At 60.4% G+C, this 52399-nt stretch carries 60 protein-coding genes, 1 pseudogene and 1 riboswitch (1 of these 62 running past the window's edge); of the genes and pseudogenes, 36 read left to right on the forward strand and 25 right to left on the reverse strand.

Annotation, left to right across the window (positions count from 1 at the left end):
* The 3 genes in view from gatB to gatC are tightly spaced (at most 16 nt apart) and all read right to left on the reverse strand, a layout consistent with a single transcriptional unit that may run on beyond the window.
* Nucleotides 1-1310, reverse strand: the 5' portion of a protein-coding gene (gene gatB / locus CEC48_RS04870; RefSeq protein ID WP_088422721.1) for an Asp-tRNA(Asn)/Glu-tRNA(Gln) amidotransferase subunit GatB. The gene continues 136 nt to the left of window position 1, outside the view; only the first 1310 of its 1446 coding nucleotides appear in the window; the start codon lies at nucleotides 1308-1310; the stop codon falls past the left edge of the window.
* A 10-nt stretch (nucleotides 1311-1320) separates the two neighbouring features.
* On the reverse strand, nucleotides 1321-2772 hold the full coding sequence (gene gatA, locus CEC48_RS04875) for an Asp-tRNA(Asn)/Glu-tRNA(Gln) amidotransferase subunit GatA (RefSeq protein ID WP_088422722.1): 1452 nt from the start codon (nucleotides 2770-2772) through the stop codon (nucleotides 1321-1323).
* Between the two features lie 16 nt (nucleotides 2773-2788).
* Nucleotides 2789-3076, reverse strand: coding sequence for an Asp-tRNA(Asn)/Glu-tRNA(Gln) amidotransferase subunit GatC (gatC, locus tag CEC48_RS04880; protein WP_032860102.1), 288 nt, complete (start codon nucleotides 3074-3076; stop codon nucleotides 2789-2791).
* 210 nt (nucleotides 3077-3286) lie between these two features.
* On the opposite strand from gatC, the gene mreB reads away from it, so the two are divergent.
* The 8 genes from mreB (at nucleotide 3287) to tldD (ending at nucleotide 14467) form a co-directional block, all read left to right on the forward strand.
* Nucleotides 3287-4324, forward strand: coding sequence for a rod shape-determining protein MreB (gene mreB / locus CEC48_RS04885; RefSeq protein WP_002555108.1), 1038 nt, complete (start codon nucleotides 3287-3289; stop codon nucleotides 4322-4324).
* A 140-nt stretch (nucleotides 4325-4464) separates the two neighbouring features.
* Entirely contained in the window at nucleotides 4465-5556 is a 1092-nt protein-coding gene (mreC, locus tag CEC48_RS04890) for a rod shape-determining protein MreC (RefSeq protein ID WP_088422723.1), read from the forward strand.
* Nucleotides 5556-6044: a rod shape-determining protein MreD gene (gene mreD, locus CEC48_RS04895; protein WP_010170623.1), complete on the forward strand. Its 489-nt coding sequence runs from the start codon at nucleotides 5556-5558 to the stop codon at nucleotides 6042-6044. The genes mreC and mreD overlap by 1 nt, the downstream gene beginning before the upstream one ends.
* Before the next feature lie 50 nt (nucleotides 6045-6094).
* The gene (locus CEC48_RS04900; protein ID WP_088422724.1) at nucleotides 6095-6691 is read left to right on the forward strand and encodes a nucleoside triphosphate pyrophosphatase; all 597 of its coding nucleotides are present in this window, start codon (nucleotides 6095-6097) and stop codon (nucleotides 6689-6691) included.
* Nucleotides 6692-6761: 70 nt separating this feature from the next.
* Nucleotides 6762-8219, forward strand: a complete 1458-nt coding sequence (gene rng / locus CEC48_RS04905; protein WP_088422725.1) for a ribonuclease G — start codon at nucleotides 6762-6764, stop codon at nucleotides 8217-8219.
* Nucleotides 8220-8295: 76 nt separating this feature from the next.
* Nucleotides 8296-12111, forward strand: coding sequence for a YhdP family protein (locus CEC48_RS04910; RefSeq protein ID WP_088422726.1), 3816 nt, complete (start codon nucleotides 8296-8298; stop codon nucleotides 12109-12111).
* Between the two features lie 48 nt (nucleotides 12112-12159).
* Nucleotides 12160-13008 (forward strand): carbon-nitrogen hydrolase family protein, encoded by an 849-nt coding sequence (locus CEC48_RS04915; protein ID WP_088422727.1) that lies wholly within the window; start codon nucleotides 12160-12162, stop codon nucleotides 13006-13008.
* A gap of 16 nt (nucleotides 13009-13024) precedes the next feature.
* Entirely contained in the window at nucleotides 13025-14467 is a 1443-nt protein-coding gene (gene tldD, locus CEC48_RS04920; protein WP_010170608.1) for a metalloprotease TldD, read from the forward strand.
* Nucleotides 14468-14512: 45 nt separating this feature from the next.
* On the opposite strand, the gene yjgA is transcribed toward tldD, so the two are convergent.
* Complete coding sequence (yjgA, locus tag CEC48_RS04925; RefSeq protein ID WP_003216092.1) at nucleotides 14513-15034, reverse strand: ribosome biogenesis factor YjgA; 522 nt, start codon at nucleotides 15032-15034, stop codon at nucleotides 14513-14515.
* A 108-nt stretch (nucleotides 15035-15142) separates the two neighbouring features.
* Here yjgA and pmbA point away from each other — a divergent pair, with 108 nt between their 5' ends.
* The 6 genes from pmbA to CEC48_RS04955 all read left to right on the forward strand — a co-directional run bounded on the left by pmbA (nucleotide 15143) and on the right by CEC48_RS04955 (nucleotide 20411).
* Nucleotides 15143-16489, forward strand: a complete 1347-nt coding sequence (pmbA, locus tag CEC48_RS04930; RefSeq protein ID WP_088422728.1) for a metalloprotease PmbA — start codon at nucleotides 15143-15145, stop codon at nucleotides 16487-16489.
* 148 nt (nucleotides 16490-16637) lie between these two features.
* Nucleotides 16638-17033, forward strand: coding sequence for a FagA protein (locus tag CEC48_RS04935; RefSeq protein WP_088422729.1), 396 nt, complete (start codon nucleotides 16638-16640; stop codon nucleotides 17031-17033).
* On the forward strand, nucleotides 17026-18402 hold the full coding sequence (locus tag CEC48_RS04940; protein WP_088422730.1) for a lyase family protein: 1377 nt from the start codon (nucleotides 17026-17028) through the stop codon (nucleotides 18400-18402). The genes CEC48_RS04935 and CEC48_RS04940 overlap by 8 nt, the downstream gene beginning before the upstream one ends.
* A gap of 27 nt (nucleotides 18403-18429) precedes the next feature.
* Nucleotides 18430-18873, forward strand: a complete 444-nt coding sequence (locus CEC48_RS04945) for a hypothetical protein (RefSeq protein WP_088422731.1) — start codon at nucleotides 18430-18432, stop codon at nucleotides 18871-18873.
* 1 nt (nucleotide 18874) lies between these two features.
* Complete coding sequence (locus CEC48_RS04950) at nucleotides 18875-19486, forward strand: superoxide dismutase (protein ID WP_076014428.1); 612 nt, start codon at nucleotides 18875-18877, stop codon at nucleotides 19484-19486.
* A gap of 31 nt (nucleotides 19487-19517) precedes the next feature.
* Nucleotides 19518-20411 (forward strand): ZIP family metal transporter, encoded by an 894-nt coding sequence (locus CEC48_RS04955; RefSeq protein ID WP_088422732.1) that lies wholly within the window; start codon nucleotides 19518-19520, stop codon nucleotides 20409-20411.
* 38 nt (nucleotides 20412-20449) lie between these two features.
* On the opposite strand, the gene CEC48_RS04960 is transcribed toward CEC48_RS04955, so the two are convergent.
* The 10 genes from CEC48_RS04960 to CEC48_RS05005 all read right to left on the reverse strand — a co-directional run bounded on the left by CEC48_RS04960 (nucleotide 20450) and on the right by CEC48_RS05005 (nucleotide 27499).
* Nucleotides 20450-20722, reverse strand: a complete 273-nt coding sequence (locus tag CEC48_RS04960; RefSeq protein WP_088422733.1) for an HPr family phosphocarrier protein — start codon at nucleotides 20720-20722, stop codon at nucleotides 20450-20452.
* Nucleotides 20723-20738: 16 nt separating this feature from the next.
* Nucleotides 20739-21596 carry an RNase adapter RapZ gene (gene rapZ, locus CEC48_RS04965; protein WP_088422734.1) on the reverse strand — a complete coding sequence of 286 codons (858 nt, stop codon included), beginning with the start codon at nucleotides 21594-21596 and terminating at the stop codon, nucleotides 20739-20741.
* Between the two features lie 2 nt (nucleotides 21597-21598).
* A complete protein-coding gene (gene ptsN, locus CEC48_RS04970; protein WP_088422735.1) occupies nucleotides 21599-22063 on the reverse strand; it encodes a PTS IIA-like nitrogen regulatory protein PtsN in 465 nt (154 codons plus the stop codon).
* A 12-nt stretch (nucleotides 22064-22075) separates the two neighbouring features.
* A complete protein-coding gene (gene hpf / locus CEC48_RS04975; RefSeq protein ID WP_010170586.1) occupies nucleotides 22076-22381 on the reverse strand; it encodes a ribosome hibernation-promoting factor, HPF/YfiA family in 306 nt (101 codons plus the stop codon).
* 75 nt (nucleotides 22382-22456) lie between these two features.
* The gene (locus CEC48_RS04980; RefSeq protein WP_026078000.1) at nucleotides 22457-23950 is read right to left on the reverse strand and encodes an RNA polymerase factor sigma-54; all 1494 of its coding nucleotides are present in this window, start codon (nucleotides 23948-23950) and stop codon (nucleotides 22457-22459) included.
* A 184-nt stretch (nucleotides 23951-24134) separates the two neighbouring features.
* Nucleotides 24135-24860, reverse strand: a complete 726-nt coding sequence (gene lptB / locus CEC48_RS04985) for an LPS export ABC transporter ATP-binding protein (RefSeq protein WP_088422736.1) — start codon at nucleotides 24858-24860, stop codon at nucleotides 24135-24137.
* The gene (lptA, locus tag CEC48_RS04990) at nucleotides 24860-25432 is read right to left on the reverse strand and encodes a lipopolysaccharide transport periplasmic protein LptA (protein ID WP_023659193.1); all 573 of its coding nucleotides are present in this window, start codon (nucleotides 25430-25432) and stop codon (nucleotides 24860-24862) included. Before lptA ends, lptB begins: the two co-directional genes overlap by 1 nt.
* Nucleotides 25419-25991 carry an LPS export ABC transporter periplasmic protein LptC gene (gene lptC / locus CEC48_RS04995; RefSeq protein ID WP_088422737.1) on the reverse strand — a complete coding sequence of 191 codons (573 nt, stop codon included), beginning with the start codon at nucleotides 25989-25991 and terminating at the stop codon, nucleotides 25419-25421. Before lptC ends, lptA begins: the two co-directional genes overlap by 14 nt.
* A gap of 8 nt (nucleotides 25992-25999) precedes the next feature.
* Nucleotides 26000-26524: an HAD family hydrolase gene (locus CEC48_RS05000; protein WP_010170579.1), complete on the reverse strand. Its 525-nt coding sequence runs from the start codon at nucleotides 26522-26524 to the stop codon at nucleotides 26000-26002.
* Nucleotides 26525-27499: a KpsF/GutQ family sugar-phosphate isomerase gene (locus CEC48_RS05005; protein ID WP_088422738.1), complete on the reverse strand. Its 975-nt coding sequence runs from the start codon at nucleotides 27497-27499 to the stop codon at nucleotides 26525-26527. It lies immediately after the preceding gene.
* Between the two features lie 292 nt (nucleotides 27500-27791).
* On the opposite strand from CEC48_RS05005, the gene CEC48_RS05010 reads away from it, so the two are divergent.
* From CEC48_RS05010 to hisC, 10 genes are all read left to right on the forward strand, one after another.
* Entirely contained in the window at nucleotides 27792-28601 is an 810-nt protein-coding gene (locus CEC48_RS05010) for an ATP-binding cassette domain-containing protein (RefSeq protein WP_003216128.1), read from the forward strand.
* Entirely contained in the window at nucleotides 28601-29398 is a 798-nt protein-coding gene (gene mlaE, locus CEC48_RS05015; RefSeq protein WP_088422739.1) for a lipid asymmetry maintenance ABC transporter permease subunit MlaE, read from the forward strand. Before CEC48_RS05010 ends, mlaE begins: the two co-directional genes overlap by 1 nt.
* Complete coding sequence (gene mlaD / locus CEC48_RS05020; RefSeq protein WP_088422740.1) at nucleotides 29398-29865, forward strand: outer membrane lipid asymmetry maintenance protein MlaD; 468 nt, start codon at nucleotides 29398-29400, stop codon at nucleotides 29863-29865. The genes mlaE and mlaD overlap by 1 nt, the downstream gene beginning before the upstream one ends.
* 11 nt (nucleotides 29866-29876) lie before the next feature.
* On the forward strand, nucleotides 29877-30530 hold the full coding sequence (locus CEC48_RS05025; protein ID WP_088422741.1) for a phospholipid-binding protein MlaC: 654 nt from the start codon (nucleotides 29877-29879) through the stop codon (nucleotides 30528-30530).
* Nucleotides 30527-30832 (forward strand): lipid asymmetry maintenance protein MlaB, encoded by a 306-nt coding sequence (locus tag CEC48_RS05030; RefSeq protein WP_088422742.1) that lies wholly within the window; start codon nucleotides 30527-30529, stop codon nucleotides 30830-30832. Before CEC48_RS05025 ends, CEC48_RS05030 begins: the two co-directional genes overlap by 4 nt.
* Nucleotides 30833-30946: 114 nt before the next feature.
* The gene (locus CEC48_RS05035; RefSeq protein WP_010170570.1) at nucleotides 30947-31186 is read left to right on the forward strand and encodes a BolA family protein; all 240 of its coding nucleotides are present in this window, start codon (nucleotides 30947-30949) and stop codon (nucleotides 31184-31186) included.
* A 23-nt stretch (nucleotides 31187-31209) separates the two neighbouring features.
* Entirely contained in the window at nucleotides 31210-32475 is a 1266-nt protein-coding gene (gene murA / locus CEC48_RS05040) for a UDP-N-acetylglucosamine 1-carboxyvinyltransferase (RefSeq protein ID WP_088422743.1), read from the forward strand.
* Nucleotides 32476-32722: 247 nt separating this feature from the next.
* Nucleotides 32723-33358 (forward strand): ATP phosphoribosyltransferase, encoded by a 636-nt coding sequence (gene hisG, locus CEC48_RS05045; protein WP_003188599.1) that lies wholly within the window; start codon nucleotides 32723-32725, stop codon nucleotides 33356-33358.
* 378 nt (nucleotides 33359-33736) lie between these two features.
* On the forward strand, nucleotides 33737-35062 hold the full coding sequence (gene hisD / locus CEC48_RS05050; protein WP_088422744.1) for a histidinol dehydrogenase: 1326 nt from the start codon (nucleotides 33737-33739) through the stop codon (nucleotides 35060-35062).
* Between the two features lie 3 nt (nucleotides 35063-35065).
* Nucleotides 35066-36118: a histidinol-phosphate transaminase gene (gene hisC, locus CEC48_RS05055; protein ID WP_088422745.1), complete on the forward strand. Its 1053-nt coding sequence runs from the start codon at nucleotides 35066-35068 to the stop codon at nucleotides 36116-36118.
* 128 nt (nucleotides 36119-36246) lie between these two features.
* On the opposite strand, the gene CEC48_RS05060 is transcribed toward hisC, so the two are convergent.
* The gene (locus CEC48_RS05060) at nucleotides 36247-37521 is read right to left on the reverse strand and encodes a uracil-xanthine permease family protein (protein WP_088422746.1); all 1275 of its coding nucleotides are present in this window, start codon (nucleotides 37519-37521) and stop codon (nucleotides 36247-36249) included.
* A gap of 2 nt (nucleotides 37522-37523) precedes the next feature.
* A complete protein-coding gene (gene upp / locus CEC48_RS05065) occupies nucleotides 37524-38162 on the reverse strand; it encodes a uracil phosphoribosyltransferase (protein WP_088422747.1) in 639 nt (212 codons plus the stop codon).
* Nucleotides 38163-38326: 164 nt separating this feature from the next.
* Between upp and CEC48_RS05070 the strand changes: the two genes are divergently transcribed.
* The 4 genes from CEC48_RS05070 to CEC48_RS05085 are packed head-to-tail and all read left to right on the forward strand — an operon-like array spanning nucleotide 38327 to nucleotide 40217.
* On the forward strand, nucleotides 38327-38884 hold the full coding sequence (locus CEC48_RS05070; protein ID WP_088422748.1) for a hypoxanthine-guanine phosphoribosyltransferase: 558 nt from the start codon (nucleotides 38327-38329) through the stop codon (nucleotides 38882-38884).
* Between the two features lie 3 nt (nucleotides 38885-38887).
* The gene (locus tag CEC48_RS05075) at nucleotides 38888-39355 is read left to right on the forward strand and encodes a WbuC family cupin fold metalloprotein (RefSeq protein WP_088422749.1); all 468 of its coding nucleotides are present in this window, start codon (nucleotides 38888-38890) and stop codon (nucleotides 39353-39355) included.
* Nucleotides 39356-39390: 35 nt separating this feature from the next.
* The gene (locus CEC48_RS05080) at nucleotides 39391-39879 is read left to right on the forward strand and encodes a hypothetical protein (RefSeq protein WP_088422750.1); all 489 of its coding nucleotides are present in this window, start codon (nucleotides 39391-39393) and stop codon (nucleotides 39877-39879) included.
* 50 nt (nucleotides 39880-39929) lie between these two features.
* A complete protein-coding gene (locus CEC48_RS05085) occupies nucleotides 39930-40217 on the forward strand; it encodes a PA4642 family protein (RefSeq protein ID WP_088422751.1) in 288 nt (95 codons plus the stop codon).
* 104 nt (nucleotides 40218-40321) lie between these two features.
* On the opposite strand, the gene mqo is transcribed toward CEC48_RS05085, so the two are convergent.
* Entirely contained in the window at nucleotides 40322-41857 is a 1536-nt protein-coding gene (gene mqo / locus CEC48_RS05090; protein WP_088422752.1) for a malate dehydrogenase (quinone), read from the reverse strand.
* Nucleotides 41858-42254: 397 nt separating this feature from the next.
* Here mqo and CEC48_RS30900 point away from each other — a divergent pair, with 397 nt between their 5' ends.
* Nucleotides 42255-42575 carry a hypothetical protein gene (locus CEC48_RS30900; protein ID WP_141099654.1) on the forward strand — a complete coding sequence of 107 codons (321 nt, stop codon included), beginning with the start codon at nucleotides 42255-42257 and terminating at the stop codon, nucleotides 42573-42575.
* A gap of 8 nt (nucleotides 42576-42583) precedes the next feature.
* Here CEC48_RS30900 and CEC48_RS05095 read toward each other — a convergent pair whose 3' ends face one another.
* Nucleotides 42584-42817, reverse strand: coding sequence for a hypothetical protein (locus CEC48_RS05095; RefSeq protein ID WP_088422753.1), 234 nt, complete (start codon nucleotides 42815-42817; stop codon nucleotides 42584-42586).
* 184 nt (nucleotides 42818-43001) lie between these two features.
* Between CEC48_RS05095 and CEC48_RS05100 the strand changes: the two genes are divergently transcribed.
* The gene (locus CEC48_RS05100) at nucleotides 43002-43586 is read left to right on the forward strand and encodes a YajG family lipoprotein (RefSeq protein ID WP_010170546.1); all 585 of its coding nucleotides are present in this window, start codon (nucleotides 43002-43004) and stop codon (nucleotides 43584-43586) included.
* 56 nt (nucleotides 43587-43642) lie between these two features.
* Here CEC48_RS05100 and CEC48_RS05105 read toward each other — a convergent pair whose 3' ends face one another.
* The gene (locus CEC48_RS05105; protein ID WP_008434269.1) at nucleotides 43643-43852 is read right to left on the reverse strand and encodes a hypothetical protein; all 210 of its coding nucleotides are present in this window, start codon (nucleotides 43850-43852) and stop codon (nucleotides 43643-43645) included.
* Between the two features lie 180 nt (nucleotides 43853-44032).
* On the opposite strand from CEC48_RS05105, the gene CEC48_RS05110 reads away from it, so the two are divergent.
* On the forward strand, nucleotides 44033-44290 hold the full coding sequence (locus CEC48_RS05110; RefSeq protein ID WP_088422754.1) for a hypothetical protein: 258 nt from the start codon (nucleotides 44033-44035) through the stop codon (nucleotides 44288-44290).
* 135 nt (nucleotides 44291-44425) lie between these two features.
* Here the strand turns inward: CEC48_RS05110 and CEC48_RS05115 are convergent, their stop codons facing one another.
* The gene (locus CEC48_RS05115) at nucleotides 44426-45589 is read right to left on the reverse strand and encodes a 1-acyl-sn-glycerol-3-phosphate acyltransferase (RefSeq protein ID WP_176438668.1); all 1164 of its coding nucleotides are present in this window, start codon (nucleotides 45587-45589) and stop codon (nucleotides 44426-44428) included.
* A 144-nt stretch (nucleotides 45590-45733) separates the two neighbouring features.
* Here CEC48_RS05115 and CEC48_RS05120 point away from each other — a divergent pair, with 144 nt between their 5' ends.
* The 4 genes from CEC48_RS05120 to CEC48_RS05135 all read left to right on the forward strand — a co-directional run bounded on the left by CEC48_RS05120 (nucleotide 45734) and on the right by CEC48_RS05135 (nucleotide 47826).
* Complete coding sequence (locus CEC48_RS05120) at nucleotides 45734-45913, forward strand: CPXCG motif-containing cysteine-rich protein (protein ID WP_088422756.1); 180 nt, start codon at nucleotides 45734-45736, stop codon at nucleotides 45911-45913.
* 10 nt (nucleotides 45914-45923) lie between these two features.
* The gene (locus CEC48_RS05125) at nucleotides 45924-46184 is read left to right on the forward strand and encodes a putative signal transducing protein (protein WP_088422757.1); all 261 of its coding nucleotides are present in this window, start codon (nucleotides 45924-45926) and stop codon (nucleotides 46182-46184) included.
* Nucleotides 46185-46220: 36 nt separating this feature from the next.
* The gene (locus CEC48_RS05130) at nucleotides 46221-46841 is read left to right on the forward strand and encodes an SOS response-associated peptidase (protein ID WP_088422758.1); all 621 of its coding nucleotides are present in this window, start codon (nucleotides 46221-46223) and stop codon (nucleotides 46839-46841) included.
* 166 nt (nucleotides 46842-47007) lie between these two features.
* The gene (locus CEC48_RS05135) at nucleotides 47008-47826 is read left to right on the forward strand and encodes a M48 family metallopeptidase (protein ID WP_088422759.1); all 819 of its coding nucleotides are present in this window, start codon (nucleotides 47008-47010) and stop codon (nucleotides 47824-47826) included.
* A 43-nt stretch (nucleotides 47827-47869) separates the two neighbouring features.
* On the opposite strand, the gene CEC48_RS05140 is transcribed toward CEC48_RS05135, so the two are convergent.
* The 3 genes from CEC48_RS05140 to CEC48_RS05150 form a co-directional block, all read right to left on the reverse strand.
* Nucleotides 47870-48454, reverse strand: coding sequence for a TMEM165/GDT1 family protein (locus CEC48_RS05140; protein ID WP_088422760.1), 585 nt, complete (start codon nucleotides 48452-48454; stop codon nucleotides 47870-47872).
* 88 nt (nucleotides 48455-48542) lie between these two features.
* A riboswitch (yybP-ykoY riboswitch) is annotated at nucleotides 48543-48662 on the reverse strand.
* A 51-nt stretch (nucleotides 48663-48713) separates the two neighbouring features.
* On the reverse strand, nucleotides 48714-49712 hold the full coding sequence (locus CEC48_RS05145) for a class I SAM-dependent methyltransferase (protein ID WP_088422761.1): 999 nt from the start codon (nucleotides 49710-49712) through the stop codon (nucleotides 48714-48716).
* Nucleotides 49713-49742: 30 nt separating this feature from the next.
* Nucleotides 49743-50708, reverse strand: a complete 966-nt coding sequence (locus tag CEC48_RS05150) for a 2-hydroxyacid dehydrogenase (RefSeq protein ID WP_088422762.1) — start codon at nucleotides 50706-50708, stop codon at nucleotides 49743-49745.
* 84 nt (nucleotides 50709-50792) lie between these two features.
* Here CEC48_RS05150 and CEC48_RS05155 point away from each other — a divergent pair, with 84 nt between their 5' ends.
* Entirely contained in the window at nucleotides 50793-51425 is a 633-nt protein-coding gene (locus CEC48_RS05155; protein WP_088422763.1) for a LysE family translocator, read from the forward strand.
* 15 nt (nucleotides 51426-51440) lie between these two features.
* Here CEC48_RS05155 and CEC48_RS05160 read toward each other — a convergent pair whose 3' ends face one another.
* Nucleotides 51441-52013 (reverse strand): DUF3304 domain-containing protein, encoded by a 573-nt coding sequence (locus CEC48_RS05160; RefSeq protein ID WP_088422764.1) that lies wholly within the window; start codon nucleotides 52011-52013, stop codon nucleotides 51441-51443.
* Nucleotides 52000-52399: pseudogene (locus CEC48_RS31490) on the reverse strand (DUF2235 domain-containing protein); the annotation flags it as partial. The pseudogene CEC48_RS31490 and the gene CEC48_RS05160, both read right to left, overlap by 14 nt.

Below are 52399 nucleotides of genomic sequence, written 5' to 3' on the forward strand. Positions count from 1 at the left end.
TCAACCTGCTCGGCATTGGCTGCCAGCATCTCGTCGAGCACCGCTGAAATCGCGCCGCTGTCGGTGACTTGTTTCAGGCCGCGCTTCTCGATGATCTCATCGCTATTGCCTTCGCCTGCGGCCATGGCTTCAAACACGGTCTTGGCGATTTTGCCGGAGATGGTGTTGTCCTTGATCCGCAGCAACATGCCGCCCAATTGCTCGGCGGTAACCGGTGCTTCGTCGATTTCCAGGCCCTGTTTGTTCAACAGGCTGCCCAGCTCAACCATCACCCAGTTGGCCGCCAGTTTGGCGTCGCCGGCAATGCTCACGACTTTTTCGAAGTAGTTCGCTTGCTCGCGGCTCGAAGCCAACACGCTGGCGTCATACACCGAAAGCCCGAACTGCTCCTGGAAACGCTCGCGTTTTTGCGGCGGCAATTCCGGCAGAGTGGCGCGCACGTCAGCCAGGAACGAGTCCTCGATGACCACCGGCAACAGGTCCGGGTCGGGGAAGTAACGGTAGTCGTTGGCCTCCTCCTTGCTGCGCATGGCGCGGGTTTCGTCTTTGTTCGGGTCGTACAGGCGGGTCTGCTGGATCACCTTGCCGCCGTCTTCGATCAGTTCGATCTGGCGACGCACTTCGGTGTTGATCGCCTTCTCGATGAAACGGAACGAGTTGACGTTCTTGATCTCGCAGCGGGTGCCGTACTCGACCTGGCCTTTTGGCCGCACCGACACGTTGCAGTCGCAACGCAGGGAGCCTTCGGCCATGTTGCCGTCGCAGATCCCGAGGTAACGCACCAGCGCGTGGATCGTCTTGACGTAGGCCACGGCTTCCTTGGCGCTGCGCATGTCTGGCTCTGACACGATCTCCAGCAACGGCGTGCCGGCGCGGTTCAGGTCGATGCCGGTGGCGCCGTTGAACTCTTCATGCAGGCTTTTGCCGGCATCTTCTTCCAGGTGCGCACGGGTTACGCCGACACGTTTGATGGTGCCGTCTTCCAGCGGGATGTCCAGGTAGCCCTTGCCGACGATCGGCAATTCCATCTGGCTGATCTGGTAGCCCTTGGGCAGGTCCGGGTAGAAGTAGTTCTTGCGGGCGAACACGTTGTGTTGGCCGATCTCGGCGTCAATTGCGAGGCCGAACATCACCGCCATGCGCACCGCTTCCTGGTTCAGCACCGGCAGCACGCCGGGCATGCCCAGGTCTACCAGGCTGGCCTGGGTGTTGGGCTCAGAGCCGAACGTGGTGGCGCTACCGGAGAAAATCTTCGATTGGGTGGCGAGCTGGGTATGAATCTCCAGCCCGATCACGACTTCCCATTGCATAGTGTTCTCCTCAGAAGCCGGTAGGGGTGCGAGTGTGCCAGTCAGTGTTCAACTGGTACTGGTGCGCCACATTGAGCAGGCGGCCTTCCTGGAAATACGGGGCGAGCAGTTGCACGCCCACCGGCAAACCGTCGACGAAACCTGCAGGCATGGACAAGCCCGGCAAGCCCGCGAGGTTGGCGGTGATGGTGTACAGGTCTTCCAGGTACTCGGCGATCGGGTCGCCGGTCTTGGCGCCGATCTTCCAGGCCGGGTTCGGCGTGGTTGGGCCGAGGATCACGTCGACTTCATTAAAGGCCGCCATGAAGTCGTTCTTGATCAGGCGACGGATCTTTTGCGCCTTGAGGTAGTACGCGTCGTAGTAACCGGCCGACAGGGCGTAGGCACCGACCATGATCCGGCGTTGTACTTCCACGCCGAAACCTTCGCCACGGGAGCGTTTATAAAGGTCGATCAGGTCTTTCGGGTTTTCGCAGCGGTAGCCGAAACGCACGCCGTCGAACCGCGACAGGTTGGAGGAAGCCTCGGCAGGAGCGATCACGTAGTAGGCAGGAATCGCGTGCTGGTTGTTCGGCAGGCTGATTTCCTTGATCACGGCGCCGAGCTTTTCCAGCGCCTTGACGCTGTTGTGCACCAGCTCGGCGATGCGCGGGTCGAGGCCGGCGCTGAAATACTCTTTCGGCACGCCGATGCGCAGGCCTTTGATCGAGGTGTTCAGGCTGGCGCTGTAGTCCGGCACGGGCTCGTCGATGCTGGTGGAGTCCTGCGTATCGAAGCCTGCCATGCCTTGTAACAATATTGCGCAGTCTTCAGCCGTGCGTGCCAGAGGGCCGCCTTGGTCGAGACTGGAAGCGTAGGCAATCATGCCCCAACGGGAAACGCGACCGTAGGTCGGTTTCAAACCGGTGAGGTTGGTGAACGCGGCCGGTTGGCGGATCGAACCGCCGGTGTCGGTGGCCGTGGCGGCGGGTAACAGACGAGCGGCAACCGCCGCAGCCGAACCACCCGACGAACCGCCGGGCACGTGCGCAAGGTTCCACGGGTTTTTCACCGGGCCGTAGTGGCTCGATTCGTTGGCCGAGCCCATGGCGAATTCGTCCATGTTGGTCTTGCCCAGGGTCACAGCCCCGGCAGCGGCCAGCTTGGCGACCACGGTGGCGTCGTAGGGCGCCTTGAAATTGTCGAGCATCTTCGAGCCGCAGCTGGTGCGAATGCCCTGGGTGCAGAACAGGTCTTTGTGGGCAATCGGCGCACCCAACAGGGCGCCGTTCTCACCGTTGGCGCGACGTGCGTCGGCGGCCTTGGCCTGGCTCAGGGCCAGCTCTTCGGTGATGCTGATGAAGCTGTTGACCTTGGGGTCCAGCTCGGCGATACGCGCCAGCAGGGTTTTGGTCAGCTCTTCGGAAGAAAACTTTTTGTCGGCGAGACCGCGGGCGATCTCGGCCAGAGTCAATTGATGCATTGCAGGCTCTTTCCCTTTAGTCGATGACTTTCGGAACCAGGTACAGGCCGTTTTCGACCGCTGGCGCGATGGACTGGTAAGCCTCGCGATGATTGCGCTCGGTCACGACGTCGGCGCGCAGGCGCTGGCTGGCTTCCAGCGGGTGAGCCAAGGGCTCGATGCCGTCGGTATTCACGGCTTGCATTTGGTCGACCAGCCCGAGAATGCTGTTCAGGGCTGCGGTGGTCTGTGGAAGATCGGCTTCATTGAGGCCCAGGCAGGCCAAATGAGCGATTTTTTCCACGTCGGAGCGTTCAAGCGCCATGGGATTCTCCAGTGGAAAACAGAACGGAAGCTATCCGTGTGTTAGATTGTAGGAACACTACCGCATTTCTACGGTCATATGGCCGCGATTGTGGGGGTTGGTGCACAGAAAGTCGGCCAATTTAGCACATTGGCGCCTTGCCCAAAATCCCTGTCGTTGTTAGAGTTTGCCGCACTTTTTTACCCACGCGTTGCCTAGGGTCCCTTTCCCATGTTCAAGAAACTGCGTGGCATGTTTTCCAGCGATCTTTCCATCGACCTGGGCACTGCCAACACCCTTATTTACGTGCGCGAGCGCGGTATCGTCCTGAATGAGCCATCGGTTGTGGCCATTCGGACCCATGGTAATCAGAAAAGTGTCGTTGCCGTTGGCACCGAGGCCAAGCGCATGCTTGGCCGAACACCGGGCAACATCGCTGCCATTCGTCCGATGAAGGATGGCGTGATTGCCGACTTCAGCGTCTGCGAGAAGATGCTGCAGTACTTTATTAACAAGGTTCACGAAAACAGCTTCCTGCAGCCCAGCCCTCGTGTGCTGATCTGCGTTCCGTGCAAATCCACCCAGGTGGAACGTCGTGCCATCCGTGAATCGGCCCTTGGTGCCGGTGCCCGTGAAGTGTTCCTGATCGAAGAGCCAATGGCTGCTGCGATCGGTGCCGGCCTGCCGGTTGAAGAAGCGCGCGGTTCGATGGTGGTGGATATCGGTGGTGGTACCACTGAAATCGCCCTGATCTCCCTCAATGGTGTGGTGTATGCCGAATCCGTACGGGTTGGCGGCGACCGCTTCGACGAAGCGATCATCACCTACGTGCGTCGTAACTACGGCAGCCTGATCGGTGAATCTACCGCCGAGCGCATCAAGCAGGAAATCGGTACCGCTTACCCGGGTGGCGAAGTTCGCGAAGTTGATGTTCGCGGTCGCAACCTGGCCGAAGGCGTTCCACGTGCCTTCACCCTGAACTCCAATGAGGTGCTGGAAGCTCTGCAAGAGTCCCTGGCCACCATCGTTCAGGCTGTGAAGAGCGCCCTGGAGCAATCGCCTCCGGAGCTGGCTTCCGATATCGCCGAGCGTGGCCTGGTACTGACCGGTGGTGGCGCCTTGCTGCGCGACCTCGACAAGTTGCTGGCCCAGGAAACCGGCCTGCCAGTGATCGTCGCTGAAGACCCGCTGACCTGCGTCGCCCGTGGCGGTGGCCGTGCACTGGAAATGATGGATAAACACACCATGGACCTGCTCTCCAGCGAATAAGATTTTGCTGGTTGGCCCATGCTTCGCTCGCAGGCAGCACTTTGCAGTGCTGCCTGTTGGCGTTTATCTTCTTCAATCTGCATCCAGGCCGGTTTGATGCCGTATGAATAAAGAAAACATTTGCCTGGGAGGAGCGGCTTATTAAACCGCTTTTTTCCAAAGGCCCCTCATTGGGCGTGCGCCTGTTGGTACTGGTCGTGCTATCGGTTGCGCTGATGGTGGTCGATGCCCGCTTCACACTGCTCAAGCCAGTGCGTAGCCAGATGTCGCTGGTCCTGATGCAGACTTACTGGATCACCGACCTGCCGCAGCGTCTCTACCAGGGTGTGGCCAGCCAATTTGGCAGCCGTACCGAACTGGTGGCCGAGAACGAAAAACTCAAGACCGAAAACCTGCTGCTGCAGGGGCGCATGCAAAAGCTGGCGGCCCTCACCGAGCAGAACGTTCGGCTGCGCGAGTTGCTCAATTCTTCCGCGTTGGTCAACGAGAAGGTCGAAGTGGCCGAGTTGATCGGCATGGACCCGAACCCCTTTACCCACCGCATCATCATCAACAAGGGTGAGCGCGACGGCGTGGTCCTTGGCCAGCCGGTGCTCGATGCCCGTGGCTTGATGGGCCAGGTGGTGGAGTTGATGCCTTATACGTCCCGCGTCCTGTTGCTGACCGACACCACCCACAGCATTCCGGTGCAAGTTAACCGCAATGGCCTGCGGGCGATTGCCAGCGGTACGGGCAACCCGGAACGCCTGGAACTGCGTCATGTGGCCGACACCGCTGACATCAAGGAAGGCGATCTGCTGGTCAGCTCCGGCCTGGGTCAGCGTTTCCCGGCAGGTTACCCGGTAGCGACGGTCAAGGAAGTGATCCACGATTCCGGCCAGCCCTTCGCCATCGTGCGTGCCGTGCCGACCGCCGCATTGAACCGCAGCCGTTACCTGTTGCTGGTGTTCAGCGACAACCGCACCCCGGAAGAGCGCGCCAACGAAGCCGCCCAGGCCCAGGAAGCGGAAGACAAACGAAACGGCACTACACCGATCATTCCAGCGACTGTGCCAAAGCCAGTGGCGCCCGCCGCCCCGGTAGCCGTGCCTGCAACGCCAGCCGCACCTGTCGCGACACCGGCCAAACCCGTGGCCCATAGCGCGCGTCCGGCCAAGCCTGCGGCTGCAACACCTGCCGCTGCCAAACCACCGGCTGCGGCCCCGGCAACCACTCGGCAGAGGGAAGAATAATGGCCGGTACTCATTCGCGTAACGGCTGGATCGTCTGGCTGACCTTCGCCATCGGCTTGCTGCTCAGTGTTTCGCCGTTGCCGCAATTCATGGAAATTTTGCGTCCGCTGTGGCTCGCCTTGCTGCTGGCATTCTGGGCCTTGGCGCTGCCGCACAAGGTCGGGATGGTCACGGCCATGTGTCTCGGGCTGATGGAGGATGTGCTCTACGGCACCTTGCTCGGCCAGAACGCGCTGATCCTGACCCTGATTACCTTCCTGGTGTTGTCGTTGCAGCAGCGTTTGCGCATGTTCCCGATGTGGCAGCAGTGCCTGGTGATACTGGTGATCTTCGGCCTGGCGCAGTTGGTGCAGCTATGGCTCAGTGCCTTGACCGGCAACCGCCAACCGACCCTGGCGCTGGTATTGCCCGCGCTGGTCAGCGCGCTGTTGTGGCCCTGGATCAGTTTTGGCCTGCGTGGATTACGCCGTCGCTATAAAATCAATTGAATGGATCGCGAGGCTCTGCCTGGTTATCGAACCCTACAGGGAGAGTCTGCATGAATTCGCTTTATCTGGCCTCGGGCTCCCCGAGGCGGCGTGAACTGCTGACACAGATCGGCGTGCCGTTCACCGTCGTCAGCGCCGCGATTGATGAAACTCCCCTTACCGATGAATCGCCTGCGGCCTACGTCGAGCGCCTGGCGCGCGGCAAGGCTGCGGCCGGTCGCGCGGCGCTGGCCGATGCTGCTGGCGCCTGTGTACTGGGCGCCGACACCGCAGTCATCCTCGACGGCCAGATCCTCGGTAAGCCCGTGGATCAAGCCGATGCCCAGGGCATGTTGTTGGCCCTTTCTGATCGTGAACACGAAGTTCTGACGGCTATCGCCCTGATTGACGACCAGCGTTGCGAAACGCGGCTGGTCAGCAGTCGCGTGCGGTTTCGCAGGATTTCAGCGGATGAAGCCACCACTTATTGGCACAGCGGCGAGCCCCAGGACAAAGCGGGCGGCTATGCTATCCAGGGCTTGGCGGCGGTGTTCGTCGCCGGACTCAATGGCAGCTACTCCGCCGTTGTTGGCCTGCCTGTCTGTGAAACCGCAGAACTGCTGGGCCAATTCGGCATACCCTGTTGGCAAAACCTTACCGTGCGCTAAACGCCGTATTCCAGCGCCAAGCCTTAAGCGATCGGTCACTATTGTGAAAACGCCTGAACGAGACCCAGCCATGAGTGAAGAGATTCTGATCAATATCACGCCGATGGAATCGCGCGTGGCGGTGGTAGAGAACGGTGTTCTGCAAGAAGTGCACGTCGAGCGCACCCAAAAGCGCGGGATCGTCGGCAATATCTATAAAGGCAAGGTCGTGCGTGTGTTGCCGGGGATGCAGGCGGCTTTCGTCGACATCGGCCTGGACCGCGCCGCGTTCATCCATGCTTCGGAAATCTCCCTGCGCGAGGGCCCTGCAGTTGAAAGCATCAGCGCCCTGGTGCACGAAGGGCAAAGCCTGGTGGTGCAAGTCACCAAGGACCCGATTGGCTCCAAGGGCGCGCGGCTGACCACGCAACTGTCGATTCCTTCGCGTTACCTGGTGTACATGCCGCGCACTGCCCACGTTGGCATTTCCCTGAAAATCGAAGATGAAGCCGAGCGCGAACGCCTGAAAAAGGTGGTCAGCGACTGCGTGGCGCAGGAAGGCATCAAGGAGGCCGGCGGCTTTATCCTGCGTACCGCCGCAGAAGGTGCCGGTGCCGACGAAATCCTCATGGACATCCGCTACCTGCGTCGCCTTTGGGACCAGATCGGCGCGCAGATCAAGACCATTGGCGCGCCCAGTGTCATCTACGAAGACCTCGGCCTGGCCCTGCGCACCTTGCGCGATTTGGTCAGCCCGAAGATCGAGAAAATTCGCATCGACTCGCGGGAAACCTTCCAGCGCACCACGCAATTTGTTGCTGAGTTGATGCCGGAAATCGCCGACCGCCTGGAGCACTACCCGGGCGAACGGCCGATCTTCGACCTGTATGGCGTCGAAGACGAAATCCAGAAAGCCCTCGAGCGCAAAGTGCCGCTCAAGTCCGGCGGCTACCTGGTGGTGGACCCGGCGGAAGCGATGAGTACCATCGACGTCAATACCGGCGCCTTTGTGGGCCATCGCAACCTCGAAGAAACCATCTTCAAGACCAACCTCGAAGCCGCCACCGCGATTGCCCGCCAGCTGCGCCTGCGCAACCTGGGCGGGATCATCATCATCGACTTCATCGACATGGAAGACGAAGAGCACCAGCGCCAGGTGCTGCGTACCCTGGAGAAGCAACTGGAGCGCGACCACGCCAAAACCAACATCATCGGCATCACCGAGTTGGGCCTGGTGCAGATGACCCGCAAGCGCACCCGCGAAAGCCTGGAGCAAGTGCTGTGCGAGCCGTGCAGCAGTTGCCAGGGCCGCGGCAAGTTGAAGACTCCGGAAACGGTTTGCTACGAGATTTTCCGGGAAATCTTACGAGAGGCACGCGCCTATCAGGCCGAGGGCTATAGAGTTCTTGCCAACCAGAAGGTGGTCGACCGGCTGCTGGATGAAGAGTCCGGCAACGTGGCCGAACTGGAGGGTTTTATCGGGCGCACCATTCGCTTCCAGGTCGAAACCATGTATTCCCAGGAACAATATGACGTGGTGCTGCTCTGATTCGCGTTAGCTCTTATCAACGAGACTGGCAGACCTTGATCTGCCGTCCGACTACTGCCTTTGAGGGTCGCCTGACATGGAGCGTCTGATACGCTTTTTTGCCGCATTGACCCGCTGGGGCCTTGGCCTGTGCGCCTTGCTGCTGGTATTGGCAGCGGTGTACGTGAGCCTTGGCCGTGAATTGACGCCGCTGGTGGCGGAATACCGTGGCGAAATCGAAGCCAAGGCGCGTACTGCGCTGGATATGCCCCTGAGCATCGGCAGCCTGGAAGGGCGCTGGAGCGGCTTTGCCCCGGTATTGATGGCCCACGATGTGATGGTGGGTGAGGGCAACAGCGCCCTGCGCCTGGACCAGGTGCAAGTGGTGCCGGACATCTGGGCCAGCCTGCTGGCGCGCGAAGTGCGTATTGCCCACTTGGAAGTCAGCGGCCTGCAAGTCAGCGTGAAGGAAGACAAGGACGGCCATTGGGCGCTGCAAGGCCTGCCCGTGCGGGATGACCAGCCGCTGGATCCAGAACAACTGCTCACGCGCCTGCAAATGGTCGGGCAGGTGTCATTGCTCGACAGCCAGGTGACACTGCAGCCGTTTGACCAGGCGCCGCTGACCTTGACCTATGTCGGTGTGAGCCTGCAGACCGGCGCCAACCGCCAGCGCCTGGACGCGCGCTTGACCCTGCCCGACGGCCAGCCCCTGGCGCTGAACCTGCGTACCCGAATCCGCGCCAGCCAGTGGAAGGACGGCGAAGTCCAGGCCTACTTGAGCTTGCCGCAGAGTGACTGGGCAAAATGGATCCCGGCGAAACTGACCCAGCAATGGAAGCTCACCGAATTCAAGGCCGGCGGCGAATTCTGGCTGACCTGGGCCAAGGGCACCGTGCAAAGCGCCGCCGTGCGCCTCAACGCCCCGCAACTCAAAGGCAGCTATGCCGACCGCAAGCCGACTCACATCGAGAACCTGGCCCTTACCGCGTATCTGCAACGCAGTGATAGTGGCCTCAAGGTACTGTTTGACTCGCTGGCGATGAACCTCGGCGACACCCGCTGGGAATCGCGCCTGCAACTGCAACAAACCCTGGCGACCGACAAGGCACAGGAAGTCTGGAACCTGCAGGCCGATCGCCTCGACCTGACGCCGATCACGCCGCTGCTGCATGCCCTGGCACCGCTGCCGGAAGCCCTGGCCACAACCCTGGATCATCTCAAGGCCACCGGCACGCTGCATAACGTGCTGCTGGATTATCGGCCTCAAGACACCACCGATCAGCGCGTGAGCTTTGCGGCCAACCTCGACCGCATTGGTTTTGATGCCTACTTCGGCGCCCCGGCGGCCCGCAATGTCAGCGGCAGCATCAGCGGAGACCTGGGCAAGGGCGAGTTACGCATGGACAGCAAGGATTTTTCCTTGCACCTGTTTCCGATTTTCGCCAAGCCCTGGCAGTACATCCAGGCCAATGCTCGCCTGACGTGGAAGCTGGACAAGGAAGGCTTCACGCTCATCGCGCCGTACATCAAGGTGCTGGGTGAGGAGGGCAAGGTTGCCGCCGACTTCCTGATTCGCCTGCACTTCGACCACAGCCAGGAAGACTACATGGACCTGCGGGTCGGTATGGTCGATGGCGACGGCCGTTTCACCCCCAAATACCTGCCGGCCGTCTTGAGCCCGGCGCTCGACGAATGGCTGCGCACTGCGATTCTCAAAGGCGCCGTGGACCAGGGCTTCTTCCAGTATCAAGGTTCGCTGAACCACGACGCGCTGCCCGCCTCACGCAATATCAGCCTGTTCTTCAAGGTGCATGATGCCGAGCTGGCGTTCCAGCCGGGTTGGCCGCATGTCAGCAAGGTCAAGGGTGAAGTGTTTGTCGAGGAGAGCGGCGTGCGCATCCTGGCCAGCAAGGGCCAGTTGCTCGACACCAAGGTCAACGACATCTACGTCAACATTCCCCATGCCCCCGAAGGCAAGGACAGCCACCTGTTGCTCACCGGCAACTTTGCCGGTGGCTTGGGTGATGGCCTGAAAATCCTTCAGGAGGCACCGATCGGCACTGCCTCGACCTTCGCCGGCTGGAAAGGCGAGGGCGACCTGCAAGGCAAGCTCGACCTGGATATTCCCCTGGCCAAGGGCGTCGATCCCAAGATCGTGGTCGACTTCAAGACCGACAAGGCACGCCTGCAACTGGCCGAGCCGACGCTGGACCTGAGCCAGCTCAAGGGTGACTTCCGTTTCGACAGCGCCAAGGGCCTGAGTGGCCAGAACATCAGCGCCCAGGCCTTCGACCGTCCCATCACCGCGCAAATTTTTGCCGATGGGCGGCAGGGCAACCTCAATACCCGCGTCACCGCCAAAGGGCAGGTCACCGTCAAGCGACTGACTGACTGGTTGAAGTTCAGCCAGCCGCTCCCGGTGTCTGGCGATATCCCCTACCAATTGCAGCTCAATCTCGACGGCGCCGACAGCCAGTTGATGGTCAGCTCCAACCTCAAGGGCGTGGCCGTGGACCTACCGGCACCGTTCGGCATGCCGGCGAGCCAGGGCCGCGATAGTGTGTTCCGCATGACGTTGCAGGGTAAGGAGCGCCGCTACTGGTTCGACTATGGCGAGTTGGCCAACTTCACCTTCGCTGCCCCGGCCGACAATTTTGCCGATGGCCGTGGTGAGCTGTTTTTGGGTGATGGCGATGCCGTGTTGCCGGCCGGCAAGGGCTTGCGTGTTCGCGGTGTGTTGTCTGAGCTGGATATCGACCCCTGGAAAAAACTTGTAGACCGCTACGCCGGCAACGATCCGGGTGGCAGTGCCAAGCAGTTGTTGAGCGGGGCCGATTTCAAGGTCGGCAAGCTGACGGGCTTCGGCACCCAGTTTGATCAGGTCAACTTGCAGCTGGATCGCCAACCCGCCGCTTGGGGTTTGCAGTTCGACAGCCAGCAGGCCAAGGGTACCGTGGGGTTGCCGGATGCCAAGGGCGCGCCGATTGCGATCAACTTGCAGTACGTGAAGTTGCCTGCGGTGGACCCAACGGTGCAGGCGGATGAAAATGCGCCGGACCCGCTGGCTGACGTTGATCCCAAGGATATTCCGGCGCTGGATATCGCGATCGACCAGCTGTTCCAGGGCCCGGACCTGATAGGTGCCTGGTCGTTGAAAGTTCGGCCGACCCCCAAGGGCATGACATTCAACAGTCTCAATCTGGGCCTCAAGGGGATGTTGCTGCAGGGCGCCGGCGGTTGGGAAGGTGCTCCCGGAGCCAGCAGCAGTTGGTACAAGGGCCGCCTGGATGGCAAGAACATTGCGGACGTGCTCAAGGGCTGGGGTTTTGCGCCGAGCGTGACCAGTGAAGAGTTTCATGTGGACGTGGACGGGCGCTGGCCCGGCTCGCCGGCCTGGGTCGGTCCCAAGCGGTTCTCCGGCAGCCTCGACGCAAGCTTTCGCAAAGGCCAGTTCGTTGAAGTGGAAGGCGGCGCCCAGGCCCTGCGGGTGTTTGGTTTGCTGAACTTCAACTCCATCGGTCGCCGGCTGCGCCTGGACTTCTCGGACTTGCTCGGCAAAGGCTTGAGTTATGACCGGGTCAAGGGCTTGCTGGCTGCCAGTAATGGCGTGTTTGTGACCCGTGAGCCGATCACCATGACGGGCCCGTCGAGCAATCTGGAGATCAACGGCACCCTGGATCTGGTGGCTGATCGGGTCGATGCCAAGTTGCTGGTGACGCTGCCGGTGACTAACAACCTGCCGATTGCCGCGTTGATTGTCGGCGCGCCGGCCATTGGCGGTGCGCTGTTCCTGATCGACAAGCTGATTGGCGACCGTGTCTCGCGCTTCGCCAGTGTGCAGTACAAGGTAGAAGGCCCGTGGAAGGACCCGAAAATCACCTTCGACAAGCCATTTGAAAAGCCAAACTGAGTACCTGTGGAGTAGCATGGCCTCATGCTTTTTATGGAGTGTGGGCGCATGTCCTTTGCGGTAATTCAAATGGTCAGCCAGAGCGATGTGCTGGCCAATCTGGCCCAGGCCCGGCGCCTGCTGGAACAAGCAGCGGCGGGCGGTGCCAAGCTCGCCGTACTCCCGGAAAACTTCGCCGCCATGGGCCGTCGCGATGTGGCCGATATCGGTCGCGCCGAGGCCTTGGGCGAAGGTCCTATCCTGCCATGGTTGAAACAGACCGCCCGCGACCTCACCTTATGGATAGTGGCCGGCACTTTGCCGTTGCCTCCAAAGGACCAACCCAACGCCAAGTCCAATGCCTGCTCGTTGCTGATCGATGATCAGGGCGAAATCGTTGCCCGTTACGACAAGCTGCACCTGTTCGATGTCGACGTGGCCGATACCCGGGGCCGTTATCGCGAATCCGATGACTATGCTCATGGTAGCCAGGTGGTGGTGGCGGATACGCCGGTGGGTCGCCTGGGGCTGACGGTGTGTTACGACTTGCGCTTCCCGGAGCTGTACAGCGAATTGCGCGCTGCGGGTGCCGAACTGATCACTGCGCCCTCAGCCTTTACGGCGGTAACGGGCGCTGCGCACTGGGACGTGCTGATTCGTGCCCGGGCTATCGAGACCCAGTGCTACCTGCTGGCGGCCGCCCAGGGCGGCGTGCATCCGGGGCCCCGGGAAACGTTCGGGCATGCAGCGATCATCGACCCATGGGGGCGAGTGCTGGCACAACAGGATCAAGGCGAGGCGGTGTTACTGGCCGAACGCGACAGCAGTGAACAGGCGTCGATACGGACGCGCATGCCGGTGGCGGGCCACCGGCGCTTTTTCTCGCAGGGCGCGCAGCGACCTGCTTCAGAACGATGAATTTAAGGCCAAACCTATGAGCGAGTTGTTGTCCTCAGTCAGTGAACACCTCCTGGCGCCCGGTGGCGTGACCATCGAAAGCTTGCAAACGGTCCTCGGCGATCTGGCCGGGCCAGGCATTGATGCTGCCGACCTGTATTTCCAGGGGCAGATTTCCGAGTCCTGGGCCTTGGAAGACGGGATCGTCAAGGAAGGCAGCTTCAACCTAGACCAGGGCGTGGGCGTACGTGCGCAGTCCGGTGAAAAAACCGGCTTTGCCTATAGCAACGCCATCACCCTTGAAGCCTTGGGCCTGGCGGCTCGCGCAGCCCGTTCGATCTCCCGTGCCGGCCAAAACGGTACGGTGCAGGCGTTCAGCACCCAAGACGTGGCCCAGTTGTATGCCCCGGATAACCCGCTGGAAGTGATCAGCCGCGCCGAAAAGGTCGAGCTGCTCAAGCGTGTGGATGCGGCCACCCGCGCCCTGGACCCGCGCATCCAGCAAGTCACCGTGAGCATGGCCGGTGTGTGGGAGCGCATCCTCGTAGCTTCCACCGATGGCGGCCTGGCGGCGGATGTGCGGCCACTGGTGCGCTTCAATGTCAGCGTGATCGTCGAGCAGAATGGCCGTCGCGAGCGCGGTGGCCATGGCGGCGGCGGGCGTACCGACTACCGTTATTTCCTCACCGAAGACCGCGCCATGGGTTATGCCCGTGAAGCGCTGCGTCAGGCGCTGGTCAACCTGGAAGCCATTCCTGCGCCGGCCGGTACGTTGCCGGTGGTGCTGGGTTCCGGCTGGTCCGGCGTGCTGCTACATGAAGCGGTTGGCCATGGTCTGGAGGGCGACTTCAACCGCAAGGGCAGTTCTGCCTACAGCGGCCGCATGGGCGAGATGGTTGCGTCCAAGCTCTGCACCATCGTCGATGACGGCACCTTGGCCGGGCGTCGCGGTTCGTTGAGCGTGGATGACGAAGGCACGCCGACCGAGTGCACCACCCTGATCGAAAACGGTGTGCTCAAGGGCTATATGCAAGACAAGCTCAACGCTCGCCTGATGGGTGTGGCCCGCACGGGTAACGGTCGCCGCGAGTCCTACGCGCACCTGCCGATGCCGCGCATGACCAACACGTACATGCTCGGTGGCGAAAGCGACCCGGCCGAAATCATCGCCTCGGTGAAACGCGGCATCTACTGCGCCAATCTCGGTGGTGGGCAGGTGGACATCACCAGCGGCAAGTTCGTGTTCTCCACCAGCGAAGCGTACTTGATCGAAGACGGCAAGATCACCGCGCCGGTCAAGGGTGCAACGTTGATTGGCAACGGCCCGGAAGCCATGAGCAAGGTGTCGATGGTCGGTAACGACCTGTCGCTGGACAGTGGTGTGGGGACGTGCGGGAAAGATGGGCAGTCGGTGCCGGTGGGTGTCGGCCAGCCAACGCTGAAAATCGATGCGATCACCGTGGGTGGCACGGGGTCGTAAGAACGGGAGCTTCGGGTGGCGAAGGCCGCCACCCGGGGAAGAGGGTCAGCGCAAGCCGCGTTGACTATCGTCCAGCTCACGGATGTATTTGAAGATTTTTCGGCTGGAAGCCGGTGGCTTGCTTTGCGCCAGTTCGTGCTGGGCCTGACGGATCAGGGAGCGCAATTGTTGGCGATCGGCATCCGGGTACTCGATGACGAACTTCTCCAGTACCGCGTCGTCGCCTGCGATCAAGCGATCACGCCAGCGTTCCAGGTTATGGAAACGCTCGTTGTACTGGCGAGTGGAGGCATCGAGTTGATCGAGCAAAGTCAGAATGGCGTCAGTGTCCTGGTCGCGCATCAGTTTGCCGATAAACATAAGGTGCCGTTTACGCGCGATATTCGCGGTGTGCTTGGGCGCATCGTTCAGAGCCCGGCGCAGGGCGTCGGTCAATGGCAGTTTTGCACACAAGTCAGGCTTGAGTGTTGTAAGGCGCTCGCCGAGGTCAACCAGAGCATGCAGCTCGCGTTTGACCTGAGATTTGCTTTTCTCCCCATCGAGGGAGTCGTCGTAAGAATCAACCATGGTGGCAGTCCGCAAAGAAACGCCGCCATGATAACCAGTCGGGGGCCGCTTGTCCGGCCCGGTCGCTCGAAGGCCTTAACCGAAAGCAGAATTTGAGTGGAGAAAACCATGAGTGCAGCCCAAAGCGTCGGTCCGCAAGCGTTACCGGCACTGCAGGAACAAGTCGAGCAGATCATTGCCGAGGCCAAGCGCCAGGGGGCCAGTGCCTGTGAAGTGGCGGTGTCCCTGGAGCAGGGGTTGTCGACTTCGGTGCGCCAGCGGGAAGTGGAAACCGTCGAATTCAACCGCGACCAGGGGTTTGGCATCACCTTGTACGTGGGCCAGCGCAAAGGCTCGGCCAGCACCTCTGCCAGTGGTCCGGAAGCAATTCGCGAAACCGTCGCCGCAGCACTGGCGATTGCCAAGCACACCTCTGAAGACGAAAGCTCGGGCCTGGCCGATGCGGCCTTGATGGCGCGCGACTTGAAGGATTTTGACCTGTTTCATGCCTGGGACATCACCCCGGAGCAGGCGATTGAGCAAGCGCTGATCTGTGAAGCGGCAGCATTTGATGCCGACAGCCGGATCAAGAACGCCGATGGCACCACCTTGAGCACCCATCAGGGTTGCCGCGTGTATGGCAACAGCCACGGCTTTATTGGCGGTTATGCCTCGACGCGTCACAGCCTGAGCTGCGTGATGATCGCCGAAGCCAACGGCCAGATGCAGCGCGATTACTGGTACGACGTAAACCGTCAGGGCGATCTGCTGGCGGACCCGGTCAGCATTGGCCAGCGTGCCGCGCAACGTGCCGCCAGCCGCCTGGGCGCGCGCCCGGTGCCGACCTGCGAAGTGCCGGTGTTGTTCTCGGCAGAGCTGGCGGGTGGTTTGTTCGGCAGCTTCCTCGGGGCGATTTCCGGCGGCAACTTGTATCGCAAGTCGTCGTTCCTGGAAGGCGCGATCGGCCAGAAGCTGTTCCCGGAGTGGCTGACCATCGATGAGCGCCCGCACCTGATGCGCGCCATGGGCAGTTCGTCGTTTGATGGTGATGGCCTGGCGACCTACGCCAAGCCGTTCGTCGAGAACGGTGAGTTGGTGTCCTACGTGTTGGGCACCTACGCCGGTCGCAAGCTCGGTCTTCCAAGCACCGCCAACTCGGGCGGCGTGCACAACCTGTTCGTGACCCATGGCGACGAAGACCAGGCGGCGCTGTTGCGGCGCATGGGCCGTGGCTTGCTTGTCACCGAGCTGATGGGCCATGGCCTGAACATGGTCACGGGCGATTACTCCCGTGGCGCGGCAGGTTTCTGGGTAGAAAATGGCGAGATTCAGTTCGCCGTGCAGGAGGTGACCATCGCCGGCAACATGCGCGACATGTTCAAGCAGATTGTCGCGGTGGGTAATGACCTGGAACTGCGCAGTAACATCCGCACCGGTTCGGTGTTGATCGAGAAGATGACCGTCGCCGGCAGCTAACCCGCCGACAGACGCTGTAAAAAAGGCGCGCCACCCATTGGGTGGCGCGCCTTTTTTTGTGCCTGGAGTTCTGGGTGATCAACTCCGGACTTGTTTTGATTCTCAATATCATTTAATAATAAATATCATTACCGATTGAGTATGGATCATGAGTTCTGTCCTGCATGAGGATCCCTACCTGGAAAGCTGGCGCTGGATGAGTCGTCAGATTCGCTGCGGCCTTGATCCCGACGAGCCCCGCCTGATCGAACATTACCTGGCCGAAGGCCGGTACCTCGCCTGTTGCACGGCGACACACCCGTGGATCATCGGCGAAACCTCCTTGCGCCTGCTGCTCGACACCGCATCCGACATCGCCTTGCCCTGGCACTGGCGATCCATGTGCCTGGACCAGGCCTGGCGCCCGTTGCGCGACCTGGAAAAACTTTCCGACTGTGCCTGCCGCCTCAAGCGCTGGCAGACCTTTGCCTGGCAATTGGCGACCTGCGAATTGCTGCCGTCCATTTCTGTTTCTGACCTGGTGCAAGGATCTTCCGATGAGTAACACCCGTATCGAACGCGACAGCATGGGCGAACTGCAAGTGCCCGCCGAGGCCTTGTATGGCGCGCAAACCCAGCGTGCGGTGAACAACTTTCCCATCAGCCACCAGCGCATGCCGGCGCCGTTCATTCGTGCGCTGATCCTGGCCAAGGCTGCCGCGGCCAAGGCCAACGTTGAGCTCAAACAGCTGAGTGAAGCCCAGGGCAAGGCTATCGTTGATGCCGCCCAGGGCTTGCTGGAAGGCGACTTCATGCTGCACTTCCCGGTGGATATCTTCCAGACCGGTTCCGGCACCAGTTCCAATATGAACGCCAACGAAGTGATTGCGACCCTCGCCAGCCGTTTGCTGGGCGAGCCGGTCAACCCCAACGATCACGTCAACTGCGGCCAGAGCAGTAACGACATCATCCCGACCACTATCCATGTCAGCGCGGCACTGGTGCTGCACGAACAAACCCTTCCGGCACTGCTGCACCTGGTACAGGTGATCGAGCACAAGGCCGAAGAGGTGCATCGCTTCGTCAAGACCGGCCGCACTCACCTGATGGATGCCATGCCGGTGCGCATGAGCCAGGTGCTCAATGGCTGGGCCCAGCAGCTCAAGGCGAATATCGGCCACCTGCAGGACCTGCTGCCGAGTTTGCAGGCGCTGGCCCAGGGCGGTACCGCCGTCGGCACCGGTATCAATGCGCATCCGGAGTTTGCGGCGCGCTTCAGCCAGCAACTGAGCCGCCTGACCCGGATTCAGTTCACGCCCGGCAAGAACCTGTTTGCCCTGATTGGCTCCCAGGACACGGCCGTCGCGGTCTCCGGGCAGCTCAAGACCACCGCCGTGTCCTTGATGAAAATCGCCAACGACCTGCGCTGGATGAACTCCGGCCCGTTGGCCGGCCTCGGCGAAATCGAACTGGAAGGCCTGCAACCCGGCTCCTCGATCATGCCGGGCAAGGTCAACCCGGTGATCCCGGAAGCCACTGCGATGGTTGCCGCACAAGTCATCGGCAATGACACGGTGATCACCATCGCCGGCCAGTCCGGCAACTTCGAACTCAACGTGATGCTGCCAATCATCGCCCAGAACCTGCTCAGCAGCCTGGAATTGCTCGCCAACTCCAGCCGCCTGCTCGCCGACAAGGCCATCGCCAGCTTCAAGGTCAACGAAGCCAAGCTCAAGGAGGCGCTGTCGCGAAACCCGATCCTGGTGACCGCACTCAACCCGATCATCGGTTACCAAAAGGCCGCCGAAATCGCCAAGAAGGCCTATCAACAAGGCCGCCCGGTGATTGATGTGGCGCTCGAACACACTGACTTGCCCCGCAGCCAACTGGAAATCTTGCTGGATCCGGAAAAGCTCACGGCTGGCGGCGTGTAATCACCGACTCTGCTTTGGAGGCTCACCATGGAGCACTGGAAACGCACGATCGAACGGGCCAATCGCTGCTTTATGGCGGGCGAGCTGGTAGATGCCCGCGAGGCCTACCTGCAAGCCCTGGCCCTGGCTCAAGTGTTGTTTGAGCGCTGGGCGGATGCCGACGAAGCGGTGGCGGCTTGCGTCATTTCCCATCACAACCTGGCGGACCTGCACCTGCGCCTGAACCAGCCGGAAGAAAGCGCGGAATACCTCTGCGCCATCCACCAGCACCTGTTGCAGACCATGCAGGACACCCGCCTGAACCCGCTATTGCGGGAAGCGGCCCTGCGCCAGAGCAGCAAGACCTACGTCGAACTGCTGAATTTTATCAGCGATCACGGTGAGTACCCGCGTACCCACCGCCTGCTGGGCAGCAACGTGGCGCCATCGGATGCGTCGACCCGCAACAGCCCTTTTTATGGAGCTCATTGATATGTCCTACACCTTGCCGGCCCTGCCTTACGCCTACGATGCCCTTGAACCGCATATCGACGCGCAAACCATGGAGATCCACTACACCAAGCACCACCAGACCTACATCAACAACCTCAACGCGGCTGTCGAAGGCACCGAGTTTGCCGGTTGGCCGGTGGAGAAGCTGGTGTCCAGCGTGCAGCAATTGCCGGAAAAACTCCGGGCGGCGGTGATCAACCAGGGTGGCGGTCACGCCAACCATTCGTTGTTCTGGGCCGTTATGTCGCCCAAGGGCGGCGGCAAGCCAGACGGCGCGCTGGGCAAAGCCATCGACGAGCAGTTGGGTGGTTTCGACGCCTTCAAAGAGGCGTTCACCAAAGCCGCCTTGACCCGTTTCGGCAGTGGCTGGGCGTGGTTGAGCGTTACCCCGCAAAAGACCCTGGTGGTGGAAAGCAGCGGCAACCAGGACAGCCCGCTGATGAACGGCAATACGCCGATCCTCGGCCTGGATGTTTGGGAGCACGCTTACTACCTGCTGTACCAGAACCGTCGTCCGGAATACATCAACGCGTTCTACAGCGTCATCAACTGGCCGGAAGTTGCCGGCCGCTACCAGGCTGCGCTGGGCTGAAACTCCTCTATAACAAGATCTAAGGCCGACTATGGGCACTGAAACACTGGCGATCAGCAGCGTGCGAATGTTTCGTTATGCGTTTGGCTCGCTGCTGCTATTGGCAGGAACTGCATTGCTGGTGGCCCAAGGGCTGGCCTGGCTTGACCTGGAACCGCGCATCCTGCGCGCCTTGCAGGGTGGTGCCATTTGCGCGCTTGGCACCGCTTTGGGTGCCGTTCCGGTATTGGTGATTCGCCGGATGCCGTTGGCGGTGAGTGACACGCTGCTCGGCTTCGGTGCCGGGGTGATGCTGGCGGCGACTGCGTTTTCGCTGATCGTGCCGGGTATTGCGGCGGCTGAGAGCTTGGGACTGTCGCCCTGGGCCGCCAGCGGCTTGATCAGTTTCGGCATCATGCTGGGCGCCTTCGGGCTGTATCTGGTAGACCGCAAGGTCTCCGGCGCCAGCCCGGAAATGCTGGTGGGCAGCCCGGGGCATCCGGTGATACCGCCGCGCATCTGGCTGTTTGTGTTCGCCATCATTGCCCACAACATTCCCGAAGGCATGGCGGTGGGTGTCTCGGCGGGCGGCGGCATGCCTGATGCCGACAGCCTGGCCATGGGCATTGCCTTGCAGGATGTGCCGGAGGGATTGGTGATTGCATTGGTACTGGCCGGGGCAGGGATGTCGCGGGTCAAGGCGTTCTTGATTGGCGCGGCGTCAGGCCTGGTGGAACCGGTATTTGCCGTGCTGTGTGCCTGGCTGGTGAGCCTGGCGCAGGTGTTGTTGCCGTTGGGGTTGGCGCTGGCGGCCGGGGCGATGCTGTTGGTGGTGACTCACGAAGTCATTCCCGAGTCGCGGCGCAATGGCCATGACAAGCTCGCCAGCCTTGGGCTATGTATTGGGTTTTGTTTGATGATGGTGATGGATACAGCGTTGGGGTGAAGCCGCTCTCGGCTTCACTTTGTCACAGGAAGGCGGGTTTACTCGCCTTCGTCGAAGTAGTCATTGATCAACTTCACCAGCGCATCCATCGCTTCCTGCTCTTGCTCGCCTTCTGTCTTCAAATGAATCTTCGTGCCCTTGCCCGCGGCCAGCATCATCATGGCCATGATGCTTTTGCCGTCGACCATGGACTCCGGGGTGCGCCCGGCGCGGATCTGGCAAGGGAACTGCCCGGCGACGCCGACGAACTTGGCCGAGGCGCGGGCGTGCAGGCCCAGCTTGTTGATGATTTCAATTTCCAGAGCGGGCATCGCGGGGGTGTTCCTTTCAGCTGAGGTCGCGGTGGCGAACCTGGACGTTCTTGAGGGTTTGTTGCAGCACCTTGCCCAGGCGTTCGGTCAGGTAGACGGAACGGTGATGGCCGCCGGTGCAGCCAATGGCGATGGTGACATAAGCCCGGTTGCTGGCCGCAAAGCGCGGCAGCCATTTGAGCAGGTAGCTGGAGATGTCCTGGAACATCTCCTCCACATCCGGTTGCGCCGCCAGGTACTCGGCCACCGGCTGGTCCAGCCCGGACTGGTCACGCAGTTCCGGCTTCCAGTACGGGTTGGGCAGGCAGCGCACATCGAACACCAGGTCGGCATCCACCGGCATGCCACGCTTGAAGCCGAACGACTCGACAAGGAACGCCGTGCCCGGCTCCGGCTGATTCAGCAGGCGCAGTTTGATCGCATCGCGCAGTTGATACAGGTTCAGGCTGGTGGTGTTGATCTTGAGGTCGGCCAGGTCAATGATCGGCCCCAGCAGTTTGGTCTCGTCTTCGATGGCTTCGGCCAGCGAGCGATGCGGGCTGCTCAGCGGGTGGCGTCGACGGGTTTCGGAGAAGCGCTTGAGCAGGGTTTCTTCGTCGGCGTCCAGGTACAGCACATCGCAGTGGATATGCTTGGCCCGCACTTCTTCGAGCAGCTCAGGGAAGCGTGTGAGGTGGCTGGGCAGGTTGCGTGCGTCAATCGAGACGGCGACCAGCGGTTGCGCCAGCTCGGTATGAATCAGTGCGCGTTCCGCCAGTTCCGGCAGCAGGCCGGCGGGCAGGTTGTCGATGCAATAGAAGCCGTTGTCCTCAAGAACATTGAGGGCGGTGCTTTTACCTGAGCCGGAACGGCCGCTGACGATGATCAAACGCATGATTACTGCCCGTTTTGTTCATCCAGGACAACCTGGTAGAGCGCCTCATTGCTGGGGGCGCTGCGCAGTTTGTCGCGTACTTCTTTGCGGTCGAGCATGCTGGCGATCTGCCGAAGCAGTTCCAGGTGCGCATCGGTGGCGGCTTGCGGGACCAGCAGTACAAACAGCAGGTCTACCGGCGCGCCGTCGATGGCGTCGAAATCGATGGGGGCGTCCAGGTGCAGCAGGGCGCTGACCGGAGACTCACAGCCTTGCAGGCGGCAGTGAGGAATGGCGATGCCGTTGCCAAAGCCGGTCGAGCCGAGCTTTTCACGGGCGATCAAAGCCTCGTACACAGCTTGCGTATCCAGATCGGGCACTTCGCGGCCGATCAGGTTGGCAATTTGTTCGAGGGCACGCTTTTTACTGCCTCCCGGCACGTTCACGAGGGAGCGGCCGGGGGTCAGGATGGTTTCAAGTCGAATCATGGGTGGGGAGTGTTAGCGGCCAGTGCCTTGAAGAAGGCTCTGCTGCTTTTCCTTATGCTTTTTGATTTGGCGATCCAGCTTGTCGGTAAGGTCGTCAATGGCAGCATACATATCTGAATGCTCGGCATTGGCGACTACTTCCCCGCCGGGTATACGCAAGGTGGCTTCGATTTTCTGCTTCAGCTTTTCGACAGTCATGATGACTTGCACGTTGGTGATCTTGTCGAAATGCCCCTCAATTCGTTTGAGTTTTTCGCCGATATAGGCGCGCAGCGGTTCGGTCACTTCCAGTTGGTGTCCACTGATGTTGACTTGCATACAGCTTCTCCTTCGTTGCCAGTGCATAAAGCGGCAGGCCGGGGTGCCTGCCACTGGAACGCTATGGCCCGCCCGTCACATCAAACGTTTACGCTCGCTGGAAGGCGCGATCCCAAGGGACTCGCGGTACTTGGCGACGGTTCGACGGGCGACCTGAATGCCTTGTGCCTCCAGTAAACCAGCGATCTTGCTGTCACTCAACGGCTTTTTCTGATTTTCCGCGGCAACCAGTTTTTTGATGATCGCGCGGATCGCCGTGGACGAGCATTCGCCGCCTTCGGAGGTGCTGACATGGCTGGAGAAAAAGTATTTCAGCTCATAAATGCCCCGTGGGGTATGCATGAATTTTTGCGTGGTCACCCGGGAAATCGTTGATTCGTGCATGCCCACCGCCTCGGCGATGTCATGCAGTACCAGCGGCTTCATCGCTTCATCGCCGTATTCCAGGAACCCGCGCTGGTGCTCGACGATCTGGGTGGCGACTTTCATCAGGGTTTCGTTGCGGCTTTGCAGGCTCTTGATGAACCAGCGGGCTTCCTGCAACTGGTTACGCATAAAGGTGTTGTCGGCGCTGGTGTCGGCGCGGCGCACAAAACCTGCGTATTGCGGGTTGACCCGCAGGCGCGGCACCGATTCCTGGTTCAACTCCACCAGCCAGCGCTCGTTGTCCTTGCGCACGATGACATCGGGCACCACGTATTCGGCTTCGCTGGATTCAATCTGCGAACCAGGACGCGGGTTGAGGCTTTGCACCAGCTCGATGATCTGGCGCAGGTCATCTTCCTTGAGCTTCATGCGGCGCATCAGTTGGCTGTAGTCGCGGCTGCCCAACAGGTCGATGTAGTCGGTGACCAGGCGCTGCGCTTCAGCCAGCCAAGGCGTCTTGGCGGGCAATTGGCGCAGTTGCAGCAGCAGGCACTCGCTCAGGGTGCGAGCGCCGATGCCGGCTGGCTCGAATTGCTGGATGCGGTGCAGGACGGCTTCGATTTCGTCCAGTTCGATGTCCAGCTCCGGGTCGAAGGCCTCGAGGATCTCCTCAAGGGTCTCGTCCAGGTAGCCCTGATTGTTGATGCAGTCGATCAGGGTCACGGCGATCAGGCGATCGGTGTCGGACATCGGTGCCAGGTTCAGTTGCCAGAGCAAATGGCTCTGCAGGCTCTCGCCGGCGGAGGTGCGGGTGGTGAAATCCCACTCGTCATCATCATTGCTGGGCAGGCTACTGGCGCTGGTCTGGTAGACGTCTTCCCAGGCAGTGTCGACGGGAAGCTCGTTGGGAATGCGTTCGTTCCATTCACCTTCCTCAAGGTTGTCCACCGTGGGGGCGGTTTCCTGATAGGAGGGTTCCTGTACGTCGGGATTGGGTTTTTGCTCGATGTTATCGGCCAGCGGGTCTGCATTATCGAAGTCGTCGCCTTCTTCCTGGCGTTCGAGCATCGGATTGGACTCCAGGGCCTCCTGGATTTCCTGTTGCAGGTCCAGGGTCGACAATTGGAGCAGGCGGATGGCCTGTTGCAGCTGCGGTGTCATCGTCAGCTGCTGGCCCATTCTCAGGACTAGCGATGGTTTCATGGCAGGGGCTTAACACCTTATTCGCCGGCGCAATGCGCCATCCACGACAGGGCGCGTGAGCGCCAAACATAAGCAAATTATATGCCTGATATCGGGGGCTTTGCCTAGAGCGCGGTAACAATAAAAATACTGAGGTTTTTATTGACTCCAGCGCTCCATGGCGAATGGCCTGATACCACCGTGTTTACAGGCGGAACTCGTGACCCAGATACACTTCCTTGACCAGCTCGTTGGCCAGGATGGTCGCGGAGTCGCCTTCGGCAATCAGTTGTCCATCGTTGACGATATACGCGGTTTCGCAGATATCGAGGGTCTCACGGACGTTGTGGTCGGTGATCAACACACCGATGCCCTTGGCCTTGAGGTGATGGATGATCTGCTTGATGTCGCCGACCGAGATCGGGTCGACACCGGCGAAAGGTTCGTCCAGCAGGATGAACTTCGGCGCAGTGGCCAGGGCGCGGGCGATTTCCACACGACGACGCTCGCCGCCGGACAGGCTCATGCCGAGGTTGTCGCGAATGTGGTTGATGTGGAATTCCTGAAGCAGGCTTTCCAGCTCTTGCTTGCGCCCGGCGCGGTCGAGTTCCTTGCGGGTCTCGAGGATCGCCATGATGTTGTCGGAAACCGACAGTTTGCGGAAGATCGACGCTTCTTGGGGAAGATAGCCGATACCCGCCTGTGCACGACCGTGCATGGGCTGGTGGCTGACGTCCAGGTCGTCGATCAGGACGCGGCCCTGATCGGCCTGTACCAGGCCGACGATCATGTAGAAGCAGGTGGTCTTGCCGGCACCGTTGGGGCCGAGCAAGCCGACGATCTGGCCGCTGTCGATCGACAGGCTGACGTCGCGCACGACCTGACGGCTTTTATAGGCCTTGGCCAGATGCTGGGCTTTCAGGGTTGCCATTAATTCGCCTTCTTCGCGTCGGGTTTCGGCGCCGGCTGGGCTGCGCCCGGTTTCTGCTTCGGCTGGATAACCATGTCGATACGCGGCTTCGGCGTGCTGATTTTCGAGCCGGTGGCGCGACCAGCCTGGGCAATCTGCTTCACCGTGTCGTAGACGATTTTTTCGCCGTCGGTGGTGTTGCCGTCATTGATGACGCGGGCCTGATCGATCAGCACGATACGATTTTGCTGGGCGTGGTACTGGATCGTCTTGCCGTAGCCTTTGACCGGGGTAGGGTCGCCAACTTTTTGCAGTTGTTCGAAATACGCCAGGTTGCCGACCGAGGTAACCACGTCGATATCGCCCGCCGGGGTACGAGTCAGTGTCACGGTGTTACCCGTCACTTTCATCGAGCCTTGGGTGATGATCACGCTACCGGTGTAGGTCGCGATACCTTGCTTGTCATCCAGCTGCGCGTCGTCAGCCTGAATGTGGATCGGTTGCTGGCTATCGTTCGGCAGAGCCCAGGCGCTCACGCTTCCCAGTGCTGCGCCCAGGCCGAGCAAAATAGGGAGGGTTTTAACGAGCCTCATACTGTCCTCTTACGTTCGATAGCAGGTGTATCCTGCTTTCTTTCAAATACGCTTTCATTCCCTTGCCAGTCGATACACCGCCAGCGCCGTCGATTCTAACGTTTTGCTCGGTCTGCGCATATTGCTTCTGTGGGAATACGGTCATGCGACTGCTGGTAATAATGGTGTCGCGGTTCTTGGCGTCGGTGCGCGCAACGCGCACGGAGTCGATCAGTTCCACTTGGGTGCCGTCCGGGTTGACCTCGCCACGCTCACTGGTGACGTGCCACGGGAATTCGGCGCCGCGGTACAGGTTCATGTCCGGCTTGGTCAGCAACGTGACCTCGGACGCCTTCAAGTGCTCGACCTTGTCCGACGTCATTTCATACTGAACCTTGCCATCGGGCAGGTACTGGATGCTGTGGGCGTTGATGGCGTAATAGTCGATAGCGCTCTCGTCAACCTGTGCAACAGGCTTGTCGAGGAAGCGCTCCGGGCTGATATTCCAGTAGCCGACCGCGAGAAATACGGCGGCGATGACTGCGAATATCAGGAAATTGCGAATCTTTTTACTCAGCATAAAACGCTCTATAGGTAGGCGGCGTGAGCCGCTTCAAGGCTGCCTTGGGCGCGCAGAATCAACTCGCAGAACTCGCGTGCGGCGCCTTCGCCGCCACGGGCGGTGGTTACGCCATGGGCGTGTTCGCGAACGAACGCCGCCGCATTGGCCACGGCCATACCCAGGCCGACCCGGCGAATCACCGGCAGGTCGGGTAAATCGTCACCGAGGTAGGCAACCTGCTCATAGCTTAGGTTGAGTTGGCCAAGAAGCTCGTCCAGAACCACCAGTTTATCCTCGCGGCCCTGATACAGGTGAGGAATCCCCAGGTTTTGTGCGCGGCGTTCCACAACAGGCGTCTTGCGACCGCTGATGATGCCGGTTTGCACGCCCGCCGCCATCAGCATCTTGATGCCCTGGCCGTCGAGGGTGTTGAAGGTCTTGAATTCGCTGCCGTCTTCCAGGAAATACAGGCGGCCATCCGTCAGCACGCCGTCGACGTCGAAAATCGCCAGCTTGATGTTCTTGCCCCGTTGCAACAGGTCGGTGGTCATTTACATCACTCCTGCACGCAGCAAGTCGTGCATGTTCAGGGCGCCAACCGGGCGGTCGTCGCCATCGACCACCACCAGCGCCAGGATTTTATGGTCTTCCATGATCTTCAGCGCTTCGGCCGCGAGCATGTCAGGGCGGGCGGTCTTGCCGTGAGGCGTCATGACTTCGTCGATGGTCGCGGTCTGGATGTCGAGGTTGCGGTCCAGGGTGCGGCGCAGGTCACCGTCGGTGAATACCCCGGCCAGGCGCCCGTCATCTTCCAGGATCACGGTCATGCCCAGGCGCTTGAGGGTCATTTCCATCAAGGCATCTTTAAGCAGGGTGCCGCGCGCCACTTGTGGCAACTCGTCGCCGGCGTGCATTACGTTTTCCACTTTCAGCAGCAGGCGACGGCCCAGGGCGCCGCCCGGATGGGAAAACGCGAAGTCTTCGGCGGTAAACCCGCGGGCTTCCAGCAATGCCACGGCCAGCGCATCGCCCATGACCAGGGCCGCAGTGGTGGAGGAAGTCGGCGCCAGGTTCAGCGGGCAGGCCTCGTGGGCAACGTGCACGTTCAAATTCACTTCAGCGGCTTTTGCCAGCGTCGAGTCCGGGTTGCCGGTCACGCTGATCAACTGGATGCCCAGGCGCTTGATCAGTGGCAGCAGGGTCACGATTTCGTTGGTGGTGCCGGAGTTGGACAGCGCCAGGATGATGTCATCCCGGGTGATCATGCCCATGTCACCGTGGCTGGCTTCGGCTGGATGCACGAAGAACGCGGTGGTGCCGGTGCTTGCCAGGGTGGCGGCGATCTTGTTGCCGACATGCCCGGATTTGCCCATGCCGACCACGACAACGCGGCCCTTGCTGGCCAGAATCATCTCGCATGCGCGTACGAAATCCGCGTCGATATGGGCCAGCAAACCTTCTACGGCTTCAAGCTCGAGGCGGATGGTGCGTTGTGCGGATTGAATAAGGTCGCTGGATTGGCTCATGTCTGAAATCGTATAGCCTGACGAAAAGTCGGCGATTATAGCTGTAATGATCAATTCCCTCACGCAAGTTCGTCAGGCTTTGTACATTCGGCCTGTGGTTGAGATTGAACCTCAGCAAGGTTTTTTTAGCTGTCCTGTTTCTGAACAAGCTCTGTTCCGGCCTTGGGGGCGCTGTACCAGCAGTGATATAGTTCGCCGCCAGTTCGGTCCGCACAGTCTTTGTGTCTCTTCGGCGCAAGCATTTGTCGAAAACAAGGTGTCTGAGTGAAAGGCTGCATCCCAAGGAGTTTAGATGAGTGCCGATAACGCCTACGCGGTCGAGCTGAAGGGCCTTTCCTTCAAGCGCGGTACGCGCAGCATCTTCAATAATGTGGATATTCGCATTCCCCGCGGCAAAGTCACGGGCATCATGGGGCCTTCCGGCTGCGGCAAGACGACCCTGCTGCGCCTGATGGGCATGCAGTTGCGCCCCTCCGCCGGTGAAGTCTGGGTCAATGGCCAGAACCTGCCGACCCTCTCGCGCAGCGACCTGTTCGATGCCCGAAAGCACATGGGCGTGCTGTTCCAGAGCGGTGCGCTGTTTACCGACCTCGACGTTTTCGAAAACGTGGCGTTTCCGCTGCGGGTGCATACCCAGCTGTCCGATGAAATGATTCGTGACATTGTGTTGCTGAAATTGCAGGCCGTAGGACTGCGCGGCGCCATCGACCTGATGCCCGACGAGCTGTCCGGTGGCATGAAGCGTCGGGTGGCCCTGGCGCGTGCCATCGCCCTCGACCCGCAAATCCTCATGTACGACGAACCTTTTGTTGGCCAGGACCCGATTGCCATGGGCGTTCTGGTGCGGCTGATCCGCCTGCTCAATGATGCGCTGGGTATCACCAGTATCGTGGTCTCCCACGACCTGGCCGAGACCGCGAGCATCGCCGACTACCTCTATGTAGTGGGCGATGGCCAGGTGCTGGGGCAGGGCACGCCTGAAGAGCTGATGAACGCAGATAACCCGCGCATTCGCCAATTCATGACCGGCGATCCCGATGGCCCGGTGCCTTTTCACTTTCCGGCAGCGGACTACCGCTCAGATCTTCTGGGGAAGCGCTGATGCGCAAGACATCTTTACTCGAAAAGGTTCGCCTTTTCGGCCGCTCCGGCATCGACATTATCGGTGTGCTGGGCCGTTCGACGATTTTCCTGTTTCATGCCTTGCTCGGCCGTGGCGGTATTGGCGGCGGTTTTGGCCTGCTGATCAAGCAACTGCACTCCGTGGGCGTGATGTCCCTGGTGATTATCGTGGTTTCCGGGATGTTCATCGGCATGGTGCTGGCGTTGCAGGGTTTTAATATCCTGTCCAGCTACGGTTCCGAGCAGGCCGTGGGGCAGATGGTTGCCCTGACGCTGTTGCGTGAGTTGGGCCCTGTGGTCACGGCGCTGCTGTTTGCCGGGCGTGCGGGTTCGGCGCTGACTGCCGAAATCGGCAACATGAAATCCACCGAGCAACTCTCCAGCCTGGAAATGATCGGTGTCGATCCGCTCAAGTACATTGTTGCCCCGCGCCTGTGGGCCGGCTTCATCTCCCTGCCACTGCTGGCGATGGTGTTCAGCGTGGTCGGGATTTGGGGTGGGTCATGGGTGGCGGTTGACTGGCTGGGCGTCTACGACGGCTCCTACTGGGGCAACATGCAAAACAGCGTGACCTTCAGCGGTGACGTGCTCAATGGCATCATTAAAAGCATCGTTTTCGCCTTTGTAGTGACCTGGATCGCCGTATTCCAAGGCTACGACTGTGAGCCCACCTCAGAGGGGATCAGTCGCGCCACCACCAAGACCGTTGTGTACGCCTCGCTGGCGGTACTGGGCCTTGACTTCATTTTGACCGCCTTGATGTTTGGAGATTTCTGATGCAAAACCGCACTGTGGAAATCGGTGTCGGCCTTTTCTTGCTGGCTGGCATCCTGGCTTTACTGTTGCTCGCCCTGCGAGTCAGCGGCCTATCGGCCAGCCCCACCGCCGATACTTATAAACTTTACGCCTACTTCGATAATATCGCCGGTTTGACTGTCAGAGCTAAAGTGACCATGGCGGGTGTAACCATCGGCAAGGTCACGGCGATCGATCTGGACCACGACAGCTTCACCGGCCGGGTGACGATGCAGTTGAACAAGAAGGTAGATAACCTGCCGACTGACTCCACCGCGTCTATCCTCACCGCTGGTTTGCTGGGTGAGAAGTACATCGGTATCAGCGTTGGCGGGGAAACAGCCCTGCTCAAGGATGGTTCGACCATTCATGACACACAGTCGTCGTTGGTGCTGGAGGACTTGATCGGTAAATTCCTGCTCAATACCGTCAATAAAGACGCCAAATGAGGAATGTGTTCATGATCTCTACTTTGCGACGTGGCCTGTGGGTACTGCTTGCGGCATTGCCGTTGATGGCTAACGCCGCTACCGGCGGTTCCGCACATGACCTGGTGCAGGACACCACCACCAAGATGTTGGCTGACCTGAGTGCCAACAAGGAAAAGTACAAGCAGGACCCGAGCGACTTCTATGAGGCGCTCAACACCATCGTCGGCCCCGTAGTCGATGCCGAGGGTATTTCCAAAAGCATCATGACGGTCAAGTACTCGCGCAAGGCTACCCCTGCGCAGATGCAGACGTTTCAGGAAAACTTTAAAAAGGGTCTGTTCCAGTTCTACGGTAACGCCCTGCTTGAGTACAACAACCAAGGTATTACTGTCGCCCCGGCCGGGGATGAGTCGGGTGATCGCACCAGCGTCAACATGAGCGTCAAGGGCAATAATGGCGCGGTGTACCCTGTGCAGTACACGCTGGAGAAGGTCAACGGCGAGTGGAAGCTGCGTAACGTGATCATCAACGGTATCAACGTTGGCAAGCTGTTCCGTGACCAGTTTGCGGACGCCATGCAGCGCAATGGCAACGACCTGGACAAAACCATCAACGGTTGGGCCGGTGAAGTGGCCAAGGCCAAGGAAGAAACCGACAAAGCTGCCGGGAAACCTGCCCAATGACCGAGTCGGCTATCCGTCTCGGCGAGGCCGGCGAATTGCTGATCAGCGGCGTGCTGGATTACAGCACCGGGCCGGCCCTGCGCAAGCAGGGCCAGGCGCTGATCAATGCCAGTACCTCTCCTGCGCTGGTGCTGGATTGCTCCGCGGTGGTGAAGTCCAGCAGTGTCGGCTTGTCGTTGCTGCTGTGTTTCATACGTGATGCGCAGGCCGTCAAAAAGCCGGTAAGCATCCGTGCATTACCCGAAGACATGCGTGAAATCGCTGAAGTTTCCGGTCTGACCGAGCTGTTGGCGCATCCTTAATACACATTATTAAAGAAGCCCCCCGTCAGAGTCCTGCTATGCGGGGTTCGCAGGCGCGGGGCTTTTTTGTATGATGTGCGACCCGCGCGCACTGGGCGCCCATAGAGGTTGATCATGCAGGCCCTAGAAGTTAAAAGCTTCCTTGAAGGAAAGCTGCCCCAAACTAATGTTGAAGTTGAGGGCGAAGGCTGCAATTTCCAGCTGAACGTGATTAGCGATGAACTGGCGGCATTGAGCCCGGTCAAGCGTCAACAGCAGATCTATGCCCATTTGAACCCGTGGATCACCGATGGCAGCATCCATGCGGTCACTATGAAATTTTTCAGCCGCGCGGCCTGGGCCGAGCGCACCTGAGCCCCCAAGGCGTCGAGATTCTTATGGATAAATTGATTATTACCGGCGGTGCTCGTCTTGATGGCGAGATCCGTATTTCCGGGGCGAAGAACTCCGCCCTGCCGATCCTGGCTGCTACCTTGCTGTGCGATGGCCCGGTTACCGTAGCCAACCTGCCGCACCTGCACGACATCACCACCATGATCGAGCTGTTCGGTCGCATGGGCATTGAGCCGGTGATCGACGAGAAGCTCAGCGTCGAAATCGACCCACGCACCATCAAGACCCTGATCGCGCCGTACGAGCTGGTGAAAACCATGCGTGCCTCGATCCTGGTACTGGGCCCTATGGTTGCCCGTTTCGGCGAAGCCGAAGTCGCACTGCCTGGCGGTTGCGCCATCGGTTCGCGTCCGGTGGACCTGCACATCCGTGGCCTCGAAGCCATGGGCGCAACCATCGACGTCGAAGGCGGCTACATCAAGGCCAAGGCGCCGGAAGGCGGCCTGCGTGGCGCGAGCTTCTTCTTTGATACCGTCAGCGTGACCGGTACCGAGAACATCATGATGGCCGCTGCCCTGGCCAACGGCCGCAGCGTGCTGCAAAACGCCGCGCGCGAGCCGGAAGTAGTCGACCTGGCTAACTTCCTGATCGCCATGGGTGCCAATATTACTGGCGCCGGCACCGACACCATCACCATCGAAGGTGTGAAGCGCCTGCACTCAGCCACCTACAAGGTGATGCCGGACCGCATCGAGACCGGTACCTACCTGGTGGCTGCTGCCGTGACCGGCGGGCGCGTCAAGGTCAAGGACACCGATCCGACCATCCTTGAATCCGTCCTGGAAAAACTCAAGGAAGCTGGCGCTGAAATCACCACCGGTGAAGACTGGATCGAGCTGAACATGCACGGCAAGCGGCCAAAAGCCGTCAACCTGCGTACCGCTCCGTACCCGGCGTTCCCGACCGACATGCAAGCGCAGTTCATTTCCCTGAACGCGATTGCCGAAGGCACCGGTGCCGTGATCGAGACCATCTTCGAAAACCGCTTCATGCACGTGTATGAACTGCACCGCATGGGCGCCAAGATCCAGGTCGAAGGCAACACTGCCATCGTGACCGGTATCGAGAAGCTCAAGGGCGCGCCAGTGATGGCTACCGACCTGCGTGCCTCGGCCAGCCTGGTGATCTCGGCGCTGTGCGCTGAAGGTGACACCCTGATCGACCGCATCTACCACATCGACCGTGGTTACGAGTGCATCGAAGAGAAGCTGCAGATGCTCGGCGCAAAAATCCGCCGCGTACCGGGCTAGTTCCAGGAACTGCAAACACGGTCATTGTGGCGAGGGAGCTTGCTCCCGCTGGACTACGCAGCAGTCCCAGTCTTTTTAAACAAAGATCAGGGCCGCTTCGCGCCCCAGCGGGAGCAAGCTCCCTCGCCACAGGACGATGTATGCTGTTAGCTGATTTGTTTCAAATCGAGGCTGTAATGGCCTCGATCTGCGTCTGGCGCCGATTGCGACCGGACAGCAATAGCCTGATGAAGGACTGACGTTTCCCATGTTGACCATCGCACTGTCCAAGGGCCGCATCCTTGACGACACTTTGCCGCTTCTGGCTGAAGCGGGCATCGTGCCGACCGAGAATCCGGACAAGAGCCGCAAGCTGATCATCCCCACGACCCAGGACGACGTTCGCCTGCTGATCGTGCGTGCCACCGACGTGCCAACCTACGTTGAGCATGGCGCGGCCGACCTTGGCGTCGCGGGTAAAGACGTGTTGATGGAATACGGTGGCCAGGGCCTGTACGAGCCGCTGGACCTGCGTATCGCCCTGTGCAAGCTGATGACCGCTGGCCGCGTTGGTGACGTCGAGCCTAAAGGCCGCCTGCGGGTGGCGACCAAGTTCGTCAACGTTGCCAAGCGTTACTACGCCGAGCAAGGCCGCCAGGTCGACATCATCAAGCTCTACGGCTCGATGGAACTGGCTCCGCTGATCGGCCTGGCCGACAAGATCATCGACGTGGTCGACACCGGCAACACCCTGCGCGCCAACGGCCTGGAGCCCCAGGACTTTATCGCCGACATCAGCTCCCGGCTGATCGTCAACAAAGCTTCGATGAAAATGCAGCACGCCCGTATCCAGGCGTTGATCGACACCCTGCGCAAGGCAGTGGAGTCTCGACACCGCGGTTGACTCACCTGCGCGGCCTTAGGTCGCGCCCGTCTATCCGCCTCATAGCCAGAATTCTCAGGTGCCCAAGCGGAAACGACTGCTGGGAAGGTGCGCTGACGTTCAATAACGAATCGCGCCTTACCCCAAAAGGCAACTTATGTTAGTAGAAGATTCTTTTTTCAATAATTAGCGACGCGTAGCAGCCTGCCTTTTGAGGTAAGGCCCTGCGGGTTGGCACTGTGATCGCGCCATGCTGCGTTGCGGGACTTGGCAAGGAAACAACCCTTACCAGCGTCCCGCGCCTTGCCTGGCACAACCACAGCCCAACGCGCTTCGTTATTGAACGTCAGCGCACCTTCGGGCGCCTGAGTTTTTGCCAATTCTATTGAGGCCCTCGCTATGACCACGTCCACTGCAATTGCCCGACTCAACGCTGCCGACCCGGATTTCGCCCATCATCTGGATCATCTGCTGAGCTGGGAAAGCGTGTCCGACGATTCGGTCAACCAGCGGGTGCTCGAGATCATCAAGGCCGTGCGCGAGCGCGGTGACGCGGCGCTGGTGGATTTCACCCGGCAGTTCGATGGCCTGGACGTCGCCTCCATGGCTGACCTGATCCTGCCCCGCGAACGCCTGGAACTGGCCCTGACCCGCATCACCGCGCCCCAGCGTGAAGCCCTGGAAGTGGCGGCCACGCGGGTGCGCAGCTACCACGAAAAACAAAAGCAGGATTCCTGGAGCTACACGGAGGCCGACGGCACTGTATTGGGCCAGAAGGTCACTCCGCTGGATCGCGCCGGCCTGTACGTGCCGGGCGGTAAAGCGTCGTACCCGTCCTCGGTACTGATGAATGCCATTCCAGCCAAGGTCGCCGGTGTGACCGAAGTGGTCATGGTGGTGCCGACCCCGCGCGGCGAAATCAACGAGCTGGTACTGGCCGCGGCCTGCATCGCGGGCGTTGATCGCGTGTTCACCATCGGCGGCGCCCAGGCGGTCGCGGCCCTGGCCTATGGCACCGAAAGCGTGCCGAAGGTCGACAAGGTGGTGGGCCCGGGCAATATCTATGTGGCCACTGCCAAGCGCCACGTGTTTGGCCAGGTTGGCATCGACATGATCGCCGGTCCTTCGGAAATCCTCGTGGTGTGTGACGGCCAGACCGACCCGGACTGGATCGCCATGGACCTGTTCTCCCAGGCCGAGCATGACGAAGACGCCCAGGCGATCCTGGTCAGCCCGGACGCCGAATTCCTGGACAAGGTGGCTGCGAGCATCGCCAAACTGCTGCCGACCATGGAGCGTGCCGAGATCATCGAGAAGTCGATCAATGGCCGTGGCGCCCTGATCCAGGTGCGCGACATGGAACAGGCCATCGAAGTGGCCAACCGTATCGCGCCGGAGCACCTGGAGTTGTCCGTGGCCGACCCACAAGCCTGGCTGCCGCTGATTCGTCACGCCGGCGCGATCTTCATGGGCCGCCACACCAGCGAAGCCCTGGGCGACTACTGCGCAGGTCCCAACCACGTGCTGCCGACGTCGGGCACCGCGCGGTTCTCCTCGCCATTGGGTGTGTATGACTTCCAGAAGCGTTCGTCGATCATCTTCTGCTCGCCCCAGGGCGCGTCGGAGCTGGGCAAGACCGCTTCCGTGCTGGCCCGTGGCGAGTCGCTGACCGCTCACGCCCGTAGCGCCGAATACCGCATCGTTGACGATAAGCAGGGGAACTGAAACATGAGCAAATTCTGGAGCCCGCTCGTCAAGGATCTCGTTCCTTACGTGCCCGGTGAGCAACCGAAGCTGACCAAGCTGGTGAAACTCAACACCAATGAAAACCCCTACGGCCCGTCGCCCAAGGCGCTGGCCGCCATGCAGGCCGAGCTGAACGACAACCTGCGTTTGTACCCGGACCCCAACAGCGACCTGCTCAAGCAGGCCGTGGCGAAGTATTACGGGATCGACGCGGGCAAGGTGTTCCTCGGCAACGGTTCCGACGAAGTCCTGGCGCACATCTTCCACGGTTTGTTCCAGCACGACCTGCCGCTGCTGTTCCCGGACATCAGCTACAGCTTCTACCCGGTGTACTGCGGCCTGTACCGCATTGCGTTCGATGCAGTGCCGCTGGATGAGCAGTTCCAGATCCGCGTGTCGGATTACGCCAAGCCCAACGGCGGGATCATCTTCCCCAACCCGAACGCCCCGACCGGCTGCGTGATGGCGCTGGACGCCGTGGAGCAGATCCTCAAGGCCAGCCCGGACTCGGTGGTGGTGGTCGATGAAGCCTATATCGACTTCGGCGGCGAAACAGCCATCAGCCTGGTGGACCGTTACCCGAACCTGCTGGTGACCCAGACCCTCTCCAAGTCGCGCTCCCTGGCCGGTTTGCGGGTAGGCCTGGCCGTGGGCCATCCGGACCTGATCGAGGCGCTGGAGCGGGTCAAGAACAGCTTCAACTCCTACCCGCTGGATCGCTTGGCGATTGTCGGCGCGGCTGCCGCGTTTGAAGATCGCGAACACTTCCAGAACACCTGCCAATGGGTGATCGACAGCCGTGAAAAGCTGGTGGCGCAGTTGCAGGCCAAAGGGTTTGACGTGTTGCCGTCTGCGGCCAACTTCATCTTTGCCCGTCACCCACGGCACGACGCCGCCGGGCTGGCAGCCAAGGTGCGGGAGCAAGGGGTGATCGTGCGGCACTTCAAGCAGGAGCGGATTGCCCAGTTCCTGCGGATCAGCATCGGTACGCCTGAGCAGAACCAGGCGCTGATCGATGCGTTGGGCGAGCTCTAAGCCACACTGACGCTAAAAAAAGTGGGAGCGGGCTTGCTCGCGAATGCGGTGTGTCAGTCAGCACATGTGTTTGCTGATACACCGCATTCGCGAGCAAGCCCGCTCCCACATTGGTTTTGCGTTGGCAGTTAGATCAGCGGCTCATCCGGCTTCTTGTTCTTCCAGCCGTCATTGCCCGGCAGCAGCAGATTCAATGCAATCGCTATCACCGCACACAGGGCGATGCCCTTCAGGCCAAAGTCATTCGGGCCGGTGCCGGTTCCCACCAGCACACCGCCAATCCCGAACACCAGGGTCACCGACACAATCACCAGATTGCGCGCCTCCCCAAGGTCGATCTTGTGACGGATCAGCGTGTTCATTCCCACCGCGGCAATCGAGCCGAACAGCAGGCACAGAATCCCGCCCATCACCGGTATTGGAATGCTTTGCAGCAGCGCGCCGAACTTGCCGATAAACGCCAGGCTGATGGCAAACACTGCCGCCCAGGTCATGATCTTCGGGTTGTAGTTCTTGGTCAGCATCACTGCTCCCGTCACTTCCGCGTAGGTCGTGTTGGGTGGACCACCGAACAGGCCGGCCGCAGTGGTGGCAATACCATCACCCAGCAGTGTGCGGTGCAGGCCAGGCTTCTTCAGGTAGTCGCGACCGGTCACGCTGCCCACTGCAATCACGCCACCGATGTGTTCGATCGCCGGGGCCAGGGCCACCGGGACGATAAACAGGATCGCCTGCCAGTTGAATTCCGGCGCGGTGAAGTGGGGCAGGGCAAACCACGGTGCGGCGGCGATCTTCGCGGTATCCACCACACCGAAGTAGAACGCCATGGCGAAACCCACCAGTACGCCGGAAATGATCGGCACCAGGCGGAAAATGCCTTTGCCGAACACCGCCACGATCAACGTGGTGAGCAGCGCCGGCATCGAGATCAGCATGGCCGTCTTGTAGGGGATCAGTTCGGCACCGTCGCCGCCTTTACCCATCGCCATGTTCGCGGCAATTGGCGCCATGGCCAGGCCGATGGAAATAATCACCGGCCCGATCACCACAGGCGGTAGCAGCCGGTCGATGAAACCGGTGCCCTTGATCTTCACCGCAGCGCCCAGGAACGTATAAACGAAACCGGCCGCCATCACCCCGCCCATGGTCGCCGCCAGGCCGAACTGCTGCTTGGCGAGAATGATCGGGGTGATAAACGCAAAGCTCGACGCCAGGAACACCGGCACTTGGCGCCCGGTGACCACTTGGAACAACAAGGTGCCCAAGCCTGCGGTAAACAGGGCGACGTTTGGATCGAGACCGGTGATCAGCGGCATCAACACCAGCGCGCCAAATGCTACGAAGAGCATCTGTGCGCCAGACAGGATCTGGCGCCAAAGCGGGTCGTTGAACTCATCCTGCATGGTCACGCGTCCTTCTGCTTGGTACCGAAGATCTTGTCGCCGGCATCGCCCAGGCCCGGGATGATGTAGCCGTGTTCGTTCAGGCGTTCATCGATGGACGCGGTGTAGATCAGCACGTCCGGGTGGGCTTTCTCGACGGCGGCGATGCCTTCGGGAGCGGCCACCAGCACCATGGCGCGGATGTCCTTGCAGCCGGCTTTTTTCAGCAGGTCGATGGTCGCAACCATGGAGCTGCCGGTGGCGAGCATCGGGTCGATGATCATCGCCAGGCGCTCGTCGATTTCCGGGACCAGTTTTTCCAGGTAGGTGTGAGCCTGCAGCGTTTCTTCGTTGCGGGCCACGCCCACGGCGCTGACCTTGGCGCCCGGGATCAGGCTGAGTACGCCTTCGAGCATGCCGATACCGGCGCGCAGGATCGGCACCACGGTAATCTTCTTGCCGGCGATTTTCTCGACCTGGACGGGGCCACACCAACCGTCGATCTCGTAGTTTTCCAGGGGCAGGTCTTTGGTCGCCTCGTAGGTGAGCAGCGCTCCGACTTCCTGAGCAAGCTCGCGGAAGTTCTTCGTGCTAATGTCGGCGCGGCGCATAAGGCCGAGTTTGTGTCGGATCAGCGGATGGCGGATCTCACGGATGGGCATGGGGAAAGCTCCGGCGGCGGGCAAAAAAACCGGCCTAGATTAATCTATCCGAGGGTGTTGTCCTATAGACATCTAGTACGTTAGTCCATTAAGGCTTGAACGTTGCGCCTCACATGCGTACCTTTGCCCGCTTTTCTTGCCACAGCACCCCCTTGGAGAGCGCCATGTCTGCTGATCTCGAGCATATCCGTCAAATCATGCGCGAGGCTGACTGCCTGTACACCGAAGCGCAAGTCGAAGAGGCCATCGCCAAGGTCGGCGCGCACATCTCCCGCGAAATGGCCGACACCAACCCGGTGGTCTTTTGCGTGATGAACGGTGGCCTGATTTTCGCCGGTAAATTGCTCACTCATTTGCAATTCCCGCTGGAAGCGTCCTACCTGCACGCCACCCGCTATCGCAATGAAACCACCGGCGGCGACCTGTTCTGGAAAGCCAAGCCGGAAGTCTCGTTCATCGACCGCGACGTACTGATCATCGATGACATCCTCGACGAAGGGCACACCCTGGGCGCGATCATCGACTTCTGCAAACACGCCGGCGCGCGCAAAGTGCACACCGCCGTGTTGATCGACAAGGAGCATGACCGCAAGGCCCGTCCTGACCTGAAAGCCGATTACGTGGGCCTGCCGTGCATCGACCGTTATATCTTCGGTTACGGCATGGACTACAAAGGCTACTGGCGCAACGCCAACGGGATCTACGCCGTCAAAGGGATGTAATCAATGGCCAGCTTTCTTGATCAAACGCTGTTCGCAGAACTGGCCGAGAAAGCGGCTGACAGCCCTCGTGGCCGGCATCACCACAACTTCCACCAGATGGAAGAGCCGTGCCATCGCCTGGCGGTTGGCATGCAGCCCAACACCTATGTGCCGCCTCATCGTCATCTGAGCGCCGACAAGGCGGAAACCCTGTTGGTGCTCAAGGGCAGCCTGGGCTTGCTGATTTTCAGCGAGACCGGCGAGGTGTTGGCCAAACGCGTGATGCAGGCCAGCGGTGAATGCCCAGGCGTCGATTTGCCGCCAGGCGTGTTTCACGGCCTGGTGGTGCTGGAGCCCGATACCTTGATGTTCGAATGCAAGGCCGGGCCGTATCGGCCGGTGGGCGAGGGCGAACTGGCGAGTTGGGCACCCCGTGAAGGCGAGGCCGAAGCGGCTGAGTATCAGCGCTGGATGCTTGCCCAGTTCGATTGAGCTAAAGTGCTGGGCTATCTTTCACGGAGAGGCCCATGCGCTTTTTGACCCGCAGTTGCGCCGTCCTGGCGCTGACCCTCAGCTTGCCCCTGGCGGCCGCTCCGGCGCCGTTGCACAGCCAATTCCTGCCACCTGACGACCTCACCCTGCGCGCCGAAACCCCGGACCAGCAGCAATTGCTGCAAGTCACCGAGTATTCGGTGGTGGTGGGTAACCAGCGTCAGTCCACCCAGCAACCGATCCCGGTGACCTCGCCGTTGATGGTCCGCCTTAAGGGCAAGTCCTTGAACAAGGGCGCGACAATCGCCCAGGTGATCCTCAACTTCGACGCTGAAAGCAAAAGCCTGAAAAAGCCGGTGTTCGACGAGAAAAGCAAAACCCTCACCTTGTCGTACCCGGTGACCCAATACCGGGTGATCGTCGATCTGCTGCGCAATGACATCGTGTATGTGCAGTTCCTCAGTTACGCCAATGGCCATATCTGGGCCGATTTGCACACCGGGGCGGTGCGCTCCAAGCAATAGCACGGGTAAACTAGCGGTCCCGTGTAAATGTCTGCAGGCTGGAGTCGGTAATGCGTAAAGATAAGAAACAGCTGATTGGTGATGAAATCGGCGACGAGCAAATCAAGCTGTTCCTGGATTTCGAGCCGGTAGACGCCACTTCGCCGTCCCTGCACAAACTGATCAAGGCCTACCGTGGCCTGCGCATCGACGACTTCGAGCGCTTCCTGGGCTTTTTCAAGGAGGCCGGCCTGGACCTCGACGGCAAGGACGAGCATGGCCTGACCTTCGTTGAAGTGATCAAGGACCAACGCAACGCCGCCGAGTACATCGAGCTGATCGAAAAAGCCCGCGGCTGATTGCTGCGGACAAAAAAAACGCCCCGTTCTCATCATGAGAACGGGGCGTTTTTGCTTTTTACTGTAGGAGCGAGCTTGCTCGCGAAGAACCTGAGAACAGCGCGTTAAACCAGGCGCGCTGCGTCATCGTTAACGTTTTTCGCGAGCAAGCTCGCTCCTGCATCAACCAATTCCAGGCTGATGTTGTTCTGCGTGTTGATCTTGCGATACAGCTCGGCATCGGTCTCCAGGACCTTTTCCCGAGCCGGGAAGATCTCGTGCAGCTTGGTTGCCCACTCACCGGCGGTTTTTTCCGGGAAGCAGCGTTCGATCAGTTCCAGCATGATCGACACGGTCACCGAAGCGCCCGGGGATGCGCCCAGCAGGGCGGCCAACGAACCGTCCTTGGCCGCAACCAGTTCGGTGCCGAATTGCAGCACGCCGCCTTTCTTCGGGTCTTTCTTGATGATCTGCACCCGTTGGCCGGCCACTTCCAGGCGCCAGTCTTCGGCTTTCGCTTCAGGGTAGAAGCGGCGCAGGGATTCAAGGCGCTGCTCCATGGACTGGCGCACTTCGCTGACCAGGTACTTGGTCAGGTCCATGTTGTCCCGGGCCACGGCCAGCATCGGGCCGATGTTGCCGGCACGAATCGACATGGGCAGGTCAAGGAACGAGCCGTGCTTGAGGAACTTGGTGGTGAAGCCGGCGTATGGCCCGAACAGCAGGGACTTCTTGCCATCGACCACACGGGTGTCGAGGTGCGGCACCGACATCGGTGGCGAACCCACGGCAGCCTGGCTGTAGACCTTGGCCTGGTGGTGTTTGACCACTTCCGGGTTGTCGCAACGCAGCCACTGGCCGCTGACCGGGAAGCCACCAAAACCTTTGCTTTCTTCGATGCCCGAGGCTTGCAGCAGCGGCAGGGCCGCGCCACCGGCGCCGAGGAACACGAACTTGGCGTCCACATCACGGGAATTGCCGCTGTTGACGTCCTTGATGCTCACGGTCCAGCCGGCGCCGTTGCGCTTGAGGCCGGTGACGCGCTTGCTGTACTTGACCTGGGCATCCGGCGCGCTGGTCAGGTGCGAGAGCAACTGGTTGGTCAGGGCGCCGAAGTTGACGTCGGTGCCGTTCATCACGCGGGTGGCGGCGATTTTTTCGTCCAGCGGGCGGCCGGGCATCATCAGCGGCATCCACTCGGCCATCTCGCTGCGGTCTTCGGTGTAGTGCATGTCCGAGAACGCGTGGTGCTGGCTGAGGGTTTCAAAGCGCTTCTTGAGGAACGACACGCCTTTCTCGCCCTGCACGAAGCTCAGGTGTGGCACGGGGCTGATAAAGGACTTGGACGAGCCAAAGGTGCCTTTCTTGGTCAGGTAAGCCCAGAACTGCTTCGACACCTCGAATTGGGTGTTGATGTGCACGGCTTTCTTGATGTCGATGGAGCCGTCGCCCGCCTGCGGTGTGTAGTTCAGCTCACACAGGCCGGCGTGGCCGGTACCGGCGTTGTTCCACGGGTTGGAACTTTCCGCGGCACCCGAGTCCATCAGCTCAACGACTTCCAGCTTGAGGCCGGGGTCGAGCTCTTTGAGCAGTACGGCGAGGGTGGCACTCATGATGCCCGCACCTACCAGTACTACGTCGACTGCTTCGTTATGCGCCATTTAACGCGTCTCCAAAATCTGCAGCACCAAATTGACGGCATGGCTGCCAGGAGTGACGGGGCGGTTCACGTGATGCCCCAGGTTACCCATGGCCAGGATCGCCATGTCCGATTCTTCGCAATTTATCGCAAGCGGACGCTGCCGACCGGGCCTGATCTGCGTATGAACGCATTTAAGGGCGCCTGTGGCAATTCGACTTATGGTCAAGCTCGTCCGATCGTGCAACCAAATCCGTAGCGGACAGGCTTCAAGCTCCGGTTCTTGAGGAGTACTCGGTCCTGTGTGGTGAGGCTGTTCCAGACGCTGATGGTGCTTGTACAAACGCAAAACTATTCATTTGCTCGCCACACTCTTGTGAAGTTGTGAAAACCCGTTTTTTTCACGCTCTTTTGAAGACGTGAACCTCAAAAAAGGGCTGCCCCAGCCTGGCACCTGGCCCGAAATCACTGCCGGCAAGCGGCAAAACGGGCAAACAACTCAAGTGGCCGAGCGCATGGCAGCTCTGGCAGATTCGGGTAAAGACGATGGTTTGCAGAGAAAACAGCAAGCTCGCCAGCTTCACTCGATCTGTGTGGGCGGCTCTCTGTGGGCGGTGCGGGGAGCTAATACCAGGGCATTAGCGATGCTGCGAGGCCCGATCAGGAGACGTCCTTATAATCGGGGGGAGATTGTAGCGAAGAAATGCGCGCAAATGGACGTGTTTAATGACTTTTATTAGCACTCTGGTCAGGAGGCCAACGCGTGCCCTGGCTGTGACTGCGAAAGCCGTGGGCTGACACGGGCGCTGGCCGGCAGCGGGCGGTGCATCCAGCTCAGGCGAGTCTCTTCGACTTCGACCCAGCCTTCACCGACGGGCGGAAGGCTGCACTGCTTGAAGGCCTGGCAGCAGCCCCGGGCATCGAGCAGGGCAAAGTGGCGATGACTGGCGTGGGAAAAGAACAATGATTTGAGAAGGCGCATGGTTTTGTACCCGGTTCGTTACATGCTGCAAAGGTTGGCAGTCTGGCATGACATTGAGGTGACGGTTCTGTGTGAAAATTGTAATTTCGCCGACAGTTCAGCCACCGTTCAGGAATTCTGGTGAGTGGCGAGCGCTCACCGTTATACTGGCGCCCTGTTTGCATCTAGTCCTGGAGAAATGAGTATGTTGCAACGCCTGTTGTTCGGTTTGATCACTGTGACCAGTTTGACCCTGGTTGGCTGCGCCCACAGCCCGCAACAACTCAGCCCGCAACCGAAAATCACCACTCAGTTGGCGCCTGTCGGCCATGGCCAGCCGGTGTCGGTGCGTGTGGTTGACGGGCGTCCGTCGCCGACCCTCGGCACCCGTGGCGGCCTGTACCCGGAAACCAGCGCCATCACGGTGACCGGTGCCGACGTGCTGCCCAAGCTGCAAGCCCAGGCCGAAGCGGCTGTGCGCCTGCTGGGCTTTACTCCGGCCAACTCGCCTGGTGCTCCACAACTGACCATTACCCTGGCCGAGCTGAAGTATCAGTCGCCCAAGGAAGGCCTATACGTGACAGAGGCCACCATCGGTGCGACCTTCAAGTCCGACGTGACTGCCGGCACCCGTCGCTACAGCGGCCGTTACGGCGCGTCCCTGGACCAGCGCTTCGGCATGGCGCCGAACCAGGAAACCAACACCAAGCTGGTCAGCGATGTGTTGAGCGATGCCCTGACGCGCCTGTTCAAGGACCCGAGCATCGGTTCGCTTCTCAGCTCGCAATAACCGTCCATAAAAAACCGGGCTCATCACTGAGCCCGGTTTTTTTACGCCTGTAGGATTCATGCCGCCGTTTCGACATAAAAGTCCAGCACACTGACCCCAGTCAGCAAATCCAGCTCGGGCAGGTCGGCATGCTGATGCCCGCCGAGGGCGCAGTACACCAGCCAGTGGCGGTCCTGCACATTGAACGCCAGGCCGCCCACCAGCGCCTCTTGTTCATCGCTTGGGGCGATCAGATACAGCCGATCCTGGTTCTGCGCGTGCAACATGACAAGCTCCCGGGCTTTAGAAGGGCAACAGAGTGGCTTGTTAAGGTGACGTTCAGGTGACGGGGTAAATTACTGGATACATTAGCCATCATGGGGAAGGAGCAATAACGCGCAGGCGGCGCATATCATTCAGGTTTGTATCTGAGCTGATACCAGGACACTGATACATTGGGGTTTGCGATGTCGCTGACCGCACTACTGCTCAATTTCCTTGCCCTGTTGCTAGCCTGCCCGGCGGCCTGGCTGCTGTTTGTCACACGGCTGCGCGAACAGCGTGCGATGGCCAGGCTTGCCGCGCAAAGCGAGCTGCGCGCTATCGATCAACCGATGCTGTTTCTTGATGTGCTGACGCAGCGTACCCATCGCCTGTTCTACCGGCTGGGCTTTGTCTGTCTTGGGCTGGCGTTGCTGGTGTCCTGGATCAGTACCCGATTGTAAGAACACCCTAAAAACAAATGTGGGAGCGGGCTTGCTCGCGAAAGCGCAGTGTCAGTCAATACGTGCTTGGCTGATCCACCGTCTTCGCGAGCAAGCCCGCTCCCACATTGGGTTTGCTCTGTTGCTCTGACCGGGTTACAGGGCAATCCCTGCCTTGACCCGGTACTGGTTCCTCACCGGCGTCGCGTATTGCAGCACCATGTACGGCCGATGCTCGGCCGGGCACGCATTCAAACGCCGCTCCCACTCCGCTTTAGCCTTGGCCAACTCATCCGCCGGGAATACCTCGGCTGCGGTCGGCACCTGCAATTGCGGGTCGGCATCGCTCCATTGTGCGTAGGCCAGGTAATGCACCGGGAACAAGCGATAACCGCCCAGAATTTGCCGGTCCATTTCGATCGCCAACAGTTTGGTGTCTTCGAACGCCTCGGTGATCGGCGGCGCGAAGTTGACGTGCACCCGGCCTTTGTAGCCGGTAATGCCCAGCGCAATGCTCACGTCATCTTCCCCTGGCGCCTTGCTGTAGGTGCCGGTGGTGGCGCGGATGTACAGCTCGCGGGCCTTGGCTGCGTCGCACGGGTCGTACTCGTAGCTGATGGACACCGGCGTCAGGTTCAGTGACTGGATGACCTCGGCGAACGGCTCGTCCTTGCGGCTCATGTGGAACATCTTGAGGATCGCCGACTCGGTGCGATCATCCCCATCCTTGGCGCGACCTTCGGCCTGGGCGATCCAGATCGACTGGCAGTCGTTGCGAATCGAATGGTTGATGTAGGCCGACAGCAGCTGATAAGCGGCCATCTTCTCTTTACGCCCGGTGATCGAGCGGTGCACGATAAAACTTTTGTTCAGGCGCATCAGGTCGCTGACAAACGGCTTTTGCAGCAGGTTGTCACCGATGGCGATGCGCGGTGTCGGCAGGCCGGCGTGGTACACGGCGTAGTTGACGAAGGCCGGGTCCATCACGATGTCGCGGTGGTTGGCCAGGAACAGGTAGGCACTGCCGGACTTGAACTGCTCGACGCCGGTGTAGGTCACGCCGTCGGTTGCCCGCTCGATGGTGTGGTCGACGTAAAATTCGACTTTGTCCTGTAGCGTGGCCACGGTAGTGACGCCGGCGAACTCACGGCGCAGTTTGTGGGCGATCATCGGCTTGAGCAGCCAGCCAAAGGTGCCGGCAAAGCGCGGGAAGCGAAAGTGGGTCAATATGTCCAGAAAGGCCTTGTCACTGAACAGCCGGGCCAGCACTGCCGGGACTTCGCTGTCGTTGTAAGGTCGGATGGTATCGAATTCGCCCATCATGCTCTCTTGTTAGAAACGGCTAGGGTAAGTAAAGGTTTGGATCAATAAATATCAGGGCGTGGTCCAGGCAATTGGTCGGGACGAAAAATAGCCCTGTAAATAGACCGGCGATTATACGCACAAGTCACCTTGGAGACCGCGATGGAAGAGGAGTCGTACGAATGTCCTTATTGTGGAGAGGTAGTCACGGCGTTACTGGACCTGTCGGGGGGCGATCAGGAATATATAGAAGACTGCCCGGTATGCTGCCGGCCCATTACGTTCGACCTGCAGGTGCATGGCAGCGAATGGATGCTCTACGTGCGCAGCGAGAACGAATAAAGGTACGCCCATGCAGCGAATCTACGAGCCGGAAAACCTGATGGAAGGCGAGCTGCTGCAAGGCATGCTCGAAAGCGAGGGCATCACCGCGCACCTGGTGGGGCGCGATTTGCTCGGTGGCACCGGCGAACTGCCGATCTACGGCCTGCTGGCGCTGGCGGTGGAGAACGACCAGGCCGCCTACGCCCGTGAGCTGATCACCGCCTACAACGAGGCGCAACCGGTGCCGGGGGATGAACCCGACAGCTTTCCCGACGTGTTGGTCTGTTAGGCTGTCGGCCAGTTTCTCCAAGAGTCGTGTTGCCCCATGTGTGGACGTTATGCCCTGTTTCGCTGGAACCCCACGTTTGCTGCCTTGCCGGGCTTTCCGGCCGACCAGCAGGCCCAGTGGAACATTTCTCCCAATGATTCGGTGCTGATCCAGCGCCTGAGTGACGGCCAGCACACCCTGGCGCGGGCGCGCTGGGGCCTGACGCCGCCCTGGCTGACCGACCTCTCTCGCACCCCTGCCCATGCCCGGGCGGAAACCCTGGCCGAGCAACCGATGTTTCGCGAAGCCTTTCGCCAGCGCCGCTGCTTATTGCCCGCCAATGGCTTCTACGAATGGCGCGGCACCCAGCGCAAGCGCCCGTACTGGCTGACGCCGGGGGAGGGCAGCACGCTGTTTTTTGCGGCGATCTGGGAAGCGTATCCGGTGCAGGAACAGGTGTGGTTGAGTACGGCGGTGGTGACCCAGGCCGCGCAGAGTCAGCGCCGCCCGCTCATTCTGGACGCAGCGGGGCAGGAAGCCTGGCTGAACCCCGAGACACCGTTGCACACCCTGCAGGCATTGTTGGCCGGTGAACCCACCGCGTTGCGCGAGCGGGTGCTGGCCAATATGGTCAACGACCCGAAACTCAACGGGCCGGAGTGTTTGACGCCGGGTTAAGCCTTGAGGTTATTGATCAACCGCCACTGCTGCGCCGATTCGGGTGTTTGTGATTTTTTCGACAGTGTGGGATATGTCTGAAATCCGACGGCTACACGTCTTTTGTATCTGGCGCCGATACAATTGGCCGACTACGATACGCGCCATGTTTCCAGGGAGCAGGTTGATGAAAAAGACAGTGGCGGTATGTGCGTTGGGTGCGGCGGTATTGCTCGCCGGTTGCCAGTCGGTTAACACCACCAGCGGCGGTGCCGTTGGGGTAGAGCGCAAGCAGTACATGTTCAGCATGTTGTCGAGCCAGGAAGTCGACCAGATGTATGCGCAGTCCTACCAGCAGACGCTGGGTGACGCCAGCGGCAAAGGCCTGGTGGACAAGACCAGTGCCAACGCCAAGCGTGTGCAGGCGATTGCCAACCGCTTGATCGCCCAGGCCCCTACGTTCCGGCCGGATGCGGCGCAGTGGAAGTGGGAAGTGAACCTGATCAAAAGTGACGAGATGAACGCCAACTGCGGGCCTGGCGGCAAGATCTTTGTCTACAGCGCGTTGATCGACAATCTCAAACTGACTGACGATGAACTCGCCGCCGTGATGGGCCATGAAATTGCCCACGCCTTGCGCGAACACGGCCGCGAAGCCATGTCCAAGGCCTACGGTATCGAGATGGCGAAGCAGGGTGCCGGTGCGTTGTTCGGCTTGGGTCAGGACAGCATGGCGCTGGCCGATACCGTGGCCAACTACGGCATGACCTTGCCCAACAGTCGCAGCAATGAAAACGAAGCAGACCTGATCGGCCTGGAGTTGTCGGCGCGTGCCGGTTACAACCCGAACGCGGCGATTACGCTGTGGAACAAAATGGCCAAGGCCTCGGAAGGCTCGCCACCTGAGTTCATGAGCACTCACCCGGCTTCCAGCAGTCGGATCGCCTCTTTGGAAGCGGCAATTCCGAAGGTGATGCCGTTGTATCAGCAGTCCAAAAAATCCTGAAAGTGGCCCTTCCCACGCAATGCGTGGGAAGGGCCTGGCTTAACTAGATCCAGCCACTGCTCTGCATGGCCTTGTACACCGCAACAATGGCCAGGATGAAAAACGCCGTAGCCGCCAGTCGACGAATCAGCGTCAGCGGCAATTTATCCGCCGCAAAATTCCCCGCCAGCACCACCGGTACGTTGGCAATCAACATGCCCAGGGTCGTGCCGATAATCACCAGCCACAGTTCCGGGTATTGCGCCGCGAGCATCACGGTAGCGATCTGGGTCTTGTCGCCGATTTCCGCCAGGAAGAAGGCGATCAGCGTGGTCAGGAATGGCCCGAACTTGCGTGAAGTACTGGCTTCGTCATCGTCGAGCTTGTCGGGTACCAGGGTCCAAAGCGCCGTGGCGCAGAAACTCGCCGCAAGGACCCAGTGCAATACCGCATCCGAGAAGAAACTCCCGAACCAGGCCCCCACGGCACCGGCGGCCGCATGGTTGGCCAGGGTCGCGGCGACGATGCCGGCGATGATCGGCCAGGGTTTGCGAAAGCGTGCAGCGAGAATGAGTGCGAGCAGTTGCGTCTTGTCGCCAATTTCGGCCAAGGCAACGATTGCGGTAGGGACGAGCAGAGAATCCAGCATCAGGTAGGTTCCAGGGGCGGGTCGACACGGCTATGACACGTACAGCCTTCCCGCCCCGGGTAAGGTGTTCGTGTCATAGGTCTTGTCAAACCCCGGTCCGTCTGTGCGGACTCCTGGGTCGCATACGCCATGGCCTGTTGACCAAGTATGTTGACGTATGCCGGACGAGCATGGCGCTCGTGGGAGACTACTCCCCTAGGACGGAGCGGATTCTGCCTAGGCAAAATCCATTCGGCAAGCCTTCTTTTGCAAAAAGAGTTCAGCCGCGCTTGGCACGGTAAATGCGAAAACCCTGGCCTTCAGCCTTGATCGCGCACACGCCCAGATGCTCTTCAATCAGCGGTTGGTACTTCAGGAAGCTATTTGCAACCAGGCGAAGTTCACCGCCTTTTGCCAGATGTTTGGCCGCTTTTCGCAGCAAGTTCTCGGTGGCGAAGTAATCGGTGTGCACCCCGACATGGAACGGCGGGTTGCTCAGAATCGTGTTCAGATTCATCGGCGCGGCGTCGATGCCATCACCGGTCAGCACCTCGGCTTCCAGACCATTGGCCGCCAATGTCAGGCGACTGCTGGCGGCCGCGAAGGCATCCACATCGAGCAGTGTGACCGTGTTATGCGGGTAACGCCGCTTGACCGCCGCCCCGAGTACGCCCGCTCCACAACCGAAATCCAGCAGGTGGCCGCTCGGCAACTTGTCCAGATGCTCCAGCAACAGCGCTGTGCCGCGATCCAGGCGACCATGGCTGAACACGCCAGGCAGGCTCACTACCTTGAGCGGCCCTTCAGCCAGCGGCACCTCGAACACCTGCGCCAGGCTTTCCAGTTCTACCGGCTCAGGGGCGTTGGCCACCGTCACCAGCCACAACTGGCAATGCCGCGCATTGTCGAGCTTGCGCGGTTTGCCGAACGGGTTCAGTTGTTTGGCCGCGCTTTCGATGCCGCCTTTCTTTTCCCCTACCAGGTACAACTCTTTACCGGGCAAACGCGCAGCCACGGCATTGAGCAGGTAGTCGGTCAGGTCCTTGGACTTGGGCAGGAACACCACCGCCGTCTCGAACGAACGCTCGGGTACGTTCACGCCAAACTGGCTGCGCTCGGAAAAACGCGCGTCCAGTGCGGCCTGATCGCCGGCGTGCCAGCTCCAGCCGTGGGCGTTGGGCAGGCGGCCCAGCAGGTCGTCGGCGGGCAAGCCCACCAGCAGCACGTCGCCTTGAAAAAGTTCGGCCTGACGAAGCAGTACTTCACTGCGCGGATCCATGGTCTGCTCCTTGAAAAGGGGCGCAGTTTATCAACTGACGACGCGCAGCGGGGCGCCGCTGAAAAAGCCCTCGGCGTTTTCGATCAATTGGCCGACGATCCGCTGCCGGGCTTCGCGGCTGCCCCAGGCGTTGTGGGGCGTGACGATCAAGCGCGGAATGTCGCCGGCCAGCAGCGGGTTGCCGTTGACCGGGGGCTCTACGCTCAATACATCGGTCGCCGCGCCGCCCAGGTGACCGCTGCGCAAGGCATCGGCCAGGGCCTGTTCGTTGATCAAACCACCGCGGGCCGTGTTGACGATAAACGCGCCGGGTTTGAGCAGCGCCAGTTCGCGGGCACCGATAAAGTCGCGGGTGTGTTCGTTGAGCGGGCAGTGCAAGGTCAACGCGTCAACCTGCGTGAGCAACTCGTCCAACGGCACACGATCGGCCCGGGCCGGACGGCCTGGAATCGCGCCCAGAATCACGCGCATGCCAAAGGCTTCAGCCAGGCGCGCAACAGCACCACCCAATTCGCCATGGCCCAGCAGGCCGAGGGTTTTGCCTTCCAGCTCGACAATCGGATAATCCAGCAGGCAGAACTGCTTGGCTTTTTGCCAGAGCCCCGCTTGCACATCCCGCTGATAGTCGTTCAGGCGTGTCGCCAGATTGAGCAGCAACATCATCGTATGCTGTGCCACCGACGGCGTGCCGTAACCCTGGCAGTTGCTCACCGTAACGCCGTGGGCGCGGGCGGCGGCGAGGTCGACGTTGTTGGTGCCGGTGGCGGTCACCAGGATCAGTTTCAACTCGGGGCACGCCGCCAGGGTCTCGGCATTCAGGGTGATCTTGTTGCTGATCGCTACCTGCGCGCCTTGCAGGCGTTCTACAACGTTCTGCGGCGTGGTCTGCTCGTACAGACTCAGTTCGCTGAAGATTGCCCGCAACCCGCTGAGGTCCAGGTCCCCGAGGTCCAGGGAAGGGTGATCAAGGAAGACGGCGCGGCGATTGTTCGTCATCAACTGTACCTTTTGCGGCGGGATTCGAAGGCGTAATCTGCCGAGCCTATCAGATGAAATAATCAGTTACTTCCTGGAGTGTGCATGTACCTCACCGAGTTCTTGACCGTGGCACTGATTCACCTGTTGGCGGTAGCCAGCCCTGGCCCGGATTTCGCCGTGGTGGTGCGTGAGAGCGTGACTCATGGCCGGCGCGCCGGGACCTGGACGGCCCTGGGCGTCGGCTCGGCGATTTTCCTGCACGTGGGGTATTCGCTGCTGGGCATCGGCTTGATCGTGTCCCAGTCCATCGTGCTGTTCAACGCGCTGAAGTGGGCGGCGGCGGCCTACCTGCTGTACATCGGCTTCAAAGCCCTGCGCGCCCAGCCGGCCAAGCCTGCCAGTGACGAAGACCTGGACCTTGAGGTGGGCGAGCGAACCGCACGTGGTGCGTTCACCTCAGGGTTTGTCACCAACGGCTTGAACCCCAAGGCCACGCTGTTCTTCCTGTCGCTGTTCACTGTGGTGATCAACCCGCACACGCCGCTGGCAGTCCAGGCCGGTTACGGGGTTTACCTGGCCGTGGCGACCGCGATCTGGTTTTGCCTGGTGGCGATGCTGTTCAGCCAGCAGCGCGTACGTGCCGGTTTTGCGCGCATGGGGCATTGGTTTGATCGGACGATGGGGGCGGTGCTGATTGCCATCGGGGTGAAGCTGGCGTTTACCAGCATGAAATAGGCCATTGGTCAAATTTTATTTCGGACATGACGGGGGCTCCGGCAGGTGCAGAGGGGTTTTGATCGGATATTCGGGGCTGCCGTAGGCGTAGCAGGACGTGGTGACCTGGAGCTCGTCGCATGGCAGGAAATGCACGGTGAGGCCGCAAACTTTTTGGCCGGTGTAGTCGGGGATTGGGACTCGTTTGGAGTGTTGGCGTTTTTGGGCGTCGATTTCCTTTTTCCAAGCCAAAAACTTGGGCCAATCACCAAAACCCGAAAAGCCTTCTGAGCTACCTACCCCGGTTTCCCAGTCAACACGCACAGTCATACCTGGTTGCCACCGAGCCGGAGCGATATAGCAACACCCTCCTCCGCCCCCCTGATAAGGACCAATGATGTCGATACCCGAGCGCCCATCCACACTGAAATGGTTGATAGCCCAATGAGTGTGGTTAATCGCCTCAAGGGTGCCGGCCTGCGCATTTTGAACGAGCGCGATGCCAGCCAACCCGCAAATCGCACCGACTATCGAACGCCACCAGCCAAACTTGAGCAAAGGTTTGACGCCTTGTGCAAGCCGGCGGAAAACAGACTCAAACCTGCGCATCTTTAAGCTCCTTCGCCCTGGCGTAGTAAGCCTGCCAAAGCTCATCGATGGCTTTGTGCGCCTCCGCACGGCGCTCATCCGTCATGCCCGGCTGCTGCGCCACAAGGGCTGGGTCAGCGAACAGCGGGGTCTCGGCGCCTGCGACCATCACTCCGTCTTCTTCGCGATACAACGCAATGTCTCTCCTGCCCGCATCGCCGAAGAACACCATGCGCAGTTTGAAATAACTGCCAAATGGCTCGCGGCCTGCCTTATACAAAAACCAGGCGCGGGAGTCGTGGACCTGATCATCGAACAGGGCGCGCAATAGCCCCTCAGGTTTGTTGGCGTTGCGACCCTCATCGACGTTGAGCCGGGTGCGTTCGTCAATATGATTACGCTCGTGT

The sequence above is a fragment of the Pseudomonas sp. K2I15 genome, assembly GCF_002204795.1.
GTDB lineage: Bacteria > Pseudomonadota > Gammaproteobacteria > Pseudomonadales > Pseudomonadaceae > Aquipseudomonas.

Excerpts from the sequence above, each read along its gene's own strand:
- gatA (WP_088422722.1), bottom strand. The coding sequence starts at position 2,772 with ATGCATCAATTGACTCTGGCCGAGATCGCCCGCGGTCTCGCCGACAAA.
- gatC (WP_032860102.1), bottom strand. The coding sequence starts at position 3,076 with ATGGCGCTTGAACGCTCCGACGTGGAAAAAATCGCTCATTTGGCCTGC.
- mreB (WP_002555108.1), top strand. The coding sequence starts at position 3,287 with ATGTTCAAGAAACTGCGTGGCATGTTTTCCAGCGATCTTTCCATCGAC.
- mreD (WP_010170623.1), top strand. The coding sequence starts at position 5,556 with ATGGCCGGTACTCATTCGCGTAACGGCTGGATCGTCTGGCTGACCTTC.
- CEC48_RS04900 (WP_088422724.1), top strand. The coding sequence starts at position 6,095 with ATGAATTCGCTTTATCTGGCCTCGGGCTCCCCGAGGCGGCGTGAACTG.
- rng (WP_088422725.1), top strand. The coding sequence starts at position 6,762 with ATGAGTGAAGAGATTCTGATCAATATCACGCCGATGGAATCGCGCGTG.
- CEC48_RS04910 (WP_088422726.1), top strand. The coding sequence starts at position 8,296 with ATGGAGCGTCTGATACGCTTTTTTGCCGCATTGACCCGCTGGGGCCTT.
- CEC48_RS04915 (WP_088422727.1), top strand. The coding sequence starts at position 12,160 with ATGTCCTTTGCGGTAATTCAAATGGTCAGCCAGAGCGATGTGCTGGCC.
- tldD (WP_010170608.1), top strand. The coding sequence starts at position 13,025 with ATGAGCGAGTTGTTGTCCTCAGTCAGTGAACACCTCCTGGCGCCCGGT.
- yjgA (WP_003216092.1), bottom strand. The coding sequence starts at position 15,034 with ATGGTTGATTCTTACGACGACTCCCTCGATGGGGAGAAAAGCAAATCT.
- pmbA (WP_088422728.1), top strand. The coding sequence starts at position 15,143 with ATGAGTGCAGCCCAAAGCGTCGGTCCGCAAGCGTTACCGGCACTGCAG.
- CEC48_RS04935 (WP_088422729.1), top strand. The coding sequence starts at position 16,638 with ATGAGTTCTGTCCTGCATGAGGATCCCTACCTGGAAAGCTGGCGCTGG.
- CEC48_RS04940 (WP_088422730.1), top strand. The coding sequence starts at position 17,026 with ATGAGTAACACCCGTATCGAACGCGACAGCATGGGCGAACTGCAAGTG.
- CEC48_RS04945 (WP_088422731.1), top strand. The coding sequence starts at position 18,430 with ATGGAGCACTGGAAACGCACGATCGAACGGGCCAATCGCTGCTTTATG.
- CEC48_RS04950 (WP_076014428.1), top strand. The coding sequence starts at position 18,875 with ATGTCCTACACCTTGCCGGCCCTGCCTTACGCCTACGATGCCCTTGAA.
- CEC48_RS04955 (WP_088422732.1), top strand. The coding sequence starts at position 19,518 with ATGGGCACTGAAACACTGGCGATCAGCAGCGTGCGAATGTTTCGTTAT.
- CEC48_RS04960 (WP_088422733.1), bottom strand. The coding sequence starts at position 20,722 with ATGCCCGCTCTGGAAATTGAAATCATCAACAAGCTGGGCCTGCACGCC.
- rapZ (WP_088422734.1), bottom strand. The coding sequence starts at position 21,596 with ATGCGTTTGATCATCGTCAGCGGCCGTTCCGGCTCAGGTAAAAGCACC.
- ptsN (WP_088422735.1), bottom strand. The coding sequence starts at position 22,063 with ATGATTCGACTTGAAACCATCCTGACCCCCGGCCGCTCCCTCGTGAAC.
- hpf (WP_010170586.1), bottom strand. The coding sequence starts at position 22,381 with ATGCAAGTCAACATCAGTGGACACCAACTGGAAGTGACCGAACCGCTG.
- CEC48_RS04980 (WP_026078000.1), bottom strand. The coding sequence starts at position 23,950 with ATGAAACCATCGCTAGTCCTGAGAATGGGCCAGCAGCTGACGATGACA.
- lptB (WP_088422736.1), bottom strand. The coding sequence starts at position 24,860 with ATGGCAACCCTGAAAGCCCAGCATCTGGCCAAGGCCTATAAAAGCCGT.
- lptA (WP_023659193.1), bottom strand. The coding sequence starts at position 25,432 with ATGAGGCTCGTTAAAACCCTCCCTATTTTGCTCGGCCTGGGCGCAGCA.
- lptC (WP_088422737.1), bottom strand. The coding sequence starts at position 25,991 with ATGCTGAGTAAAAAGATTCGCAATTTCCTGATATTCGCAGTCATCGCC.
- CEC48_RS05000 (WP_010170579.1), bottom strand. The coding sequence starts at position 26,524 with ATGACCACCGACCTGTTGCAACGGGGCAAGAACATCAAGCTGGCGATT.
- CEC48_RS05005 (WP_088422738.1), bottom strand. The coding sequence starts at position 27,499 with ATGAGCCAATCCAGCGACCTTATTCAATCCGCACAACGCACCATCCGC.
- CEC48_RS05010 (WP_003216128.1), top strand. The coding sequence starts at position 27,792 with ATGAGTGCCGATAACGCCTACGCGGTCGAGCTGAAGGGCCTTTCCTTC.
- mlaE (WP_088422739.1), top strand. The coding sequence starts at position 28,601 with ATGCGCAAGACATCTTTACTCGAAAAGGTTCGCCTTTTCGGCCGCTCC.
- mlaD (WP_088422740.1), top strand. The coding sequence starts at position 29,398 with ATGCAAAACCGCACTGTGGAAATCGGTGTCGGCCTTTTCTTGCTGGCT.
- CEC48_RS05025 (WP_088422741.1), top strand. The coding sequence starts at position 29,877 with ATGATCTCTACTTTGCGACGTGGCCTGTGGGTACTGCTTGCGGCATTG.
- CEC48_RS05030 (WP_088422742.1), top strand. The coding sequence starts at position 30,527 with ATGACCGAGTCGGCTATCCGTCTCGGCGAGGCCGGCGAATTGCTGATC.
- CEC48_RS05035 (WP_010170570.1), top strand. The coding sequence starts at position 30,947 with ATGCAGGCCCTAGAAGTTAAAAGCTTCCTTGAAGGAAAGCTGCCCCAA.
- murA (WP_088422743.1), top strand. The coding sequence starts at position 31,210 with ATGGATAAATTGATTATTACCGGCGGTGCTCGTCTTGATGGCGAGATC.
- hisG (WP_003188599.1), top strand. The coding sequence starts at position 32,723 with ATGTTGACCATCGCACTGTCCAAGGGCCGCATCCTTGACGACACTTTG.
- hisD (WP_088422744.1), top strand. The coding sequence starts at position 33,737 with ATGACCACGTCCACTGCAATTGCCCGACTCAACGCTGCCGACCCGGAT.
- hisC (WP_088422745.1), top strand. The coding sequence starts at position 35,066 with ATGAGCAAATTCTGGAGCCCGCTCGTCAAGGATCTCGTTCCTTACGTG.
- CEC48_RS05060 (WP_088422746.1), bottom strand. The coding sequence starts at position 37,521 with ATGCAGGATGAGTTCAACGACCCGCTTTGGCGCCAGATCCTGTCTGGC.
- upp (WP_088422747.1), bottom strand. The coding sequence starts at position 38,162 with ATGCCCATCCGTGAGATCCGCCATCCGCTGATCCGACACAAACTCGGC.
- CEC48_RS05070 (WP_088422748.1), top strand. The coding sequence starts at position 38,327 with ATGTCTGCTGATCTCGAGCATATCCGTCAAATCATGCGCGAGGCTGAC.
- CEC48_RS05075 (WP_088422749.1), top strand. The coding sequence starts at position 38,888 with ATGGCCAGCTTTCTTGATCAAACGCTGTTCGCAGAACTGGCCGAGAAA.
- CEC48_RS05080 (WP_088422750.1), top strand. The coding sequence starts at position 39,391 with ATGCGCTTTTTGACCCGCAGTTGCGCCGTCCTGGCGCTGACCCTCAGC.
- CEC48_RS05085 (WP_088422751.1), top strand. The coding sequence starts at position 39,930 with ATGCGTAAAGATAAGAAACAGCTGATTGGTGATGAAATCGGCGACGAG.
- mqo (WP_088422752.1), bottom strand. The coding sequence starts at position 41,857 with ATGGCGCATAACGAAGCAGTCGACGTAGTACTGGTAGGTGCGGGCATC.
- CEC48_RS05095 (WP_088422753.1), bottom strand. The coding sequence starts at position 42,817 with ATGCGCCTTCTCAAATCATTGTTCTTTTCCCACGCCAGTCATCGCCAC.
- CEC48_RS05100 (WP_010170546.1), top strand. The coding sequence starts at position 43,002 with ATGTTGCAACGCCTGTTGTTCGGTTTGATCACTGTGACCAGTTTGACC.
- CEC48_RS05105 (WP_008434269.1), bottom strand. The coding sequence starts at position 43,852 with ATGTTGCACGCGCAGAACCAGGATCGGCTGTATCTGATCGCCCCAAGC.
- CEC48_RS05110 (WP_088422754.1), top strand. The coding sequence starts at position 44,033 with ATGTCGCTGACCGCACTACTGCTCAATTTCCTTGCCCTGTTGCTAGCC.
- CEC48_RS05115 (WP_176438668.1), bottom strand. The coding sequence starts at position 45,589 with ATGGGCGAATTCGATACCATCCGACCTTACAACGACAGCGAAGTCCCG.
- CEC48_RS05120 (WP_088422756.1), top strand. The coding sequence starts at position 45,734 with ATGGAAGAGGAGTCGTACGAATGTCCTTATTGTGGAGAGGTAGTCACG.
- CEC48_RS05125 (WP_088422757.1), top strand. The coding sequence starts at position 45,924 with ATGCAGCGAATCTACGAGCCGGAAAACCTGATGGAAGGCGAGCTGCTG.
- CEC48_RS05130 (WP_088422758.1), top strand. The coding sequence starts at position 46,221 with ATGTGTGGACGTTATGCCCTGTTTCGCTGGAACCCCACGTTTGCTGCC.
- CEC48_RS05135 (WP_088422759.1), top strand. The coding sequence starts at position 47,008 with ATGAAAAAGACAGTGGCGGTATGTGCGTTGGGTGCGGCGGTATTGCTC.
- CEC48_RS05140 (WP_088422760.1), bottom strand. The coding sequence starts at position 48,454 with ATGCTGGATTCTCTGCTCGTCCCTACCGCAATCGTTGCCTTGGCCGAA.
- CEC48_RS05145 (WP_088422761.1), bottom strand. The coding sequence starts at position 49,712 with ATGGATCCGCGCAGTGAAGTACTGCTTCGTCAGGCCGAACTTTTTCAA.
- CEC48_RS05150 (WP_088422762.1), bottom strand. The coding sequence starts at position 50,708 with ATGACGAACAATCGCCGCGCCGTCTTCCTTGATCACCCTTCCCTGGAC.
- CEC48_RS05155 (WP_088422763.1), top strand. The coding sequence starts at position 50,793 with ATGTACCTCACCGAGTTCTTGACCGTGGCACTGATTCACCTGTTGGCG.
- CEC48_RS05160 (WP_088422764.1), bottom strand. The coding sequence starts at position 52,013 with ATGCGCAGGTTTGAGTCTGTTTTCCGCCGGCTTGCACAAGGCGTCAAA.